Raw genomic sequence first — 55,941 nt, forward strand, 5'->3', positions numbered from 1 at the left:
ACCGCACCGGCCTTCTCCTCCGGCGAATACCGCCGCATCGTCGGCCTCCCTGACACCCGTTCATTCGGCATGCTTCCATCCTCGTTTCCAAGGCCAGAAGTCTCCACCGAACCCAGGGCGATTCACATTGATAGTGGAAGGGAGTGTCGATCCTCCCTCGGCTTTTTCCCACAGATCCTCTCGCGACCCCCCAGCCTGATGCACGGCTCCCAGCCTGGTCGATGTTTGGACCCCGAGTGTCACGGGTACAAATCCAGTGACCGGTGTTCCAAAAACGGTTCCCCTCATGAACTTACGTGGATCGAGGGATTGTGAAGGCGATACTGGCAACGGCCGCGAGCATCCTTCTGGTGGTTGCCTTGGCCGTCGCCGTCTTGCTTCTCCTTTCCGGATCACCGCGCGAAGGTACTTCGCACGAGCTCGCCGATACGGTTCACACGATCGGTGGGAAGCCGACAACCTGCACCGAGTTGTTCGGTGAAACATGCAGCTTTGCTTTGCAGTCGGACTACAACCAGTGGGGACAAAACCTCGAGGGTTTTGTCAATGCCGGGACCCTCGGACCTTTCGCCCGCAGTATCGGCTTCGTGGCGGAGGCGAAACTGAGCTTGCAGGCATGCGAGGTCAGCGCAACCGCCGGGCGGACGATTCTCGATTTCTACACTCTCGCCGAGATCGACCACCCCACGGCCACCACCACTGACCTCTTCCCCTTCTGGAACGAGTCCCGCCAATTCCTGTGCCCGGTAAACAGTTTCTGAGAATGCTGTTTGCTATTTGAGATGTTCGAGACGCATCGCTCGCTCGGAGCCAGGTTGGGCGCAAGCGCGCGAATCGTGGACAGCGTTCCGCCCACGGGGGATCGGTCTGTAACTGGCTCATGAGCACTGAATAACACACGAGAGTGAACGGCACTCCCCTCGGTGGCCGCTTCTTGTACGCGTTGCGGCGTGTCGGTGCACGGATGTTTATGCGAATTTCGACGGGGTAGGGCCTTTTGTGGGGGATTCCTACCTGTGTGGGATCCCTGAGCAACAATCCGAAACGTATTGGAGGGTCAACGTGCCAGATGACAAGAGCGGTCCCAGCGAGGGAATCAAAGGCGTCGTAGAGGACGTCAAGGGTAAGGCCAAGGAAGCCGTGGGTGCGGTTTCCGGAAACGACAGTTTGACCCGAGAGGGCCGCGCCCAGCAGGACAAGGCCGAAAGCCAGCGAGAAGTCGCGAAGAAAGAGGCAGAAGCCGAGAAGGCTCGCGCAGAAGCGGCCGCGGACGAAGCGCGACAGAAGTCCGAGCAATAGCCCTGACGCACTCGTCACCCTCGGCCTGGGATTGATCCCAGCCGGGGGTGAGTCGTGGCTCCGCGTTCAGTTTGAAATCTCTACTTACATAAGGCGTAACAAGATTCTTGCGCCCAGCATGACGATCAAGAGGAGCTGTTCGATGCCTTCATCTCAGTCCGTCCCAGGTGCACCGGCCCCGAAAGCGCCGGACCTGAAAGAGCCGGTCAAGCCTCGACAGCCGTTGCCGCCCAAGGATGACCAGCGGCAGCCGGAGGTGCGCACCGTCGCGGGTGCCGAGGAGAAGGTGAAGGGAAACGGTCGCGGCCAGCGGGGGGAGTACCTCACCACCGCAACCGGTACACGTCTCTACGAGACCGACCACTCACTCACTGCCGGCGAGCGTGGCCCGACTCTTCTTCAAGACCACCACCTGCGTGAGAAGATCACACACTTCGATCACGAGCGAATTCCGGAGCGCGTCGTCCACGCCCGCGGGGCGGCCGCACACGGAACGTTCCTGGCGAATGGCGCGGCCGAAAACATCTGTAAAGCATCGGTGTTCGCTTCCGGTGCTCGAACCCCGGTGTTCGTGCGGTTCTCGACGGTGCTGGGTTCACGAGGTTCGGCGGACACCGTACGCGACACACGCGGTTTCGCCACCAAGTTCTACACCGACGAAGGTGTCTTCGACCTGGTGGGCAACAACATCCCGGTGTTCTTCATCCAGGACGGCATCAAATTCCCGGACATCATCCATGCCGCGAAGCCCCACCCGGACCGCGAGATCCCGCAGGCGCAGAGCGCGCACGACACATTCTGGGATTTCGTGTCGCTGCACACCGAGGCCACGGCGCACACATTGTGGAACATGTCCGATCGCGGCATCCCGCGCTCCTATCGCATGATGGAGGGCTTCGGTATTCACACGTTCAGGCTCGTGAATGCCGACGGCGAGACGAATCTGGTGAAATTCCACTGGAAGCCGGCCGCCGGAGTGCATTCACTCGTGTGGGAGGAAGCGCAGATCGCCGGCGGTGTGGATCCGGATTTCCATCGACGCGATCTTGCCGACGCCATCGAGGCGGGTGCGTATCCGTCCTGGGATCTGGGCGTGCAGGTGTTCCCTGATACCGAAGACGAAATGTTCGAAGGCATAGATCTATTGGATCCCACCAAGATCGTGCCCGAAGAACTCGCGCCGGTTCAGGTCATCGGAACGATGACACTCGACGCCAATCCGACGAACTTCTTCGCCGAGACCGAGCAGGTTGCATTCCATCCGGGCCACTTGGTTCCGGGTGTCGACATCACCAACGATCGTCTCCTGCAGGCACGTTTGTTCTCGTACCTCGACACCCAGATCACGCGACTCGGTGGCCCCAATTTCGATCAGATCCCGATCAACCGTCCTCACGCGCCTGTCAACGACATGCTTCGCGACGGCTTTCATCAGGACGGTGTACATACCGGAGTTGCGCCGTACCATCCCAATTCGTTGGACGGTGGGTGCCCGTTCTTGGCCTCGGCGGAGAGCGCGGCCTATATCGAGGTGCCCGAAGAAGTTTCAGGGCGAAAGGTGAGGCAGGCGCCGGCATCGTTCGACGATCACTTCTCGCAAGCTCGACTCTTCTATCGCAGTCTCTCCCCTGTCGAACAGGAGCACGTCGCGCAGGCGTATACCTTCGAATTGGGTAAGTGCTACGAGGAGAACATCAAGACCCGGAATCTGGGCATCTTGGCAAATATCGACGCGGGTCTCGTGTCGATCGTCGCAGGGGGGCTTGGCCTTCCGGTTCCCGAACCGACCGAGCCGTTGAGTGATCCGGAGCTCAGCCCTGCACTGTCCCAGGTTGGTGCGGAATGGCCGGTAGACGGAAGGATCATCGCACTACTGGTCGATGAGAACTCCGATCTCGAAACGGTTGTCGCCGTTCGAGACAAGATCTTCGACGCCGGCATGGTGCCGCTGATCCTCGGCCCGCACGGCGGAACCATCGGGGACGGTGACGACGCGGTGACGGTGCAGCGAACCTACCTCACAGCTCGTTCGATCGAATTCGATGCAATCCTGCTGAGCGGCGACGTTTCTCGGATCGGCGAGGGCAAGTTGGATCCACGGGTGGAGACTCTGCTGAACGAAATGTATCGTCACAGCAAGGCGATTGGTGGTTGGGGAGAGAGCATGAGTGCGCTGGCTGCGGCCGGTATCGACGAGTCTGCATTGGGAGTCGTCGTCGATGCAGACGCGGAAGGAGCGCTCGCCTCGCTGGCTCAGCTTCTGAAGACGCACCGCGTGTGGGGGCGTTTCGAGGTGCCGCCTACATCCTGAGTGCCGACGTACGTTCGAACCTGCGGTGTGGCCGAATTGCCAGTTCGGCCACACCGTCGGAGTGAAGACGAGTGAAGGGACGAAACAGTGGCTCGCAAGGACTCACAACCTCAACTCAAGGATCAAGAACTCTACGAAGAGCTACGCGAGAAGGGCGATTCCAAGGAGAAGGCGGCCCGAATCTCCAATGCGGCCGCCAATCGAGGGCGGTCGAATGTCGCCAAGTCCGGCGGACAATCCTCGCCGTACGAGGAGTGGACAGTCGACGAGCTGAAGAAACGTGCCAAGGAACTCGATCTGCACGGCTATTCGAAGCTGAACAAGGGTGAGCTGATCGAGCAACTCCGCACTCACTGAGCTGTGTTCTGCTCGAGTCGTATTCTGCTTGTGCAGAATACGACTCGAGCGGTCGGTTCAGTGCCCTTCTTGATCGAAGAGTTCCTGACCTTCCAGTCGTTTGACCCGTCGGTGTTCCATCAAGATGGCCAGTGTTCCGACGATGAAGGACACCACGCACACGACGCCGGCAATGACTGCCCAACCACGAAATCCGTAACCTGCTGCCACCAAGGTCAATCCGAGTGTTGCCAGGCCCAGTCCGATCAGCAGGTATCCGGGATAGTTGCGACCGTCGCTGATTGCCTCCCCTACGTGCGATCGATTTGTGTGTTCGTCATCTACCGGTGAACTTTCGCTCGCGTTTGTCACGGCACACTCCATCCTGAGCTCATGACGACTTGCGATTCTTCGCTCGTCGTCGGTTCACAGGGCAACTACCCGATCGGTGACTGGATGAAACGGTCGGAGTAGTGCCGAAAGGGGTAGAAGGTCGTACGCTCGAAGTATCGGATGTGGATGAAAACCGGTGCGAGGAAGCCCTATGAACGCGAAGCCGACTCCCGACATATTCTCGGTAGGTACACCGACTCTCGGTGTCGAAGAGGAGTTCTTGCTCTGCGATCCGCAGACTGGACATCCCACTCTGCGCAACTCCGAGGTTGCTGCCGCCGGGCGGGAACTCGGTATCTCGCTGCAACTCGAACTCACGCGCTGTCAGGTGGAGACGTCTACGTCGATCGGAAACCATATTCGTGATCTTCGTGATCAACTCTGTGAGTCGCGTGCCGTCACCGCCGACGCCGCTGCCCGTGTGGGTTGTCAACTCATCGCAGTCGGGACGCCGTTCTACGATCCGCCGGTAGACGAGATCACTCAAACGTCGCGATACCAGCGAATGGCCGGTCAATTCAGAGCGATCACCGAAGGTGTGATGTGTGGTTGCCACATTCATGTCGGTGTGGAAGATCGAGAACGATCGGTCCAGATCATCAACCATCTGCGCCCATGGTTACCGACCTTGTTGGCACTGACGGCGAACTCTCCGATCAGCGCCGGTCGCGATACCGGTTATGCGAGTTGGCGTTACGTTCTGTTCGGCCGATGGCCCAGTTCGGGTCCGCCGCCCTACTTCGAGTCCGTGGCGCACTACGAAGATGCTGTTGCAGCAATGCTGGAGACAGGGGTCATTCTCGATCCACACATGGTCTATTGGGATGTGCGCATGTCGGATCACCTTCCCACCGTGGAGATTCGGATCAGCGACGTGCCCGCCACCGTGGAGGAGACGATGACTCTGGCCACACTGGTGCAGGCACTCGTCGGTACCGCATCCGCCGCGATCACGAAAGGTGAAGCAGCGCCTGCTGTCGATCACGAGCTACTCCGCGCGGCTTGCTGGCGGGCGGCGCGTGACGGACTCGACGGGAGGTCGCTGGACGTGGAATCCGTGCGCTTGCTGACTGCACACCAGGCGGTTCGGCAATTGGTGGATCACGTCGAACCTGCGTTGACTGCATTCGGAGAATTCGAGCAGGTCACGGCCTCCTTGGACAAGGTGTTCAGTAACGGAAACGGGGCGATCGTGCAGCGCCGTGAACTCACGCGTCGGTCACGTGTAGCTGATGTGATCGAGGAGTGCGCTCGACGCACTTTCGAAGGGTGCAGTTCGCAAGGGGGCAGTGAGCTGTAAGGCACGGTTGGAATGGGCATTCGAGAACTTTCAATGTCTTGTCGAAGTCACCGATCGGACTGCAGGAGGAGGAACATATGAATGGCGATCCACGACCCGAGCTTCCGTCGGACAAGGATCTCGACGATATGTGCAGGCAATTGGCTGCGGCAGTAGAGGAACACGGTCTGTCGGTGGCGACGGCGGAATCGTTGACTGCCGGGAACATCGCCGCACATCTGGGAAAGGCGCCGGACGCCGGATCGTGGTTTTGTGGTGGGATCGTCGCGTACACCCGCGAGGTGAAACATTCCGTACTTCATGTTCCGGACGGGCCAGTGGTCTGCGAAGAGGCAGCCAGGGTCATGGCGCACAGCACCGCCACTCTGATGGGTGCGTCGCTGGCGCTGGCCGTCACCGGTGAAGCCGGCCCTGATACCCAGGAGAACGTTCGACCCGGAACTGTGTGGTTCGGAGTCGTCGACCATGGGACCGCCGAAACGGAGAAGCAGGTTTTCTCGGGCGACCCCGAAGCTGTCCTCGGTGCAACTGTCGAGCACGCGATCCAACTACTTCTGCGTCACGCATCCGGTCGCCACACGCCGAGTTCGAGAGTTGTGAACTAGTCGAGTTTTCAACTCTTCGAACGGTTCTTCTTGTGACGACCTGTGTGTTTCGCAGGCGCCTGCGCGGTTGGAACCAGATGACCGTCGGCCGTGTATTTTTCGACTACGAGGTTCTTGCTGACTCCTCGGTTCGCATCCACTGCGCAAGTGATTGCTTCCTTGTCGGAATTGAAAGGTTCCTCGGTCGAAGAGCCGTCGGGCATCGTGATTTTGTACCGATCCATACATCGACTATTGCGGGTTGATCCGTCTCCGACAACCCGAGTTCACGGAAATATCGGTCTGGGAATCAGGCGGATCAGCGGGTCCAATACTCTTCGGGACGTTGACCCGGACGGAATCCGTAGTGCGCGAGCATCGCGGTCGCTTCCGGAAAATTGGCTGCCAGAGCTTCGGGCACATGTGCATCGCTGCCGAATGTCACCGCTTTACCTCCCTCTTCGCCCCACCATTGGGGTATCCAGGGCAACAGCCGACGGGTGTTCATCTCGAGGATCCGGTCGCTGTCGGCGATGGCGCGCATCGCATTTCGGAATCCCTCTTCGAATCGACGGGGATCGAAAGGTCCGGCACTTTCGATCGGCCATGCACGCACCGCGTAGTCGATATGGGCGAACACCTCGAAGGTCCGAGAGCCAGCCACCATACGCGGGATCTCATCGAGGTATGCCCACATGACTTCGTCGGCACTCCACTTTCGAAACAGAGTGTTCGGTTCACTCCGATCGTCGCCGACTTCGAGCGTGTGCAAGGAACCCAATACCCGGTCGATGACACCGAGATCAAGGAGGTGCGACGCCTGCGCTTCGTGCAGGTGCGGTTGTCCGAACTCGACGCCGGTGAGTATCCGCAATTCAGGAAAACGGTGTCGGCATCGTTCGATGCTGTCGAGATAGCCGTCGACGTCGAGGATCGGTGCGCGGACATAGCCGTCGGTGCTCAGCAGGTGATGTTGATGGGGCATCAGATCTGCGGCGGTTGTGCGCCACCGAGCATCGAAGTCGAGATGCTCGGTGAACACCAACGCCGGCAATCCGATTGCTTCGGCACGCGCGCAAGTCTGTTGCATTCGTCCGGATGCGTGCGACAGCGGTCCGCCGGTGTCCCACGACCACTCGCTGTGAACATGACTGTCCGCGGGTAGTTGCATGTTCAGTTCGTACCAGAGCCGGGAGTTTCGAGGGGCGGTTAAAGCTCGGACTGTCGCGCGAATTCGCTCTGTGCAGTGGTTCCCCAGATCTCGGAGGACTGAGTCTCGGGCTCGCTGTCCAGCTTTCGGACGTCGTGAATGAACTCCACACCGTGCAGTTCGTCGGACGGAACCGACAGAAGCTTGCACGTGGTGCTGACGAAGAATCGCTGGACATCTTCCAACTCGAGACGCCCACCGGGCCGGTACCAATGCGCGACCCCGGTACACATCTCGAGTATCGCGAGTCGGCTCAATGCCAGATCTTCGATGTCGAAGGCGCCCACGCGTTGTCCGCGTTCGAGGATCTGTCCGAAAAGTTGCTCGTACTCGTCGCGCAGGGTCTGCAACTCGATGCGGTTGTCTCCGGTCAACCCGCGCATCTCGTACTCGGCGACGCGGGCAGTCAGTTGGTTGACGGCGGTAATGCCGACGTGTGACGACACCAGGCCGGCGAGCTGGACTACGGGATCGGCGCTTCGGCGCATTGCCCGCTCTCCCGACTGCGTCAGCTCGTCGAGGCAGGACCGAATGATCGAGGCCAACAGTGACTCTTTGCTGCCGACGTAGTGGTAGAGCGTTGCCGAGTTGATGCCGGCTTCGGCTCCGAGCTCACGAATGCCGGTGGCGGCGAATCCTTTCGTCGCGAACAGCGTGACTGCCGCCCGTTGAACGCGCCCCAGGTCCATGATCCTCATTTCGGTTGGTTGCCCAATCATGCTAGCATCGCCGCCGAAATCGACCGGCTGTCAATCAGTCGATTGATAGCTGTTTGTGTACTGGCAAATTGCATCTCAACTAATCAATCGATCGATTGAAAAAAGCTTGACTGTGCCCTGGATCACTGCATAGTCTCCTTGTCGAGCCTCCCTCTCGGTGCGAGAGCTAACAGGGCACTCCATACAAGGAGCAATGACATGAACGACGCGAATCCCCCATCTCCCGCAACTGTCGACAGGCCTGCCCTGCGGCGTGTGGCCGGATCGGTTCTGGTCGGCACCACGATCGAGTGGTACGACTTTCAGATCTACGGCGCCTCCGCCGCGTTGGTCTTTGCGCCGCTGTTCTTTTCGGACGCAGACCCCGCGCTGGCGACAATCCTTTCCTTCGCCACCTTCGCGGTCGGCTTCCTGGCGCGGCCACTCGGCGGTGTTGTGATGGGCCACTTCGGCGACCGCATCGGACGCAAGAAGGTCTTGGTGCTCGCACTTCTCTTGATGGGAGCAGCGACGTTCCTGGTCGGCGTCCTTCCGACCTCCGCCCAGATCGGTGTGTGGGCCCCGATTCTTCTCGTATTGCTGAGACTGATTCAGGGCTTCGGCGTCGGGGGTGAGTGGGGCGGTGCAGTTCTGACTGCTGTGGAATACGCACCCAAGAACCGCCGCGGCTTCTACGGCAGTATGCCGCAGGTCGGTGTGCCTGCTGGCCTTCTGCTGGCGACGGCCGTCATGTTCGGCACCAAGGCGCTCACCGGGGACCAATTCCTGGTGTGGGGGTGGAGAATTCCCTTCCTGCTGAGTATCGCGTTGGTCGCCGTTGGGCTTTACATTCGCACCGCGTTGGAAGAGACTCCCGCATTCGCTCGCGTGAAGCAGCAGAACACTGCGGTCAAGATTCCGATGGTCGACGCGTTCAAGAACTACCCTCGTCAAATCATTCTTGCCGCAGGTTCGATGATCAGCACGGGCGCTTACTTCTACATCCTCAACACCTACAGCCTGACCTACGCCGATCAGTTCGATCTGCTGTCCGGAAACCTCATGCTCGGAGCGGTCATGGTGTCCGCGCTCGTTGCAGTCATCTTCATTCCGATCTTCGGTCAACTGTCCGAAAGATTCGGCCGACGCCGGATCCTGATGGTCGGCATCACCGGCATGGGAGTGTGGGTCTTCGTTGCATTCGCCGCGATAGATACCGGCAACTTCTGGATCACCACCGGCGCATTGGCAGTCGGCGCATTCATGCTCAGCATCTCGTACGGGCCGCAGGCGACGTTCATCGCGGAACTGTTCGACGCACGGGTGCGGTACAGCGCAGCGTCCATCGCTTTTCAGATCGGGGTGCTCTTGGGTGGCGCAATCGCGCCGATGGTTGCCGCCATGTTGGTTCGCGCAACCGGCGGATCGTTTGCGGTCGCTGTGTATATCGCTGCCCTGTCGGTTATTTCGCTGATCAGCGTCTACTTCGTCCGTGACACCGACCTCGACGAAGGAAGTCGCGACATGTACATCGATGACAACGGGGCGTATCTGCCGCCGGTCGATCAACGCTCCACGGTTGTCAACTAATAGAGGAAACTTCAATGATCACAAAGAGTTTCGAAGAGATCTCTGTCGGAGACATTGCGGTGACGGACCCGCGGGTCGTCACCGAAGACTATGTGCGAAGTTTCGCCGACCTCACCTGGGACCGCCATCCTCTTCACCTCGACCCCGACTACGCGCAGCAGACGCGCTTCGGTCGCCAGATCGCCCACGGTGCCCTCATGTTGTCCACCTTGCTCGGTCTGGTGGAGTTGGACCCCCGTTACCTGCAGTGCTTCTACGGGCTCGATCAGGTCAGATTCCACCGGCCGACTTACCTCGGCGACTCGGTGCATGCGGTGTCGGAAGTGCTGTCGGTGCGCCCTCGCTCGGACGGTGAGACCGCGATCGTGACGTCGAAAGGCTCACTGGTCAACCAAGACGGAGACCTTGTCTTCTCCGGCGAATTCTCATTCCTGGTAGGCGAGACCCATTCCCTCGACCTCGAAGTGGGTGCTCGGTGAGTTCTCGGCGGCATATGTCATGGTGGCAGGACCTCGAAGCAGAACACTTCGAATGGGCTGTGCCAGAGCACTTCAACATTGCGCACGCATGTGTCGATGTACAGAATCCCGATGATCTGGCCCTCGTCGTAGACACCGGTGGGCACTGGGCGCGGTACACATTCGGTGAAGTCGCCACGATGAGCCGAAAGTTCGCGACCGTGCTCGCGGATCTCGGCCTGGTCTCAGGCGATCGCGTCGGTGTGATGGTCCCACAGGGAATCGAGGTTCTGGCGACACATCTGGGCGCCTTCCGATCCGGAATGGTCACCGTTCCACTTTCGGTCAAGTTCGGATCGGATGCGTTAGTACATCGGATGCGTGACTCCGGCGCGAAAGTTCTTGTGGTCGAGAAGGACTGCTATGAAAGAGTTGCCGACGGAATCGGTGAGATACCGGGTCTCGAAGCCGTAATCGTGGTCGGAAGGCTCGATCGGCTCTCCGATTCGACGCCCGTGCAAATCCTCGATTTCCACAGCCTCGTCGACGATGCCGCAGAAAGTAGTGAACTGGTAGCCACGGGCCCCGATTCACATGCCATCATCATCTACACCTCAGGGACGACCGGGAATCCGAAAGGCGCGCTCCACGGGCACCGAATTCTCCTGGCGCACATGCCCGGTATGCGGACGGCGTTCGACAATGCTCCGCAGCTGGGAGACGTCTTCTGGACGCCGGCAGACTGGGCCTGGATCGGTGGTTTGTTCGACGTACTGTTCCCCGCACTTGCGTTGGGGTGCCCCGTAGTTGCGACGCCCGACAAATTCACGCCTTCGCGTGCGGTCGAGATTCTGAGCCGTCACAAGGTGACGGGCGCCTTCATTCCTCCCACTGCCCTCAAGCAGATGCGAAGCATCGGCGTCGACAAGACTGCTGCGCGTGGTATTCAGCTGCGGGCATTGGGAACCGGTGGTGAGGCACTCGGTGACGCGCTGCAAGCCTGGGTTGCGAGCACTCTCGGCGTAGCTGTCAACGAGTTCTACGGGCAGACGGAAATGAATCTGACCATCGGCACGTCGTGGTCGAAGTGGAGTCCCGCCAGCGGTTCGATGGGCCGCGCCTTCCCCGGCTTCGAAGTCACCCTCCTCGATCCACTCGGCGAGCCGGTCGAGATTGGTGAGGTAGGCGAGATCTGTGTGAAGGCAGGCAACCCCGGACAGTTCCTCGGATATTGGAACCAGCCGTCGAAGACCGATGAAAAGGTGTACGACGGTTGGATTCACACCGGTGATCTGGGTCGGACTGATGACGCCGGGAACTTCTGGTACCAGGGACGTGCCGATGACGTCATTTCGTCCGCGGGGTACCGAATCGGCCCCGGAGAGATCGAAGAGTGCCTGCTCTCGCACGACGAGGTAGCCATGGCAGGTGTCATCGGTGTTCCGGATCCGTTGCGCGGCGAAGCGGTTCACGCTTTTGTCGTACTGTCCGAGGGGTCGAACTCCTCGGAGGAGCTCCGCCAGGAGTTGCAGACCCACGTGAAAAGTCGCCTTGCTTTCTACCAGTACCCGAGGGAGATCACGTTCATCGACAGCTTGCCGCTCACCACTACCGGCAAGATCCTCCGACGTGAACTCCGAGCGCTGGCCACCTCCGCGAACGGACTCGGCTAGCAGAGGGCTACATGTTGGGAAGGACCACGACGAAGAACCAGCCGCTCAGTGCCAGACCGATGAATCCGGTGAAGAGGCCGACTATTGCATCCCATGGCAGCTGGCGGGCATTCGAGAGCAGATGCCCGCCAGACTTCTTCGGGTGACGTCGGAGCGCGAAGATTCCTGTTGTGATCGCGCCGACGCCCAGCAGGATGCCGAAGCCGAAAGCCCAGAACAGGAGTACCGACAGCGCGCCGAGCATCTCAGACCGCTCACTCCAGCGTGCGATGCGCTGTGTTTCGGTGGGCGGAGGCCACTTGTGTGAAGGCGACAGAGCTGCTCCGAAACGGCGGGTGTGGTGACGAATTGACTGGTCGCTGAGAAACATTGTCCACCACGCCTGGAGTTGAGTCGATGTGCCGCTGGTATGTACTCGTCTACCCCGTCTTCGCGGATGTATTCCGCTGATTTCGAGGCTAGGTGGTTGCCGCTTCTTCCCAGGAGTTTCCATTCCACACGATGGAGATGGGGTATTCGTTGTTGACCCCGTTTTCCCAGTAGTCGATGACGCCGTGGCGCTCCGATTCGAGTTCGATCCAGCCGATGCTGAATCCCCCTCGAAGTACGCGTTGAGCCCGGCGGTCGATCTTGTCCAGGGAACTGCAGAGTCCTCGCACGCGGGAGTCGATCCAGCCCGCAGAGGCATCAAGAACGGTGATCTCGACGATGCTCGCGTCGCTCAGCGGAATCTCGATGAGAAGCTCGCCGGAATCTCGTACCTCTCGAGTCGATCGATTCTCGTAGGCGTGCAACAGCTCTCGCGGTTCGAACACCGAAGGGTCGCCGTCGGACCGTCGAGACCAACCGAAACGCTGCACGGACACATTGTCTCCCACGAATTGCAGGAATGTCATTCGATGTGAATGAGGCCGTCCAGGGCGTCCAGTACCCGGTCCAGCCCGAACTCCCAGGCCGCCTCGGGGCTGTACGGGGAGTTCTTGGCCTCGCCGGCCGCCCCTCCGACTCGCTGCGCCAGCGGGAAGTCGTCGCCGAGATAAGCAGCCAGACGCTGGTTCCAGGACGACCACACCTCGGCCATGTCGGCTGCTCGGGGGTCAGGGCGCCGCGCTTGCGCCGAGGATCGGGCGAAGTCGGCGACAAATGTCAGGGCGGAGTCCCGGTCGATGTCGCTCAGTCCCGTGCCGTCGAAGGCGTGAAGTTCGTGGTCGTACTTCGCGATAGTTCCCGGACCCAACGCGGAGCGCTGATCGGAGATGTCCAGGAGCCACCAATGCTCCGTATAGAGGGCAAGTTCTTCCTCGGCGACCCGACGCACACGTTGGCGCCAGGTCATGTTCCCGTACGGCAGGAGTGGGCTGTGTCCGTGTACGGCGTCGACCATGAGCACCAGCAGATCGTCGCGGGATCCGACGTGGGTGTACACCGCCATGCCCGAGATTCCGAGTTCGGCGGCCAATCGGCGGACCGTCACGGCGTCGAGGCCGTCGGTATTCGCGACGGAGATCGCGACGTCGACCGCCTGTGAGGTGGTGACCTTCGCTCGCGGGCCGCGGGTGCCACCCTTCGGCGCGAGGGGGTGATCGCGCCAGAGCAGGTCGATCAGTTCGCGTGCCATCAGTCGTCTCCAGAAATCGGGAATACCTCAACGGTGGTATACCTTATACGGTGCATACTGTATGCACTGCATAAGGTTTATCGATCATGGGAGGCCCACGATGAAAATCACCAGCACTGCTCTGTCCTTGAACGTCGCCGACACCGACGCATCGGCAGACTTCGCGAAAACCCATTTCGGTTTCACCGAGGCCATGGCCGATGACGGCTTCGTTTCCCTGAATCATCCGGATGCCGGGGTCAACGTGGTCTTCCTGCGCACCGGGCTCGGGACGTTCAAGCCCGACTTCGTCGCAGGTCCGGCCGGTCAAGGCTTGCTCATTGCATTCGTGGTCGACGATGTCGACGCCGAGTTCGCCCGCATCGCTGCTGAAGGTGCCTCCGTCGTCACCGAACCGCAGACGGAACCGTGGGGTGAGCGTTACTGCCAGTTCGTCGACGCCAACGGAATCGTGTGGCAACTCGTTCAGTGGGTGTGAAGAACCCGAGCGCTCGGCTCCGCGGCGCGCGGCACAGAACGTAACCAGAGGGCGCGTTCGACGGACTGGGCTTGGAAGCGCTGCGGTGAGATCCCGTGCGCAGTGCGAAACGCTCGGCTGAATGCGGGCAGGTGCGCGTAACCCAGGTTCCTCGACACCGTGCCGGGTGCAACCCCGAGTTGGAGTTGGGTGCGTGCCTGGGTCATCCGTGAAAGCGATCGCCACTGCGGATACGTGGTGCCGGTTTCGATACGGAACTCCCGGCGCAGCCTGGCCGCGTCGGTACCGAACTCTTGCGCCCACTCGTCCAGAGTGCGAGGGTCGGCCGGGCGGGCGGCGATCGTCGCTGCCAGTCGTGTGGCAATCGAATCGGCGGGCGAGGTGTTCGAAACCGGTTGTGCAAGAGGGCCGGTGGCGATGATGTCGAATGCCGTGGCGCTGTCGTGGCAGCGCGGGCGCAAGGGCGTGTATGCGGCGACGAAAGTGTGCAGCAATGCCAACTCGTCAGCGGGGGAGAACTGCACGGTCTCGAGGGCGTCGGCAGATACGGTCGACCCGTTCGAGGAACGGAAGCCGAGCGGCAGAAGCAGTGAACCAGTCGGAACCGTGACGGTATTGAGGACGCCTGCAGGAAGAATCATGGCCTCTCCGGTGCGCAGTTCCCAGCTGCGGTCCGCGACGTCCACCCGGGCTTGGCCTCGGTAGACCCACACGGCGACGTGGGCGCCGTTGACGCGCGGCCACGTCGCATTGGCCGGTATCGGCGGCGCTGTTTCCCCGGGCTGCCTGGGCTCTGCGAGCATGCGGACCAATGCTTGATCGTTGTCGGTGTCCACGCTGCGATCGGTTGGACCGGAGAGGGCCCGGCGGCGATAGTCGCTCGGGCTCTCTCCCATCTGGGACCGGAACGCACGCGTGAATCCGCTGCCCGTTTCGAAGCCGACTTCGTTTGCAATCCAACCGATCTCGCGGTCCTGCTTCAGGTACTCCAACGACGCGGCGATCCGAGCTCGTAGCCGCCAGCGCGTGAAGGTGAGGCCGGTTTCTTCCACGAAGTACCGCTGGAGCGTTCGAATGCTGATCCCGGCACGCTTCGCGAATTGTGCCTCGGTGTCGTCGGTGCCAGGTGTTCGCAACAGGGCGTGCGCGATCTCGAACGCTTCCCGTGATTGCGGCAATTGCGGCAGCGAGGTGGCCCCGTCGTCGGCCCGGGTAATCATTTCGAACAAGGACGACGGGTGTGCAGCGTCGCCGCGCAGATAGCCCAGGTTGTGAACGAACTCGTGGATCAGTCTGTCTTCCCATCCGGGCGGAACGCGCAGACGCGTCACGGTAGCCGGCCCGGCGCTGACGCCGTTCGAGGGCGGAAGCAGGATGGGAAACGCGACGGAATCCGAGTCCGTCTCCATCGAATATCGCACGCCCGCCGGGATCCACAACAACTCGCCTGCCGGCACCTCGTAGACGGTCGATCCGGTCCTGACGCGTCCACTGCCTGCGAGAACCCAGAACAACAGGGGTGAGCGGCCGATGCTTGGCTCGGTGCGGCAGGCGCGGATCGGCCCCAAGTCGATTGCGTCCGACCTTCCCGATAGTGGTAACACGTTGGCGCTCCTGGACAACCCTTGCGACTTAAGTATGGCTAACTTTACCTCTGCCGACTGCGTTCGCAGCGGCGCACTCTCGTATCTTCAGAAAGCCACATACTCATGCGCAGATCTCTACGCCCGACGGCGGCAGTACTCGCCGCGGTCGTCGCCCTCGCTCTTGCCGGCTGCTCGAATTCTTCAGGTAGTGACACCGGAACCGAGGGCACCCAGGAAACCTCCGGGGCCACCGAGGGCTGGCCGCGCACCGTCGATCACGGCGGCCGCAGTACCGAGATCACTGCAAAGCCGACTCGGATCGTGTCCACCTCGCCGTCGTTGACCGGCACGCTGCTTGCGATCGGAGCGCCGGTGGTCGCGAGTGCGGCGACAACGCCGTCGGGAATGACCGATGACCAGGGGTTTTTCTCCCAGTGGTCGGGCGTGGCGGCTGATCGTGGCGTCGCGGTGCTCTACCGAAATCTCGAGCTGGACCTCGACGCGATCGAGACCTTCGAGCCCGATCTGATCATCGGCTCCGCTAACGGCGGCGACTCGACACTCGATGCCTACTCACAGCTGAGCGACATCGCACCCACTGTTCTTCTCGACTACGGCGCCAGCTCCTGGGAGGAGCTCGCTGATCAGCTCGGGACTGTCACCGGACTCGAGAGCGAGGCCGCCAAAACCGTCGACGAATACGACAGCTGGGTCACCACCCAAGCCGCGAAGATCAAACTTCCCGAGCAGCCGGTGACGGCACTGGTCTACATGGGTGCCGACGGTGTCTGGACGTTCCGAGCTGACAGCCCGCAGGGCAATCTGCTGGCCTCGCTCGGCTTCACCTATGCCGAGCCCGCCGAGCAGTTTGTCGCTCCGGACAAGCGGGGTGCCTCCGGCGTCGCGATCGTCAGCTCCGAAAACATGTCTGCCGCACTAGACGGGGCGCAGACGCTGTTTGCCGTCTCGATGGGGCCCAAGGACGTGGAGAAGCAACTCGCGGCCGACCCGCTCCTTGCGAATCAACCTGCGGTCAAGGGTGATCGGGTATACGCGATGGGAACGGCAGCTTTCCGTCTCGACTACTTCAGTGCAAAGCAGACGGTCGAGTCGCTGGTGTCCACGTTCGGTGGATGACCGCGTGGGCGTTTCTGAGCAGTCCCGGACCGAAGCGCCACCGCGGTCCGGGACGGCCGCGCGTGCGGGGTTGTTGGTCCTCGTCTCCATCGTTGTAATCGTGCTGGCATCCGTCGGCGGACTCGTCATCGGCTCACGCAACATCCCCGTCTCCACTGTCCTCGATGCAGTTCTTTCCTACGACGCCGGTAACAACGAGCACCTGATTGTGATCGAATCACGTTTGCCTCGAACAATTCTCGGGCTTGTGGTCGGGGCCGCGCTCGGACTGGCCGGCGCGCTGATGCAGTCGATCACCCGCAACCCTCTGGCCGATCCGGGACTACTCGGTGTGAACGCCGGAGCATCAGCAGCAGTCGTGATTGCGATTGCCTATCTGGGGGTGACTTCGGTCGGCGGCTATCTGTGGTTCGCGCTTGCCGGCGCGGCCGTTGCCTCGGTAGGTGTGTACATGTTGGGGTCGGCGCATCGCAGCGCCGCGACCCCAGCGCGCATGGCGCTTGCCGGTGCCGCTGTTGCGACGGCGATCACGGCTCTCACCAGCATGGTTCTCATCAGTAACGAGGCCGCATTCAATCAGTTCCGATTTTGGGCAGTGGGTTCGTTGCAAGGCCGCGGCGGAGACGTGATCGTCACTGTTCTGCCCTTCGTCATCGTCGGTATCGTGTTGTCGTTGTTGCTGATTCGTCCACTCAACGCAATCGCGCTCGGCGAGGATGTCGCCAAAGGGCTCGGTGCCAGCACCGGACCCGCACGGGTCGGATCCGCTGTCGCAGTCATCCTGCTGGCAGGGGCCGCCACTGCGGCGGCTGGACCGCTCGGATTCGTGGGCCTGGCTGCGCCGCACATCGTGCGCGGTGTCGTCGGGCCGGATCTGCGATTTCTTCTGCCGTGCGTGCTCGTTGTCGCCCCGGCATTTCTGCTCTTGGCCGACGTTCTCGGTCGCGTTGCCACAGCGCCGGGAGATCTGCAGACGGGGATCGCCGTGGCGGTGCTCGGTGGCCCCTTGTTTGTTGCGCTCGTGCGCTCGCGGCGGGTGGCGTCGCTGTGAACGCGATTGCAGCACAGCCGGTTCCACCGCTGTTCCGCGGTTGGGTGGTTCGAATCGGGCCGTACTCGTGGCGGATAGTTCCGCGAGTGCTGTTCGTAACCGTGACAATCAGTGCGGCATTGGCGGCGCTCTCGTTTGCCACGCTGATGTATGGAACCCTGGATCTGTCCTTGGGCGAAGTATGGCGTGCCCTGCACGGCGAAGGCGCCCCAGCGGCGGTTCGGTCCGTCCAGAATCGCAGGCTGCCGCGGCTGATCACGGCGATCGGCGTGGGCGGAAGCCTCGGTGTGGCCGGCGCGGTTTTCCAGACGCTTTCGCGCAATGTTCTCGGATCGCCGGACATCATCGGTTTCACCACCGGCGCTGCGGCTGCAGCCGTGGTTCAGATCGTCTTCTTCGGAGGCGGGGTACTGCAGACCGCGGGCGCCGCTGTTCTCGGCGGCATGCTGACGGCGCTTCTGGTGTACGCGCTGGCACGCAAAGACGGCGTCAGCGGCGGTCTTCGACTTGTCCTGGTCGGTATCGGCGTGGGCGCGATGCTGAGCGCCGTGATGTCGTTCCTGGTGGTGCGTGCGGATATCGACGACGCCACCGTTGTGCAGCAGTGGACGGCCGGCTCGCTGACCGGGCGCGGTTGGCCACACGCGGTCAGTGTTGCCATCGCCGTCGGTGTTCTCGTTCCTGCTCTCGTCGTGGTGTCCCGGCGCGTCACCATGATGGAGATGGGCGACGACGCAGCGTCCTCGCTCGGGATCTCCGTGGAGCGATACCGATTTGCCGGCATTCTGCTTGCGGTCGCGCTCACCGGCGCGGCGACCGCGGCCACCGGCCCCATCGCATTTGTGGCGCTCGCCGCTCCCCAGATCGCACGACGGTTGGCACGGCGCAGCGGTGTTCTTGTCGCGACTTCCTTCCTGCTAGGCGCAGTTCTGCTGGCGGGCGCCGACTTGATCGCGCAAGCGGTCGAGGTCGGTCTCCGCACTCCTGTCGGTCTTGTCACCAGTCTGCTCGGTGGTGCCTATCTGATCTGGCTGCTCGCTCGTCAGGCCTGAAAAAAACTCGCTACGAAAGAGATTCATGACTACTGCCACCCCAACATCGCGGCTGCGCGCCGAGAAGATCGAACTACGGTACGCCGATCGAACCATCGTGGACGAGTTGAGTCTCGAGATCCCCGATGGAGGGTTCACCGTCGTCGTCGGACCGAACGGGTGCGGCAAGTCGACATTGTTGCGTGCGCTCGGCAGAATGCTGACACCTCGATCGGGTCGTGTTGTGCTCGACGGTAACGATATTCGGTCCTATCGAACCAAAGAAGTCGCCCGGCGAATCGCCCTGTTGCCACAGTCCCCGCTCTCGCCTGGAGCGATCAGTGTCGCAGACCTCGTATCCCGCGGCCGATATCCGTATCAGAGCATGCTGCGCCAGTGGTCACCCGAAGACGAGCATGTTGTCTCCGAGGCCCTGAATGAAGTCGGAATGCGATATGCAGCAGACCAATTGGTGGACGAGCTGAGTGGGGGACAACGTCAGCGGGTATGGATCGCCATGACGCTTGCGCAGCGCACCCCGGTGTTGTTGCTCGACGAACCGACCACCTTTCTCGACATCGCACACCAGATCGAGGTTCTCGACCTCTGTTCCCAACTCCACCAGTCCGGTCGAACATTGGTCGCGGTCCTGCACGACCTGAACCTCGCGGCCAGATATGCCACGCACGTAGTTGCCATGCGGTCCGGAAAAATTGTCATGCAGGGCAGTGCCTCGGACGTCTTCACCCCTGAGTTACTGCGCGAAGTCTTCGACCTCGAGGCGCTGGTTCTCGAAGACCCGGAAACCGGACGGCCACTTGTTGTTCCGCGTGATCGAAGACCTGTCAGTCAACTACCCGTCCACAACTGAACCACCGATCAGGAGATATCAATGACTACCGCATCTCGACCTGAAGAAACTGAAACGTCTGCGTCGGCAAAGGCGCCACGCGGAGAAGACCACGACCGCGGTCTCAACGACGTGGTTGCCGTCGTCGAACGCGTCGAACGGCCGACCGAGAGCATCTTGCGCATCGCCGTCCAGTTGACTTCGTCGGCGGACGACCCGAATTGGTTGCGGCCCAACGTCGCATTTCGCATCCAGCTGGGTCCGCACTACGACGACGTCTCTCGTGTCTACACGGTGCGCACCTTCGATGCGTCGAGCGGTTCGATGACCTTCGACGTAGTGCTGCACGGTCACACCAGCCCTATGATGCGCTGGGCCGACGACCGTCGTGTGGGTGACACGTTCTCGCTCACCGGTCCTCGCCCGCACTTCCTCGTTCCCGAGATCGCTGGTCGCCGCGTCGCACTTTTCGCCGACGACACCGCGATACCTGCCCTCTATTCGATTCTGCTTCAGTGGCCCGAGGGACTGACCGGCGTCGGCTGGGTCGCCACCGGTGACGCCGAGGCTTTCGCGGAACTACCCGTGATCCCCGGCCTCGAGCTGCACCATGTCGAAGATGGCCTCGCCGAGTACGCCGTCGAACTCGAAAACCCAGGAGACTACGCGGTGTGGGGTGCCGGGGAACGGGACGAGATGCGAGCCATTCGAGCGCATTTCCGCAAGACAGTCGGCCTGGCGAAGGACGATGTAGTTGTCTTCGGGTACTGGAAGCGAGGGGTCAGCACTACCGAGATAGATCAGAACCGACTTCGGAACTACACGAGCATCCTCGAAAACGGCGGCACGCTCGCAGACATCGACGATCTGGCAATCGGTATCTGACGCTATCACCGGGAACTAGTGCCGGCGGGAGGTTCGGGAACGTCGTGCCTCATCGCCTGTGAGACGTACCCCGTGCCGATTCTGACGCCGCCCAGCCACGCGGTGAGGCGCGCCGCCTCGGCATCGAGAGAACGTCGCGCAGACGCTGACACGGTCTCGAGCAATCGAACGTGCACCACACCGGTTTCGTCTTGGATCCAGCACCCTACGACGCGACCGTCGACCCATGCGGTGGTGCCGGCATTACCGCGGGTGTCGAAGAGTTGGTTGCGGTGCGGGCCGAGGTAGAAGTCACGGTTCTTCCACCCCATGATCGTCGGGTCGAGCACCGGTAGGAGTGCCACCCAAGGACCTGGATCAGGCACCGTGGCGACGTCATCGGGTAGCAACCAGCCGGTGTCGCCTCCGTCGAGTGAGACTGCAACGGCGTCGAGTTCGGCGAGGGCGGCCCGGACGACCGTCTTCGTCGAGCCCAGCCACCAGACGATGTCGTCTTCCGTGCCCGGTCCGAAGGTGTAGAGCCAACGGCGGACTATTTCTCGATAGCCGTCTGCAGATTCGAGATCGACGGGGGCGTCGTCGAGCCAGTGTCGAGTGAGAGTCCACAGTGGGCGTGAGACGGGGAAGCGGGCGGTGTTGGTGCCGCGCATGATGTCTGCGGTCGCCCCGAGATGCGTGAGAACCCTGGGTGCCGACCAGATTTCACCTGCCGAACCCTCGACCTTGACGTCGATCATCGGCACGGCCTGACGAATCTCTACCGCTGAAAGCCCTTCAGGCCTATCGGTGAGCAACTTCAGCACTTCCGTCCGTGCGCGATCGAGCCAGTCGTTGCCGTCGACGGCGAGTCCGGCCTTGACGACATCCTTGGCCATTCGTGCCCGCTCGGTGTTCGCGACGCGGGCGGACGCACTCGACCACGCGGCCGGCAGCAAGTCGCGGGGAAAGGTGAAGAGTGTGCGGCGCATTGCCAATTGCTTCACGAGACTGCGTTGGTCGTACAGGGCGCGGTCGACGTCGGCGGCGTCCACGGACCGAACCCTCGCCCAGCAAGACAGATAGACCGTCGCTGACTCGGTGGCGTGCAGTACCGTCATCGCCCGCGTGGCAGCTTCCGGCGAATCGACGTGAAACATTGGCTCCAGCGCATGACGTACTCCTATGCGAGCACGGCGTTCGTCGTCGGAGACATGGCGCATCAGGCCATCGTGCCACAGTCCAGGTGCGTCGTATCAGCTAGTTGCACGAGGGTTCGGTTGCGCCAGTAGTCGTCGTGTCGGAGATGTGTGATTGCACCCGGGGTGGTCGCGAAGGTCGCAAATCCTGCGGCTTCGACGGGAATCTGTAGCCAGGCGGAGACGACGAATGTGTGTGCAAAGCCGTGGGTTACGACGATGTGATCGTGATCGAGATCGTCCATCAGTTCGTGAACGCATTCGTGAACCCTTGATGCGATGTCGCGGCGGGTCTCGGCACCGGCAACGGGGCCACGGTGATCGAGGCGGTTGTTGTCAGGGGCCGGGACCTGCCGCTGGGCCAGCCACGAGTTCGGGCGTCCTTCGGCTTCGCCGAAGCTGATTTCGCGCAATCGTGAATCCGTTGTCGCCGGAGCATCGAGTGTCCGGGCGATGATCGTGGATGTCTCGGTGCAACGATTGAGGTCGGACGAGGTGATGCGGACCGGGCGCGAAGTTCCTGTGCGTCGTCGTTTCAGCGCTTCGGCGATCAAACCTGCATCGCGCCGACCAGCGGGGGTGAGAACCGAATTGTGCCAACCGCCGACTACGTCCTGCGCTGTGTGTTCGGCATGAGGATGAGTGACGACGTAAAGATCCTGCATGAGACCCCTTTTGCTTACCCGACTTTTTCCGGCAACAGTATTCCAGGATTGAGGATTCCACGGGGATCCCAGGACGATTTGATCAACTGCATTGCGGCGATGTCGGTTTCAGTGCGCCCCAGCGATATCCACGGTGACTTCGCGCGGCCTATCCCGTGCTCGGCGCTGATGCTTCCATGGTGGACGGCGACGAGTCGGAACACCGTATCGGTCAGTTCGTGTGCGACCCTCGGCTCGGCATCCAGAAGGTTCACATGAATGTTTCCGTCGGCGAAGTGCCCGAACAGGATTGGCCGCACGAGGGGGAATCGTTGTGCCAGGCTTTCTCGGAGGTTGTCGATGAACATTCCCATCACGGACAAGGGGACGGAGATGTCGAGCTTGACTACCGGCGTCGTCGACGACGCGCTGATGCTTTCGGTATGGCTTTCCCGCAGAGTCCACAGTTTTCGAGCCGGCCCAGGCTCGACCGTCGCGTCCTCGATGAGGTCGGCAGAGTCGGAGAGTACTTCGAGGAGCGACTCTTCCGTTTCGCGCGGTGATGACACCTCGATGAGTGTGTACATCGGTGAAGGGGTGCCGAACGGGCGACGGGCATCGGTGTGTGCGCAGACGAGGGAGATGCCGTCGTCGGTCATGATCTCGGCGGCTTCGACGGTCAATCCGCTCTGACGCACGCGATTACACAAATGAAGCGCTTGATCGACTTCGCGTACACCCGCGAGCACGACCTGGGTGTCGGTCGCCGGGGTGACCAGCTTCATCAGGACCTTGGTGATGACTGCGAGCGTTCCCTCGCTGCCGGCGAGAAGTCCTGGAATATCGTATCCGACATTGTCTTTGACGAGTGGAGTCCATCTACTCAGCACCGAACCGTCCGCGAGCACGGCTTCGATACCGAGTATCTGTGCGCGTGTATTTCCGTATCGGACCATGCGCGTCCCACCGGCGTTGGTTGCGACGATGCCGCCGAGTGTCGCGGATTCCTTTGATGCCAAATCGATCCCGAAGCGGAGACCGTGTGCCGATGCCGCCAGGTCGGCGCGAGCAACGGTCACGCCGGCGCCGGCTGCGATTGTCCGACCGATGGGGTCGACGGCTTCGATCGTCTCCAGACGTCTGGTACTCAGCACCACGGACCCAGTCGAGGCGATTCCACCACCGACCAGTCCGGTGTTGCCGCCTTGCGGTGTGACGGGAACCCCCGCGTCGAAGCATGCTCGAAGAACCGCAGACACTTCGGAAGTGTTGCCGGGGCGGATGACCGCGATCGCGTCGCCGATCCAACGTCCCGTCCAGTCACGTGTGTAGCCCTCGATCAGTTCGGGATCGGTAAGGACATGCGTGTGGCCGACGATCTCTGCGAGGGCGTCGAGAAGCCTCGCGTCTGTTGCAGGTTCAGTGAGTGCTCGGGGATTCATGTGCAACCTTGTGATCGTTCGGGTGACAATTTTCGGGAGACAGACGGTGGATCAACGTGAACTCGATCCTCCGACCTCAGGTGATGCCGTGTCCAAGACCAAGTAGTGACACCGCCATCTGTTTTTCTTATAATCGCCGTATGAACCTGCAGCGTGCCCGTTATCTGATCGCTCTGTCGGATCATGGGGGCTTCACTCGAGCCGCTGCGAACGTCCACGTCGCGCAATCGGCCCTCAGTCAACAGATCAAGGTTCTCGAGCGCGAACTCGGAGTTCCGCTGGTGGATCGTCGGGGTCCGCAGTTCACCTTCACGGAAGCCGGCAAGGTGGCGGTACGAGAGGCGCGCTTTTTGATCGGGTGTGCGGACCGGGCGGTCGAACGAATTCGGTTGGCCGCGCGCGGTGTGGACGGAGAACTGCGCATCGCGTACACCCGTTCGTGGGCGGGCGGCGCAGTCGCGGATCTGGTCAGCACCTATCGAAGGCTCTACCCGGGCGTCGAAGTTGTCGTTCATCGTGGCACTTCGGCGCAGACTGTCGACCTCGTCCGAACCGGAGCCGTCGACATCGCGGTTGTTCGCCCGCCGCTCGATGAAGACGATCGAGAACTTCCCCTGATCGTCCTCGATACCGAACCTATCCTGGTCGCTGTTCCCGTGGATCATCCGTTCGGTGGTCGAGCGACGCTCGAACTCGGAGATCTGGTGGACGTCCCCGTTGTGTTCTGGCCGGAGGCCAACGCCCCGGGGATGTATTTGCGTACGCTCGAACAACTTTGGCCAAACGGGGCGCCCAGCATCGTTCGATTCGAGGCCGACGACGAGCAGGTGCTGCATGCCGTCTCGGACGGGGTGGGTATTGCGCCGATCCCCCAGGGCAGAGCGCGGATGCTCCGCATCCCGGGTGTCCATCTATGTGAGATCGCCGGTGAGCAACCAACTCTCGACGTGGCAGTGACCTACCGGCCGGATAATCCGAATCCGGCGCTTGCGCCGTTTGTTGCGCTCGCTGAACGCGAAAGATCGTCAACCACTGCGTAGTACCTGTGATGCGCGGTGGGTCCTATCCGCCATCGAGGACCAGCATCATGGCCGTTGCGCGTGCTCGGTTCTCGATGGAATCGACGTGGAATCCGACGTGCTGGGACAGTTTCGCCAATCGGTGCGCGACGCTGCTGTGGTGAAGATGCATGGAATCTGCTGCGGCCCTCAAGGTTCCGGACTGCAGGTATGACCTCAAGGTTTCGAGTAGTTCTAACCCCTGTTTGGTGTCGCCGATCTCTTCGGCACGAACCAGATCCGGTATTCGCGAGTGATCGATGTGTGGTCCCGGCGCCAAGAGGTTGAGGGCGCCGAGATCGTCGGCGTTCACGATCGGTGTTGTTGCCGACGCCTGTGCGCGAGCGAATCGTGCAGTGCCGAGTATTGTATTCACTTCGGAAGCGGAAGCAGTCAAAGATATTCCGGCGCGTACGGATGACGACAGTGCGGCCACGGACAGCTCGGGTGTCGGTGCGAACGAACCCGCCACGAGATTCAGATACTCGCCGTCAGCGTCTATCCCAACGGCTTTGCCAGGTGTGCAATCTGGCGAAATGACAAGGTGTGCAGCACCTTCGGCCGTTCCTGAGACTGCCTTGGTTGCCATTACACGGACTGGGGTTTGGGGTTCGATACCGAGACCGGCGCAGGAGGTGAGCACCGCGAGTTCATCCATCGGGAACAACAGATTTCGAGTGTGCTCGGCTTCGGTAGGCAGGCGTCGCGGTTGCAGAATTATCGCTGCGGTCAGGGCCATCCGGTCGACGAGCATTTCGTCGAGTGGCAAGCTGGCCCCGGGTCGTTCGATCCATACCGTTCCGAGAACCTCGTCGTCTACGGCAATGTTTCTGGTCATGCTCGGTGGGAGCTGAGGATCGGGTGACCAGCGGCCGCGCGGATCGCAACGGCGCAAATTCTTCTTGCTTCTGCCGCGCTCGACGATCTCGATACCCACGACGCAGTCCGCCAACTGCGCGCTCGCACGAAGCAAAGACGCGGTGTCGGAGCCGTGCCGCACGAGGGCGTCGAAGTAATCGATGACACGTACCAGGCCTGCCGAGTCTGCATCGAGCTCGGCAAGCCGGTACATCAGTCCTTGCATCTCGCAACGCTACGAGACCGGCGAGAGCGAACGCAACCCTCTCCTGAGCGCAGTGAGGGCTTCGACGGCACCTCTTTCGCTGACCGCGGCGGTCGCGACCAGTGCCGACCCGTGAAAGGTTCCGGGGAAGGAATGCAATTCGACGCTGACTCCCGCTTGCAGCAGCCGAAGGGCGTACTCGATTCCTTCGTCGCGGAGCGGGTCGAGTTCCATGGTGGACAGGTAGGTCGGCGGCAGACCGGTGAGGTCGGTAGCCCGGGACGGCGCAGCGTAAATGGACACGTCAGGATCTTCGGGACCGGAATACGACCCGCCGAGATAGTACTTCCACGACAGGATGGCGTTAGGGCGGTGCCACAAGGGGGTGTCGACGAAGTTCGTCATCGAGACCGTCGCCAGGCGGTCGTCGAGTTCAGGGATTTCGAGGAATTGGAAGGCCACGGGCACAACGCCCTCGTCACGGGCTTTGAGGACAGTGCCTGCGGCCAGTCCACCGCCTGCGCTCTGCCCTCCAACTGCGATGCGGCGTGGATCGACCCCCAGCTCCTCGGCATGGGCGTGGATGTAGAGGAGTGCGGCGTAGCAGTCGTCGACGGGGCCGGGGAAGGGGGTTTCGGGGCGAGGCGGTACTCCACGTTCGCAACGGCGAATCCGAGTTCCCGCGCCACCTCGACGCAAAATGGATCGCTGGATTCTGCGGTGCCGATTGCGAATCCGCCGCCATGGATCCAGAGCAGAACGGGGACAGGGCCGGCAGTGTTGTCCGGGGTGAAGAAACGAATCGTGACCTCCGGATCGCCGTCCAGGCCGGGTGCCGACAGTTCACGAAGCGTGACTCCGTCGAATGACAGGTCGGCCAACATGGTGCCGACCAGAGCGTCGTAGGTGGCCCGTGCGTTGGGGAGGTCAGCGAAGTCCACCTTCGGGAGCATGGTGAGTGCCGCGGCGAGTTCGGGGTCGAGAGTCGGGAATGTTGTCATGCACCCATCATCGAGCCTGATTGTGGCCTACGTCACCAGCGGATTGTAGGAAATCGGAGAGTCTCCCTCCGACACCCGTCGGATCTCCCTAGGATGACGCCGGTGGACAGGGTACATCTCGGGGTGGGTTCGAGCGATTCGAAAAGTGGGGCACGGATTGGTGGACGACCTCCGCAGGTTTTCGCTGGTCAGGCGATTCTGCATTCGCACGAGTACCTTCTGACGCTCGAGGCACACACGGCGCCGTGGCTCGGCGCGCGAGAGCTTTCGGTCTTCATCCGTCGAGGTTTCTCCATCGGCGACGACGACCTCGAATACCCGGACATCGGGGTTAGGGCAGTCCTGCACCCCTCGTCGTCACGAAGTGCGGAATCGGCGGGCAGCCATGCGGGCCTTGGCAGCGCGGCGTTGATCAGGATTCCCTCGGACGACGAGGTGATGCCGTTGGTGTTGATAGCTCCGCAACCGGTGCTCATTCAGAACGAACCGTCGTATGCCGAATCCGTGGAGGCGGATGGACACAGCTTCCTGTTCCAGATCAACGAAGAGGGGTGGCCGGTGGTTGCCGAGTCCCACCCCGATTTCGTAGAGGAGTACCTATTCGGTTACGGGTCGGTGTATTTCTACGGGAGCACTGACGCGACCGGGCTCGTTCGCGAAGTTGTGCCGGGATTTCTCGACTTCTGACCGGCCCGACGGCCCGTCCGCCGATACCGTGGGCAGCGTATCGCGACCGGCGGTTATGTCCTCGGAAAAATTGTTTCGGAAGTTTGTCGATCGGTGAGTGCGCCGTTCGACGTGTAAGCAGAGGGACCGAACAGAGCGGTCCACGAACGAAGGAGATTCTCATGAAGTACATGCTGATCATGCGTTCCACCGATGAGGCTATCGAAGCATCCAAGGACATGGACTTCGACGAGATCATCGCGGCGATGGGGCAGTACAACGAGTCCCTGATCAAGGCAGGTGTCTTGCTGGCCGGTGAGGGACTGGCGATGGAGGAGGGATTCATCGTCGATTTCGAGTCCGATCCTCCGCTGGTCTCCGACGGCCCGTACGGGGAGACGAAGGAGTTGTTCTCGGGATTCTGGATCATTCAGACGTCGACCAAAGACGAAGCCTTGGAATGGGCGAAGCGCTGCCCGCTCGGGCCGGGAAGCAAGCTCGAGGTACGCCGCGTGAGCGAGATGTCGGACTTCGATCAGGACAACGAGTACATCCAGAAAGAGGCAGGCTGGCGTGAAGAGCTCGGTACCGATCGTCCGGTCGCAGGCTGACCATGACCGACGAGGCGGTGCGAGAAGAAACGAGAAAGGCTGTCGACGCGGTCTGGCGTATCGAATCCGCGAAGATTGTCGCCACGTTGACTCGCACCGTCGGAGATCTTGATCTCGCCGAGGATCTGGCCGCGCAGGCTCTGCTCGAAGCCGTCGAGCAGTGGCCCGCGACGGGGGTTCCGAGAAACCCCGCTGCCTGGCTGACATCTGTGGCGACACGACGAGCGATCGACGGGTGGCGACGACGTGAGAGGTTGGACGAGCGCTACGCCCACTTTGCGCGTGAACTCGAGAACGACGCTTCACATTTCGACGACGTCAGCTGGGATCCGGACCGCATCGACGACGATGTCCTTCGCCTGATGTTCATCGCCTGCCATCCCGTGTTGAATCGAAAAGCGCAGGTGGCGTTGACGCTTCGAGTGGTGGGCGGTTTGACCACGGAAGAGATTGCGAAAGCGTTCCTCACGCCGACGGCGACGGTGCAGCAGCGGATAGTCCGCGCGAAGAAGGCGCTGACCGCCTCGAAAGCGGTTTTCGAAGTTCCAGGGCGAGAAGAGTTTTCGAGCAGATTGAGCGCCGTCCTCGGAGTGCTGTACCTGGTGTTCAACGAAGGCTATGCAGCCAGTTCCGGGGACGAGTGGATGCGGGCGGAGCTCAGTGCTGAGGCTCTGCGGCTCGCGCGAATACTCGCCGAATTGGTCCCCAGGGAGTCCGAGGTACACGGCCTTGTCGCTTTGATGGAGCTGACAGCCTCGAGATTCGGCGCTCGGACAACCTCGACCGGTGAGCCCATCCTGCTGGCTGACCAGGATCGGACGAGGTGGGATCGCCTACAGATCTCGCGTGGGCTTGCCGCGCTGGAACGAGCTGACGCCGTCGGGCGTGGACGAGGCCCGTACGGCCTGCAGGCGGCGATTGCCGAATGTCATGCGCGAGCAGCAACTTTCGAAGACACCGATTGGAAGAAGATAGTCATCCTCTACGAGGCTCTGGCGCAACTGGCGCCATCGCCCGTGGTCGACCTCAATCATGCGGCGGCGGTATCCATGGCATACGGTCCTGGCCCTGCGCTCGAATTCGTCGACAAGCTTGTCGCTTCAGGTGAACTGGCCGACTACCACCTGCTTCCCAGCGTTCGGGGGGAGTTGCTCAGTCAGCTCGGCCGATCCGAGGAGGCTAGAACCGAACTCCTCGAAGCGGCTCGGCTGGCCGGGAACGAGCGTGAGCGCGCTGTGCTGGTCGCGAAAGCCGATGCGCTGCTGCCGGATCGGTAGTCACGCGATTGTTAGTCACGCGATTGTTAGTCAGGGCTGAGTCGGATCATCATTCGGCACCATGGGCGGCATCCCGACTCCGTAGGGATCGAGCATGTCCGATACACGTCGACCCCACCGTTCATGTGCGGACTGACGGGTCATTCCCGCTGCGCGGCCGATGGTTGACCATGTTGCGCCGAATCTACGCAGGCTCATGACGCTTGCCGTCGAATCGATACCCGCGGCGAGCTGAATCCGGAAACAGGCCAACTGCCACGCCATCTGACGCTGCGTCGGGATGTCGGTGTCCTGTTCTGCCTCCCACTCAGGGCTGCCAGGTAAAGGATCTGTTCCGACAATCTTGTCTGCCTGAGTGCCGGCCTCGGTGATCGCGGCGTTGACCGTGGTGATCGCGGCGGTCTCGATCTTCGCAGTCAGGGCGCGTTCGATCAGGTCTTCCATGAGAAGTTCTCCTTTCGTCAGGACCAGCCTGACAGGCGCTCTTGAATTCTGTCAAGAGTCCCCTGACGGACTTTGAGTTTAATTAATGCACGATTTATTTGTGTACTATCTAAATGATCTCCGGTTCTGTTGACCGTCGTCGAAGGGGTTGCTGGTGAAAATCGTGGTTTTGTCGTTCCTGGTGGCGTTGACTTTGATGACGGTCGGGATCATCGCCGCGCGCAACCGCAGCACTCGACCTGCCGTGACCGGGGCAGTTACTGCGGCGTCAACGGTTCTCGCTGCCGCCTGGACACTTTTTGCCGTGGCCTTCGTATTGGCCTGATCGTGCTGCAGTGCCGATGCGCCGGTAGTGGTGGTGAAGGAACTTCGCAGCAGGTCAGATGCGTTTTGTGTGCGGCGCGATGCCGCATACTCTGGCAGACGTGGCAATTGCTGAAACAGACAGAAACTACGGCGGAAGGTCGGTCGCGGCTCGCAAGGCCGAACGCCGTTCTCTCTTTTTGAATGCTGCTCTCAGCGTGTTTGCGGACCAGGGGTATGCCGGAAGTTCGGTGGCGGATATCTGCGCGTCCGCGAGTCTGGCCAGAAGGCAGTTCTACGACGAGTTCGGTAGTCGCGAGGATCTACTCCTCGCGCTGTATGACCAGATCCAACTCGACGCCAGAATTGCAATGGTCGACGCACTCGATGCAGAGCCTTCGGTCAATCTCCGTGACAAGGCAGCGACGGCCATGGCCGCCTTCGTCGAGTCGGTCGGAAGTGACCCACGACGCGCACACGTTGCCTTCATCGACGTCGTAGGTGTCAGTCCCCGGGTGGAAAAGCATCGTGTGGACCAACGTTCGGTCTGGGCAACATTTTTCGAGTCGATCATCAAAGGGATCGTGGGCGAAGATTACGAACCGCCAGGTGGTTACTGGTGGGCGTCCACCGCCTTCATCGGCGCGCTTACCGCGCTGGTGCACCAGTGGAGCACTGCGGAGCCTCGTCCTCCCGTGTCGGTACTGGTCGATCTGATGACGGTGCTCTTGAATGCGTTGATCGACGACGCGCCCCTTCACACCGACGAATAGGTCACGAAGACCAGGGGATTGTAATCCGGCCCACAACGCTCTACTCTCGTCCTCAATGTGTTAGACACTCGCATCTAACTTGTGTGCTCGTGATGAGAACTGCGGCAACACAAGGCAATCTGTGCTTTTCCGGGGAGGAATTGGTATGGGACGACGCTGGACAACTGACCGACAACGCGGGGGCCTCGCAATTGCCGTGATTGCAGTAATCGGGCAGATCGGACTTTCGGCACCTGCCTCAGCGGCACCGGACGAAGGTGTTCCCGCCCAAATTCAGGTCCAGCCTGCCCTGCCGCCTGCGGTTGCACCGCCTTTGCCTGAACTGGACCAGACCTTCTATGAACCGCCTGTCGAGGTCGTCGAATCCAAGCAACCGGGTGAGATCATCGCCGCTCGTGCGGTGAATCTCGGTACTCTCAACCTGATTCCGACCAACGTGGATGCGTGGCAGATCTCGTATCGATCCAATAATGCTGCGGGCGAGGCGATTCCTGCTGTCACCACAGTGATCAAGCCGCGTGGCGACACTCGCGATGGAGGCCCGCGCCCGCTGCTGTCCTTTCAGATGGCAGAGGATTCACTCGGAAACTACTGCGCACCTTCGTATGTCATGCAGCAAGGCGCGTTGCCGTGGCTGGTGACGGGCGCTGCGACCGGTGGTGCTCAATTCCTCGAAGTGCAGGCGGCACTGGCGCAGGGTTGGGCATTGTCGGTGCCCGATCATCAGGGACCCAATTCTTCCTTCGCCTCCGGCCCCGTCGCGGCCCGGATCACGCTCGACGGTATCCGTGCTGCTGAGAACTTCGAACCCATGGAGCTACAAGGGCGGTCAACTCGCGTAGGGCTGCTCGGCTACTCGGGTGGATCGATTCCTACTGGTCACGCAGCTGAAATACGGCAGGCGTACGCGCCGGAACTGAATATCGTCGGAGTCGCCGAAGGTGGTGTTGCCGCGGATCTCGGCGCTTTGCTCGACAATGCCAACAACGCTCTAGGGGCCGGGATCGTCGCTGCCGGTGTAATCGGAGTGAGCCGAGAAGATCCTGAACTTGCAGGCTTCATCGATCAGCACATAAACCTTGCCGGCCGAGCGCTTTTCGCTGCCAAGGACAACCTGTGCATGCTCTGGACGTCAGCTGCAGTGCCCTTCCTCAACATCAAGGGCTTCCTCGATGTCCCGGGAGATCCCGTCCAACACCCCACGGTGAGAGCTGCGCTCTCCCGAGCTGCCATGGGTAAGTCGGTTCCTGACGTGCCGATGTACATTTATCAGTCGAATCCCGACTGGTTGGTGCCTGTTGGCCCGGTGAACAAACTTGTCGATACCTATTGCCAAGATCCTTCTGCGAGTGTCGTTTACACCAGAGACCACTTCAGTGAGCACGTCAGCATGGAAGTCGTCGCATTGCCGAGTGCTCTACTGTGGCTTCGTGATCGGTTCGCTGGTGTGCCTGCTCAGCAGGGATGCAGCACCTTCGACGCTGGATCCATGGCGCTTGATCAGAGGACCTGGCCAGTCTGGGTGGATGCGGTCGGTGAACTCGTCGCAGGCCTGTTCGGCAAGCCGATCGGGACCTGACGGGTGACGTGATTCTGCGGTGGTGAGGAATTCTCACAAGGGCAGCGTGTTGCACTGACTGGACGTTATTTCATTGATCGGGCCTTGAAGATGGTGTCTTGTCACCAATGGGTTCCTTTTACCGACGAAAGGTTGCGCGATGACAAAGCTGTTGTTTGCGGTGACTTCTGCAGATCACTGGACGCTGAAGGACGGAACACCCCACCCGACCGGGTACTGGGCGGAAGAACTGGTCGAGGCGCATCGCGTTTTCGTCGACGCCGGCTACGAGATCGTGATCGCGACGCCTGGCGGTAAAGCTCCCGTTGTGGACGAGGGAAGCCTGGCGCCCGAGGTGAACGGCGGGCAAGAAGGCGCCGACCGTATGCGCAAGTACATCGCCGATCTGCAGCCGGTGCTCGATTCGCCGGAGATTTTGGAGAACGCCGATGCTGCCGATTACGACGTGGTCTTTGTACCGGGTGGACATGGACCGATGGAGGATCTTGCGGTGTCGGCATCCTTCGGTGAGCTTCTCGTGAACTTCTTGGACGCGGACAAGGTGGTCTCGGCGGTCTGTCACGCGCCGGCGGCACTCCTGCCGGCCCAGAGACCCGATGGAAGCTGGCTGTTCGACGGCTATCAGCTGACCGCGTTCACCAACGAAGAGGAGACGCAGGCTGGTCTGGCGGACAAGGCTCCGTGGCTGCTCGAAACTCGCCTACGCGAATTGGGCGGCAAATTCTCGAAGGCTGAGGCGTGGTCGCCTTATGTCGTGGTGGACCGCAAGCTCTACACCGGTCAGAATCCGGCGTCGTCACGGCCTCTCGCCGAGCGGATTGTCGCCGACTTGGGCTGAGCATGCTTTTTGGCGCCGCATCGAGGTCTCCTCGATGCGGCGCTGGTCCGTGTTCTGTTGTCGACAAAGAGGTTTGACCTCTCAGGTTTTGAAGGTGGTGTTCGCCGGCCGCGGGTGCTGCTGCGGGTCGATCGAGGGTGGCGGGATGAACCAGGGTTTGTTGTCGACTCCTATGCGGATTTCCCATTTCCCGACGAACCCGGATTTGCGGTGCATCAGCCGGTGATGTGAACGGCACAGCAGGACCAGGTTGTTCATCACCGTCGGGCCACCGTTGGCCCAGTGCTTAATGTGGTGCGCATCGGTCCAAGCCGGTACGCATGTGCAGCCGGGGAAGGCGCAGCCCTTGTCTCGGGCGATCAACGCCACTCGCTGTTCGGCGGTGACCAACCTCTTTCCTGGTTTCGCATCGAGCGGCGCCCCGTGACCGTCGAGCAGAACGGTCGACAGGAAACAGTCGCAGCCGAGAAGCCTGCTCTGCGACACCGAGAGTGGTCCGAGCCACGGCATGTGCCCGACATCAAGATCCGACACAGCCATTCCACCACCATCGGGCGAGGGTGTGGCGGCGCAGTCTCGGTGCTCAGCGAGATCACGGGCGTTGATGTGCACGTTCACGTGCGGGCGCTGACCACCGTCGGTGCCGGTTTTGGCGCAGTCGAGGTACCGGCGGATCAGTTCGGTGAACCCGTCGGCCGTCCGCTTGGCCGCCGACCGAGAATCCGGGGTTCCGTCCGGTGCCGGGGTCGGCATCGTCAAATTCGACAACGCCGACAACAACATTTCACCGGTGAGGGCATCGAAATCACCACGCACCACCACCCGACCGTTCAACGTCGACGCGATCCGCAACTCATTGAGATCGACATCCTCGGCGGGCGGGATCTCATCGGATTCGAACAACCGCTCCAAGGTCGCGATCACGTTCCGCACCTTCGTCGTCGTCGCCTCCACACCCGACGCAGCAGCCAACAACAAATCGATACAGCGAGGGAGCGCGTCGTCTGGCATGCCCTTCGGTGGTGACTCGCAGAACGCCACGATCAACACGGCATGCTCGAACGAGCAATCCCCGCCATCGAACCGAGCAGCCACCGCCGGAAACGGCCGCAAAGCCGCACCTAACGCGGCGATCTTCTTCCCGTCCCGAACCTGCAGCATCGTGTTAGCCGCCAACCACGAACCGACACCGCGGCTGGCAATCACCTGATCATCCGGGCGCAACGACAACTCGTCCACCACCGCCACACGAACCGCCTCGAGGCGCAGAATCTCCGCACTCGCCGACACCGCAGCAGCGCGCAACTCTGCAGCAGACAACTGCCACAACCGTCCGCGTAACCCCACCGCAGAACCCGAAACCACGTCCGACAACAAGACACTCATTGAATCCCCCGATCCCCTCCCCAAAGGATACTCGAACACGCGTTCGAGTCAAGAGGGAATTAGGCGAGGGCGCGAAGGAGTGGAGTGGGGTCGGCGACGACGAACAGATGGCCGCCTCCGTTGATCTCTTCGAAGCGAGAGTCGGGAATCAACGAGTGTGCCCAGCGGGCTACTTCGATGGGTACGTTTCCGTCGTCGGTTCCGTGTAGGAAAACCGTTGGTACCGAGATCGATTGGAAGAGTCCAGGCACCTCGTGGCGATACCGAGCCAAGTCGACAACCCCTGCGGATCCACCCTGTGCGATCCCTTCGGATGAATCCAACTGGAGAGCGGGGCGATGTACCTCGTCGGTCATGACGGCCTGATCGGCGGCCGGCCAGATCGAGACTGAGTCGCTGCGTAGCTTGGAGAACACTCCGGTTCCTGCGAGCATTGCGCCGGCCACACGGGGAGCCCAGGTGGCGGCAAAGTACAACGCAGATACCAGTTTTATTCTGCGTCGCAAAGTATCTCGCGGTGCCCCGGGGATCATGGCGCACGCCAGCACCAGTTTCGAGACTCGTTCGGGAACGGCTGCAGCGACTGCGAGCGCGTAACCGCCGCCTCCGGAGAAACCCATCAGTGTGGCCGAGTCCAACTCTAGGTGATCGACCAGGGTGACGTAGTCGTCGTCCCAGGAATGAAATCCCTTGTCCGTGTACGGATCCGTGCGTCCGAAGCCGGGTCGATCGGGGACTATCAGCCGCATGCCTGCCGTCGAAGACGCGTTGTGGAGTGAGAGCCCTTCGTATCGGCTGCCAGGTGATCCGTGGGCCACGACTACCGGGTGGCCAGTCGGATCGCCGTACTCGCAGAATGCGATACGACGCCCCGACGCGTCGCGAATTTCGGTTGTGGTCACGCTGCTCGTCATGATGTGGTTCCTTGCTGCGCGATCGACGCCACACCGTCCAGGATGAGGGCGACTCCGAACTCGAACCTTCGGGTGGGATCGTGATGAAGTGCGAACACCGATGCCTCGCGTCGATCGGCAGGTGCGCTGTCGAAAGCGCCGCGTCCCAATTGAATTGCGACGTGTCCGGTGACGAAATCATGCAGCGCGCCGTATGCGTACGTGGCCTGCTCGTCCTCGAGGCCGGCCAAGGAAAGGGCGCTCACGACTCGGTGGGCGGTATCGTCGGCCCCGGGTGCTTCCAGTGATGCCTGCCGATGGGCTTCCAGGACCAGGGGATGGCGCATCAGGAGATCGTGGAGGCCGTAGGCGAACGTGCGGGCAACCCCGCGCCAGTCGGTCGGCCAGTCGATCGACGAGACGGCTTCGCCTACGAGAGTCGAGATCAGATCTCGCCTCAAGGCGTCGATGCCGCCGGTTGTGCGGTGGACGGACATCGGCGATATGCCGAGTCGTTCGGCGAGCACTCGAAATGACACCGCATCCAGGCCGTCCGTATCGGCGATCTCTGCCGCGGCATCAAGAATCTGTCTGTGACTCAATGCTTTTGGTCGACCAGCCCTTGCAGAGCTGGTGGATTCGGATACCATGCTGACAACAATAGCGATACGCGTATCGAAATTACAAGTGTCCATCGACCTCCAAGGAGCGCTGCCCGATGACCGATCTCCATCAACTGTCCGCCGTCGAACTTGCCGGTGTTATCGCCGCCAAACAGGTCTCGATTCCCGAAGTCACCAGGTACTTCGTCGACCGTGCGACCACTTCCGATGACGTCGGCGCCTTCACGACGATCGCCGGGGAGCACGCAGTCGCCCTCGCCGAACAAGCGCAGCGCAGGTTGGACGAGCGGGACGCCGGGCCCCTTCCGCGTCTGTTCGGCGTTCCGACGGCAATCAAAGACCTCGACGCAACGCGCGGCATTCGCACGACCTTCGGATCGGCGCTCTTTCGCGACTTCGTGCCGGACGCTGACGACGAGATCGTCGAGGCGATCCGAGAAGGTGGGTTGATCGACATCGGGAAGACGACGGTGCCCGAGTTCGGGGCAGCCTGTTACACCGAGCCGGAAGTCGCTCCGCCTGCTCGCAGTCCGTTCGATCGCACGCGGAGTGCCGCCGGCAGCAGTGGCGGCGCTGCTGCCGCCGTCGGCGCTGGTCTGGTGCCGTTTGCACAGGGAAGTGACACCGCCGGTTCGTTGCGTTCGCCGGCAAGTACGTGCGGAGTCGTTGGCCTCAAGCCGAGCCGCGGTTTGATCACGATGGGCGTGGCGGGGCATGACAACTTCGGATTTGCGAGCAAGGGGCCGATCGCCCGGACAGTTCGCGATACCGCTGCGCTGCTGGACGTTCTGGCGACGCGACCCGGCGCCGGAACTATCCACCCGCCTCGGCCGAAGTCGTTCGAAGAGTTCGTCGTACAGGCTGGGGGAGTTCGGGCTCGCCCCTTGACCGTCGCTCTTGCTCACGGATCGGTCTCCGGCGGAGCCGTGGATGCGCAGCTCTCGGCTGCTGTATCGAAGGTTGGGTCTGTGCTGGAGGGTCTGGGCCACAACGTGTTCGAGCGACCGCAGGCTCGCGATGACATTTTCATCGATGCTTTCGTCAAGATGTTCTCGTCTTTGGCGGGAACCAAGCCGATCCCGGAGGAGTACGAACACCTTCTGCGTCCGATAGTGCAGCACTTGCGAGTTCAAGCAAACCAGGTGTCTTCGGGTGAGCTGGCCGCGGCAATCGGTATTGTTCAGGCCTGGGCGCGGCGATGGAGTCTCGACTACGCCGACGCCGACCTTGTCGTCACTCCGACTGTGACGAAGCCGCCGCTTGCGATCGGGGAGTTGCGCAACGACGAAGACCCCGCGACCGAACTGATCGACATGGTCGCTTTCACAGGAAACACCGTCGTCGCCAATGCAACCGGTTTCCCGTCGATCAGTCTGCCACTCGGTTGGACGGAAGACGGCGTTCCACTCGGCGTGATGATCTCGGCGAAATGGGGTTGCGACGCGGAATTACTTTCTGCCGCTGCAATGCTCGAGGCCGAGATGCCGTGGAAGGATCGGTACCGATTCGACCGCGCAACCGTGCTCTAGTTCGGGAGCGGTACCCGGTCGCTCGCCGATGCGAACCCCAACCACGTGTGGCGGTTACCCCACCAGCACCACCCGACTTTCGGGGCGTTGCGGTTGTCTTTGCCGTCGCGACCGGTTCCGTTGCTGATCCACACGGCGGGAGTTCTGGTGTCGAAGGATCCGTCAGGTTTGCGCAGTCGGGAGCCGATGGTCATGAAACACTTTCCGCGTTCGAGAATGTCGGGGCGCTGCAACAGCCAGTGGATGCCTTCGGTAAGCGTCAGCGGCGTACGGTCTGCGTCGACGATTGCGGGCAATGTTTCGTCCGGGCTCCAGTTGGCCAGGTGATCCCCGCGGTCGACTCCACTGAGCAGATGTAATGAGCTTTCGGGCAGCGTTGCCTGCTCGGTGGGGGCGAACAAATCGACGTCCGCCATGTCGACAACTATGAATCCGCGCTTGTTCTCGAGCTCGAGCAGCGGAGTCAGAACTGAAGCCGGAGCCAGTTTTTCGTGCACGGTGAGTAGTCCGACATCACCGTGCCCGGTTGCGGCCTCCCTGACATCGCCGGCAGAAAGTCCGGCCATCTCGTGAACACCGAGTTCGATCAATCGCTCGGCCTGCTGATCGATGGGCGGGAGGTCGAAATGCATATCTGCGATCCTACCGATCGTGAGCAGAGCGATCGGAGGGTTCGGCCGCGAGGGAAGTCGGCCACGCAACGCCCAACGCGCGCATGATGAACGGGACGGTGGTCGCTACGACGGCGTCCACTCGGTCGCCGGCCATGAGCATCGGGCGTCGGCTTTCCACGCAGGCGAGGATGAGTTGCGCGGATGCGGCAGCATCGGAATCGACAAAGACACCGGCGTCGACACCTTCCTGGACGAGCTGTTCGACCAGAACCGACAGCGGGACAATATGTTCGAGGAAACTTTCGCGATCCTGCGCTGACAACAATTCGACCAACGCGATTCCTGTGAATCGTTGCAGTGAGAACTCGACGAGTGTCAGTTTGACGAGGATTTCGAGTCGGTCCACAGGATTCTCGCGGTCCGCGAGTTCACGCTCGGCCAGGAGTAGGAATCTATCCATCTCGCGGGTGGACCAGGCGAGCAGCAACGCGGATTTGTCGGGGAAGTAGTTGTACACCGCTGTCCGCGAGACGCCGGCCGCCTGGGCCACGGTCTGCAGCTTCACGTTTTGCCAGCCCTGCTCGTGAAGTTCGCGAATGAATGCGTCCAACATGGCTTCTCGGGTGGCGATTTTGTGCTCTGCGGTTGTCGCGCCACCGGTCAACTTCGGCATGGTCGATCCTCCTGGGTCTGATTCACGGTCACGGGGAGGTCGAACAGGTCCGCAACAAGGCGCGGATCACCTTGCCACATCGAGACGGGTGCGAGCATCATCTGCTGCGCGATCGAGCGTACGGATCGGCAGACCTCTTGTTCTTCGGCGAGTGTGAGCGTCGTGCGTTTGCGCAATCGCTCCATCTCCGCGGTAGTGAGATCAGTGATCCATTCCTCGGCTGCAAGCGAGAGGGGTGAATCCGGTGTCACGACCGATCCAACTCGGCACTGGAGAACCGCGAAGTCATCACGGACAGCGTGATGACGGCGACGACCGAGACGGCGTGTGCCGCCGCCAGCCAGAGCGACTCGGGTGCATGTTTGTGAAGGGTGGGCGCCATCAGCATGGCCATGAGGAGGGCGAGACTCGACAACATCGCGGGACCGTTGGGGCGGCCGACAAGCAGGCTGACCAGAAGAACGAGCGCGACGACGCTGCACGCCACATCTACAGGCGGGTACGTGGCCGGAACGATTCCGCTGACAGTGTCGGTGAAGTTCAGCCCGATCGACACCAACTGCGCGAGACCTGTCGCGCCGGCCAACCAGGCCGTCCAACGCAGTCCGTGGAGTCCGGCTTTCCGAAGGCCGGTCAGGGTTCCTTCGGCGGATTCCCACGCTTCGGACGTCGGTGTTGTCACGGTTACTCCTTTTTATGACGAGGTGTCGTCATAAAGTAGCAGTGCGCGATCGCGAGATTCTTGCCGGTAGGTGACTGGCCTGCTTCGAAGGGATAGCGTCGAAGTACCGGCCGAAATGACAATCGCGGGGAGGTGGCTCGATGACGACCTCTGCCCACACGGATCGGCCCTCGTCGAAACAGAGTTGGTTGGCGCGCGCAGCCTTCGCGGCCCTGGTTCTTGCAGTCGCGGTGCTCCTGATCTTCGCCGGACTGAAAGCCTTGACCATGCTGATCCTGGGGATCGGTGGGGTGGTCGTGTGCGTCGTGGCCGTGTACTGGTTTCTGACCACCCGCGGATTCCTCCGCTGGATCTCGTTGGCGGTGGTGGTACTGACCCCGATCGTGGTGCTCACGTTCCTGGTCCGAGAACGACTCCTGTGGGTGGTGCTGCTCGCGATCGGGTTGTTCGTGGTAGCCGGTATCTGCGCTCGCACCGCCTTGGCGGGGGAGGAGAAGGAATTGCCGGTTGTCGAGCGACCGGCACCGCCGCCCGTCAAGCCGTTCTTCGTGATGAACCCGAACTCCGGTGGTGGCAAGGTCGAGAAGTTCGACTTGAAACGCAAGGCCGAGGAACTGGGGGCCACGGTCGCACTGCTCGAGGGGCCCGAGAAGATCGACGTGACGGCCTTGGCCAGGCAGGCGGTCGCGGACGGCGCCGACCTACTCGGTGTGGCCGGTGGCGACGGAACACAGGCACTGGTTGCTGCTGTCGCGGCCGAACACGACCTGCCCTTCCTCGTCGTCAGCGCGGGAACGCGCAACCACTTCGCCGCGGATCTGGGGCTCGATCTCGAGGATCCGTCTCGGTGCCTCGACGCGCTCGTCGACGGCGTCGAGGTCACGGTGGATCTGGGAAATGTCGGCGGTCGAACTTTCGTCAACAACGCATCGTTCGGGGCGTACGCCGAGGTAGTCCAGAGTCCGGAGTACCGCGACGCCAAGACCAGCACCTTCTTGCAGATGCTCCCGGATCTCCTCGCCGGACGTGCCGGAGCGGTGCTGACTGCGCGCTCCCCGAGCGTGTCCGCGGTGGGTCCACAGGCTGTGCTGGTCAGCAACGGCCCGTACGAGATGAACGACCTGGCGGGGCTCGGTCATCGGCCGCGATTGGACCGGGGCACTCTCGGAATCGTCGCGATCTCCGTCAGCAGTGCACGTCAGGCCATCGGGTTGCTCCATCGGGCGCATCAACACGGTCTGGCTCAGGGCACCGGATTCGAGGTGATCGTCGACGCCGACACCGACGAGATTCCGGTCGGCGTCGACGGCGAGGCGCTGGTGATGCCAACTCCGGTCAGATGCACGGTCAGTCCGCAGGCGCTGAGGGTCAGAGTCCCCCGAGATCGACCGGGCATCCGTCGCCCCCGGCACGCCTGGGATCTGGTCCGGTTGCGAGAGTTGGCGAAGTTCAGGCGATCCGGCGCATGACCTGACCGACGGCCAGGACTCCCTGCGGATCATGCGTGTCCGCCAAAGCGCTCAGCCAGTGAGCGGTGTCCTCGTCGTAGGTGCGGGCGATCTTCTCCGGGTCGACGCTCGGCGCGAAGTTGGGCAGTGCATGCCCGTTCGTCCATGGCGCCATCGTTCGTCCGAGAGTCTCGGCGTGCGGGACTACCGCGTCGACCATCGGTGGGGCAAGAACTCCGACGGTGAACAGCGAGAAGGCAGCGTCACGATGGCAGAAGGCGCTGCGGTGCTCAGGTTCCAGTGCGAGGGCGCCCCCGAGGAGACGTAATTCGACGACGGTTTGGGGTGAACCGGATCCGGGGCCGGCAGCGGCGAGCAGTGCGTCGACGGCCTCGTGTGACAGCTCGTTGGTCAATGCCGTGGATTCGTGCGTCGGCATCGGGTCGACGGGATCGGCGTGCACTGCCCCGAGGGCGGCATAAGGCAGCACACCGACTGCGTCGATCAAGGGTGTTGCGATTGAACGGATTCGGTCGATCAGTGACTTGGCATCGGATTCCTCGGCAAGACTTGCGAATCTGACCGCGACGGTGAGCCTGCCGGCCAGCAGTGGCGGAACCTGTGGAAGGGGTGGAAGTTGCAGAAAGGCAAGAGAGGTCGAGCTGTGCTCAGGCAGGTCGGCGCCCCAGTCCAGCCAGGCGTGCGCGACCGCACTTGCATCTGCGCCGTCGAAATAGAGTGCACCGCCGTAGAAGTGGGTGACCGGTAGTAGGTCGATCTCGATGGCTGTGACAATGCCCAGTGTGGCCTTGCCGCCGCGCAGTCCCCAGAACAATTCGGCATGTTCGTCGGGGGTGACATGAATGAGTTCGCCACTGCCGGTGACGATGTCGAACGAACGAACGTGATCCGACGACAGCCCGTACGTGCGCACCAACGGGCCGATGCCGGCGCCGGTGAGGAAGCCGGCGACTCCGACCGTGGGTGAAGAACCTGCCAGTGGCGCCAAGCCGTGGGGTGCGGCAGCGTCGATGACGTCCTGCCAGATCAAGCCCGCGCCGATTCGGGCAGTGCGGTTTTCGGGGTCGACGACGCACTCCGTGAGCCTGCCGGTGTGGACGAGGAGAACGTCACTGCCGAGAGGGACCGCGCCGTGGCCGGTGCGCTGAACACCGACGCGCAGACCCAACTTCGCCGCAAATCGCACCGTTGCGACAATGTCTTGCGCGCTCTCGACTGCCACCACAGCGCCAGGCGCGACGGGAACCGCTGCATTCCACGGAATCGCCAACTCGTATCCCGTTTCGCCAGGCAGGGAAACGGAGCCGGTCACCTCTGCGCGCAGTGATTCGACCGCGGCGTCGAGCGTGGGGGTCTGAAGGTTCATGGTCTTCCTTTCCTCATCCGTCTTTCGGTCAAGGGAAGAATGTCCGAACAGGCTTGGGTGGTTCTTGACGTATGTATCCCGAGCGGATCCAAGTTTTATCCAAGCGCATTCTCGCAGTTCAGGGCCATGTCGATCGCGCTCGTTCAGCTACGCCCCGCATGCCGAGTGTCTCCGATTCGGCCGCCACTTCCGTCAGCTCCCGTTCACGTTCGGCGGACGGCTCTCGGAGCTGCGCCCGAAGCAGTCGACAGCGCAGCAGTGTTGGTGCTCCGCCGGAGCCAGTTGCGATCTTCTCGGCCTGATCCAGGAGAGTCGATGCCTGCTCGACGTGACCGAGAAGCGCGTGCAGACGCGCGGAGGCTTCGGCAACCGAGCCCAGTTCACCGACATGGCCTACCGTTGCGATGCAGCCGGTGTGTGGCGAGAGAAGGCCGATGAAGGTGTCGGCGTATTCGACCAGTTCCAGATCTGCCACGACGCGTGCAAGTAGTGTCTGGTGTCCCAATGTCGTCCACGTCTGTGGCCCGCGATTGATCAGCCACTTCTTGATGCCTTCGGAAGTGGCGTCGCGCTCGCCTCGGGCGGCGTCGATGGCGATGTTCCACGAATCAGGTTCCACGACACCGGGATCAGATTCTGCCAACGCACCTCGCTCCCACTCCAGAGTGTTGAACGCCAGATCTGCGCTGCCAGCCGTGTACAACTCCGTTTGCAGATGGATCTGCCTGGCCGTCTCGTACTGCCGGCGGGCTTGCGCGAAGTCTCCGTACCATTCGGCGAGAGTTGCTTCCATCCAGCGTAATTGGACCCGAACCACCGGGAGCCTCAGTAGCTCGCAGCCGATGATCCCCTGCCTGACGTGTTTGACGGCAGCATCGACATTGGCCAGATTCATCTCCGTCATGCTCGCGACGGCGTGTGCGACGACGCTGTCGACACGCGATTGTTGGTGCGGCAGTTCGAAAAGCTCGCGCAGTAGGCACATGGACTCCGCGCTGTGCACCGCGACTCCGGAGAAAAGCAGAATCCGTCCGAGCAGCGCGTCCGCGATCACATCCGGATCGTCGAGTTCGCGGGCGATGTCGAGAGCGCGGGCGCTCCATCGATTCGGGAGCTCGGCTTCGGGGTGGTAGCAACTTCCCACCGCCAGCGCAGCAAGAACCCGTGCGTGAGCTGCCCTGTCGTTCTCGACCAAGGGCTCGACCGCCGCGAGCCGTTCGAGCAGTGGTCCCGGATCGGTACCGTAGGAAACCCACGGCCACGCACCGGCGGCCCGAAGTAATGCGCCTGCCAGTCGTCCGACGGCGGAGGTTCGCCCCTCCCGAACAGCCTCGAGGAGACCGGCATTGACGACGTCGAGAACTGTCTGCCCTCGACCTGCGCGGGCGAGGGCCTCGACTCTGGCCACCAGCAGGTCGTCCCGATCGTCAGCGGATTGCTGGGACACCGGAAGTAAGTCGAACGCGCGGACAGCTGCCTCCCACCACTCGGCCGCGGTCTCCGAACTCCACCGATCGGTCGCATCCTGAGCTGCAGCCGTGCATGCCTCCAGAACGACGAGTGGATCGACCAGGGGAAGTGCTGACATCAGATGTTGCGCGCGGCGGCTCAGCCGGTCCGGATCGGAGGAATTTTCGAGCACTTCGGCAACTCGGGCATGTATCCGCTGGCGACGAAGCGTGGGTATCGCTTCGAGGACTTCGTCTCGGAGAAGGCCGTGAGCAAAGACGTAACCGCCGTTTGCCGAGTCCGCGACGATGATTCGTTCATCAGCAGCCGCGTCGAGATGGTCGGCGAGAGTGTCGACATCGAGACGGGTGGCTGCGGCCAGTGTGTACACCTCGATGGCGTCGCCGATAACTGCGGCAACCCGAAGAGCGTGCAACACTGCCGGTTCCACTGCGGCAAGGCGTCGACCGAGGACAGATCGAACGGCGACGGGGATGCCGTCGCCCAGTCGCTCGTTCCGGGGAAGCCTGGCGTACTCCGAGACGAACAGCGGGTTGCCGCCGGTTCGTTCCGCCAGGGTTCGCGCCTCCGCGTCGTCGAGCGTGTCCCCGGAGACGCACCTTGCGAGTGTTGCAACCTCGCCCTGCGCGAGCGCCGGCACAATCATGGTTCGGTTTCCTTCGCCGTGGAGTACGGCTTCTTCGAACTTGCGCACTGCCGGCCCGACTTCCGAGTCTCGGAGCGTCGACACGAACCAGACTCTGGCACTGGTCATTGCGCCGACCAGGTAGGTCAGGCAACGAAGGGACGTGGGATCGGCCCATTGAATGTCGTCGATGACGACGGTCAACAGTGCATCTTTCGCCGCAGCTTCGATGGTGGTGCGAACCCGTTCGTAGACGGCAAATCTCGCTTCGTCCGGATCGATGTCCGTCGGCGGCGTCAGTACGAAATCGGCGTCGGCTCCGAGTTCCCGAACCAGTCGGCGGATCGGCCACCACGGCGGCGTTCCGTCGTCCTCCGGGCAACGTGCCCAGACGGTGGCTCCTCGAATGGACGTTGTTCTCGACGAACACTCCTCGGCGAATCGTGTCTTGCCGATGCCGGCGGGGCCGGTCAAGATCAACCAGCGAGGTGAGCCACGGCGAACGTCGTCGAGCATCTTGTCGGCGACAATCGTCTGAGCGTCGCGCCCGACGAACAAGCGTGAGGAATCCGTCTCGGGCATCGCTGCTACGGCTGGGGGAGAAGCCGGGACCGACACTTGTTCGGCCCCCGTCCATCCCGGAGTGCGCGGCCAGGCGGCCAGGCCGGGTTCGTGGCGCAGGATCGCGCCTTGCAATGCTGTCAGCTCCCCGCCGGGCTCCAGTCCCAGCTCGGCGTCGAGCCGAGACGCGTGTAATCGAAACTGTTCCAAGGCTTCCGGTGACCTGCCCGCCCGATGCAGGGGAACCATTCGCAGCCAGCAGGTCCGGTCGCGGAACGGGTACTCGCCACAGAGTTGAGCAGCTTCGACCAGCGCGGGTGCCAGGCGCCCCAGAGCCAGAAGCGCCGTTATCCGGGTCTCCCGGCACTCGGTCCGCACTTCCTCGAAGGCTGCGGCTTCCACCTCCACCCAGTGCGCGTCGTTCAGGTCGTCCAGAAGCTGCCCCCGGACCGAGGCGAGGGCACGGTCAGCGGTCGTCAAAGCCTCCTGCCACCGTTCGTTCTCAGCGTGTTGTCGCGCCGTTTCGGCGTCGTCGAGAAACACCGACAGATCGACGTCTGCCGGAGCGACCTCGAGGACATAGCCCGGCGATTGACGCACTATCGGTGACGCCGTACCGGTTTCGACGCGTAGCGCTCGGCGCAGGTTGGAGATATACGCCTGGATGCTTGCCATCGCACTCGCCGGTGCGTCGTCGTGCCAGAGAGCATCGATCAGCCGGTCGGTGGAGACGACGCGACCACGGTTGAGCAGTAGAACGGCAAGGACCGTTCGTTGTTTTCGAGGGCCCAGATCGATCACGTCGCTCGTCGCCGGACCCCGTGCGACCTCCAACGGCCCGAGCAGTCGATAGATCATCCGTTTCCCCTCGTACCTGCGGACGCAGGACGGTTCGATTCTAAGGAGCGAAATTCATACATGCAGGACAAAACGGTCAACTAGTTCTCGTCAACATCTGCTCGGATTCCTCGGAAAGAGTCTGGTTGACGCTGGTAGTGCGCAGCGTCGCCGCACAGACCAACGCACCGAGAGCTGCGATGAAGGCTGCGACAAACAGAGCCAACCGAAGTCCACCGACAAAGTCGTCCGGTGGTCCGCCGGGCAGCATCGACTGCGCCGGAAGGAAGGCGCCGAGCACGGCAACCCCGACTGCGATGCCGGTCTGCCGGAACGCGTCGTTAATCCCTGCGGCCAATCCGGAATGGTTCGAAGTGCTTTCGCCCAGAACCAACCCACTCATGACGGGGTTGAACACCCCGGCCCCCACGCACGCGACAACAAATCCGGGAAGTATCGCGTACGGCGAACTGGTCACGTCGACGACGGTCATCATGACCAGCCCCACCGAGACGAGTAGAAGCGAGCACGTCAACGAGACCGAGACGGGGATGCGCCCGTCCAATTTCGCGGTGGCGCCCGCGACGACGAACATCGCTATCGTCGCCGGTAGATACACCAGGCCGGCGTCCACGGGAGACAGATGCAGCACGTTCTGCAGGTAGATGGTCGTGTAGACGAACACCGCGAACAGGGAGGCGGAGATCGAGAACGCTGCGATCTGCGCTCCGGCGAAGGCCCGATTGGCGAGCAGATGCGGGGGCAGCATGGGCTCGGTGGTACGAAGCTCGTGCAGGGAGAAACCGATCATGGCGGCCGCGGCGATCACCGCGGCGATCATCGGCTGCGGCTCGAACCACCCATCCTCGTTACCGCGTAACAAACCGAACACCAGAGCTGCCAGGCCGGTGGACACCAGAATCTGCCCGGGCACGTCCGCGCCGCGAGGTCGAGGATCGCGTGACTCGGGAACCCACCGCACCGTCATCGCCAGTGTGATCAACCCGATCGGAACGTTGATCAAAAAGATTGCGCGCCAATCCAACAACTCGGTGAGCAACCCGCCCACCAGTGGGCCGACGGCAAACGCGCCCCCGATCGTGGCGCCGTATGCAGCCAGAGCAGTCGCGCGCTGGGGACCCTTCTCGAACACGTCCGCCAGCAAGGCAAGTGAGCAGGCGAAGAGTACGGCACCGCCGATACCCTGAGCGGCCCGCGCGAGGTCGAGCACCCAGATGTTCGGCGCCAGAGCGCAGAACAGAGATGCCGTGGTGAACCACAGGATGCCGATGATGAAAACATGGCGTCGACCCCGTCGGTCTGCCCACGATCCGGCGCTGAGAACGACCGTCGCCAATGCCAGCGTGTACGCGTCGATCACCCATTGCAGGGCGCTGACTCCGGTATCGAGATCGGATGCGATCGACGGCAGGGCGGTGTTGACGACGGCGATGTCGAGCATGAGCATTGCGGTGCTCACGCATACTGCCAGCAGAGTGGCTCGTCTTACTGCGGTGTTCTTCGGGGTGATCGGTGCGGTCATGGCCCGTCCTGATGGTCGAAGGGGTGTGGACTCGGAACACCCTGCGCCCCGACGCTTGGGACATATCGGGCGAAATGCTTGGAACCCGCATGGTTGATAACTGCCGTGTTACTCGGAATCCGTCACCACCTGCTCGGTCGAATACGCACTCTCCCAACGGTTAATCTCTGGTCATGGAGACCAGCCAGTGGGTGCGACGGGTGTTGGTGGTGGAAGACCAACCACTGATGCGTGCGCTCGTCGGTGACACGCTCACACACGCCGGGTTCGTGGTCCATACGGCCGGATCGGCGGTCGAAGCGCTCACGGAGTTCGACGGATTCGATCCTGACCTCTTGGTCACGGACATCGACCTTGGCGTGCGGCCGAACGGCGTCGATCTCGCGAACATCGTCACCGTGAAGGCTCCGCATTGCGCGATCGTGTTCCTGACGAACTACCCCAACGCATCGACAGCGCCAGGTTCTGCGGGTGTGCCGCCGAAATCGCTGTTCGTGGACAAGGCGGCTGTCCAGTCGGCGGATCAGTTGATCGGCGTAGTGGAGGCCGCGTTGACGGAAACCGAGCCACCGGCGCTCGGGAGTGATCCGGACTCCGCCTTGTCGAGCCTCACCAGATCACAGCTCGATCTTCTGCGTTACATCTCGCTCGGGTGGTCGAACAGCGCAATCGCAGCGCATCGTGGGTCCTCGATCCGAGGTGTGGAGAAGCTCATCGCGCGCACTCTCGAGAGCCTGGGATTGACGCACGATTCGTCCACCAATCCGCGAGTGCTTGCTGCGAGTATCTTCATCCGCCATTTCGGTGTGCCCGAAGTGACCGACTCGGTGTGAACCCGCGCGAGTGGTGGCTTCGACTCGGTGATCGGAACATCGTCACCAAGTGGTCCTGGATTCTGACGCTGCCGTTCGCGGTGACCGTGATGGCCAACTACTACCTGTGTACCGGGGTGCGCGAAGTAGGCGTGATGGCAGTCGGCGCCTTCGCGACCCACTGCGTTGTCGGGGTGATGCTGCTGATGGCGAGGGCTGTTCTTGCAGCACACCGATCGCAGCTCGCAGCCCTGGCCCTGTTCGCAGTGATCGGCGCGATCCGCCCGTTCGTCCTCGACGCGATCACCCGCGCGCTCGAACTCCCCGTCGACCCCAGACCGATGCTCGTCCGGGTGGCACTCAACGTCGCGTGCAGCGTTGTCTTCTTGTCGTTGACCGCCGTACTGGTAAGCGCTCTCCGTGACCGCCTCGCGCTGCAACGGAGTTTGAAGGTTGCCGGGGCCGCCGTCCAACTCCAACAGACCCGGGATCGATTCCGCCTCGGCCAAACCCGTGCGCAGTGTCGGCGAGAGCTCGAGCGCAGTATCGAGACGGTCATGCACGCGGTTGCTGAAACGGAACTCGAGGGAGTGCGAGGAGCAGCTCTCTTGAAGCGAATCTCCGACGACGTGGTTCGCCCGATGAGTCATCGACTGTTCCGGGAGATTCCCCCGATCGAATCACCGACGCCGACTGTGCGGCTGACGGCGAGAGATCGACTGATCGGCGTCGTACGCAGCGTTGAACCGGCGCCACTGTACGTACCGGTGTTCGCGTACACGGCACTGGTGACCGTCTACCTGCTCACGACTTACGGCGTGACGTTCACGGCGGTCCAGCTCGGCGTCGGTTTCTGGCTCTTCGTCGGTGGCAATGCGTGCGCTCGCCGAGTTGTCAGCAGCGGAGACGGCCCTCTGAGACGGATCGCGACTCTTTCTGCGGTGTACTGCTCGAGTGCGCTGATCAGCAGTACCGCGACGTGGCTGCTCCTGACGGTGTTCGGCCGTACCCCGACTTTCTATTTCTCGTCGATGGCCGTCTACCCGTTGGTTGCGCTGTCCGTCGGCCTGATCAGGGCTGCGGATACGCAGCGTCAGGACGAGGAGCGTCAACTCCGCAGTGCCCTGAGCCGGCAAGCGCTCGATGCAGCTCGTATCCATGCCGAGCTCATGCACACCCGACGTGGACTGGCCAGGTTGTTGCACTCGTCGGTGCAGGGCGAACTCGTAGCGGCCGCATGGTCTTCGGGCGCCGTTGCCGGTCGCCCAGTCGATGTTGCGGCAACCATTGCCCACATTCTCGACGGCTTGGAAAGCGACCTGTCTGCGTCATCCGATCAGCCGGCTGACTCCGATGCCCGAAAGCGTATCGATGATCTTGTCACGGTGTGGCGCTACGCAATTCCGGTCGTAAGTCACGTCGACGACGAAGTCTGGGCGGTGATCGGTTCCGGCTCCGCTCGGCTCGACAGCGTGGTGGAGATCCTGTCGGAGGGACTGACCAACGCCGTGAAACACGGTGCAGGAGGGCCCGTCTTCCTCGAGGTGACACTCGCCGATGCTCGGGCGGTAGTAGTGCGGATCAGTTCGCCGGGTCGGATGCCGGTGGCACGGGACTCAGGGATCGGGCTTGAATCGCTCGCCGGTACGGTAACGTCCCTCGAACTTGTCGAAGAGGAAGACCGGGTGGTCCTCACAGCCGTGCTTCTGTGACACCGTGAGTGGCGATGTCGTGGAGGCCGAACGTTTCGCCAATGGCCGGATTGGCCGCTTGTACGGTCGCAGAAATGGAATCGATTACTGCGCAGCTCATCCCACTCGCCACCGGCGTCGTCATCAGCCCGATTCCTCTGGTTGCGATCATCGCGATCCTGCTGTCCACTCGGGCGAAGGCAAATGCATTCGCGTACACCGCGAGCATCGTGCTGGCCGCGGCAGCGATTACAGCAGCGACGGCACTCTCGACCACCGGAGTGGAATCGAAGTCCAGCGGCAGCGCGCATACCGTCCAGACGGTGTTCGCCGTCGTGTTCACTGTCGGTTTTCTGGCGCTCGCGTACTCGAGTTGGCGTGGCCGTCCGAAAGACGATGCCGAGCCGGCGATGCCGTCGTGGCTGGCGCAGATCGACTCGATGCAACCGGCCAAAGCTGCGGTTCTGGGACTGTTGTTGACCGTACCCAACGCGAAGAACCTGCCGCTCGAACTCAAGGCAGGTTCGATCATCGGTGGCGGGCACCTCGGCTGGGTATCAGTGGTCGCGTACTCCGTTCTGTTCGCGGTAGCGGCGTCCATCGCTTTGATCGTGCTGTCAGCATTGGCTGCCGTGCCCTCGGCGAAGGTGACCGATGCACTGAGCGCCACCAAAAGCACTCTGATCCGCCACAATGCAGCAATCATGACCGTTTTGTTCCTGATGCTGGCAGCATTGGAACTCTCGCACGTTGTCGAAGCCCTGTCGAAGTAGCAACTTGTTTTCGAGGAGAAATCGAATGACGATCACACCCAGCGAAGCGCCGGTAGTCGAGACAACGTACGGGCCGGTTCGAGGATCGACGGAAGGCTCGGTGTCGAGTTGGAAGGGGATTCGTTACGCGGCACCTCCGGTCGGTCCGCTGCGATTTCGCGCGCCGGTTCCGCCGAAGCCCTGGACCGAGGTCCAGGACGCAACAGAATTCGGGCCGTGTGAGCCGCAAAGTCGACTCGCGATGATCCCGCTCGGTGAGAACGTTCCGATGGACGAAGACTGCCTGTTCCTCAACGTGTGGGCACCGGGCGCCGTCGGTTCTGATGCGCCGGGTAAACCGGTGATGGTCTGGATTCACGGCGGAGCGTATTTCCGCGGAGCGTCCAGCCAACCACTTTTCGACGCAACCACATTGGCTGAGAACGGCGACGTTGTCGTCGTCTCGATCAACTACCGCATCGGTGTGTTCGGCTTCGTCGATTTCTCGTCCTTCAATTCGAGTGAACATACCTTCGAGCCCAATGTCGCTCTCCGCGACATGATTGCAGCGCTGCAATGGGTTCAAGGCAACATCGCGGCTTTCGGTGGCGATCCCGACAAAGTGACGTTGTTCGGCGAGTCGGCAGGTGGCGGCGCGGTGACGACGCTGATGACCGTCCCGTCCGCTCGCGGCCTGTTTCATCGCGCTATTGCCGAAAGTTCGCCCGCCACTTCGGTGTACGGTAGTGAACGTGGTGAGATCGTCGCGAAGCTGTTTCTCGAGATCTTCAGCGGCGGAGGCGATCTGGGTCTGTTGCGGTCCACGTCTGCCGAAGACTTGATCGGGCCGTCAGACGAACTGTTTGCTCGCGTCCCCCAGGAGACGCCTGGCACTTTGGCGTTCGCGCCGATCGTCGACGGTGATCTGCTCCCTGACTACCCGGTGCGCGCGTTCCGTCACGGCAATGCACACCCGATTCCGCTGATCATCGGAACCAACAAGGACGAATCTTCGCTCTTCCGGATGATGAAGTCGCCGTTGATGCCGATCGATCCCGTCGTGATCACGTCGATGTTCGCGGAGATCGCCGACGAGCATCCAGGACTCGAGCTACCGGATCATTCTCAAATCGAAGGCGCGTATTCGGGACTGTCCAAGCTGGGCGCCGGTCTCGGTTTGACCCGTGATTTCGGATTCCGGCTGCCTACGTTGTGGATCGCCGAGGCGCACAGCAAGGTTGCGCCGACGTGGTTGTATCGCTTCGACTACGCGCCGCCGATGCTCAAGGCGCTGAAGATCGGTGCGACCCACGGCACCGAACTTGCCTACGTCTTCGGCAACATCAACCACGGGGCACGAGACATCACCTACAAGTTGGGTGGCTTGAGCGCGGCGCGTCATGTCTCTGAGCGCATGCAGGCGAGGTGGTTGGACTTTGCCAGAGCTGCAGGCGATTACGACGCCGGGGACGATCGCGAACTGGGTGCGGACCCGGGGTGGCCCACTTACGACACCGACACACGCTCGACACTGTTGATCGACAAACGCGATGCCGTCGTCGCTGATCTCGACCGCGAGATCCGGGAGGCGTGGGGTGAGACGGTGATTGCATTCACCTGACGGTTCAGCCCTGCTCCAATTCGGCCAGGTAGTGCGAGACGGGTCCCACGGTGAGCATTCCGCTTCCGGCGCCGGCTATTTCGGCGGCGGCAGGTAGGAGCGCCGCTCGCGCACGGTCCTTGACTCGACGGTCGCCGACTGCAGTCGCCGCTGCGGCAGTCAAGCACCACAGTGCCTCGGAGAGTAGGTCTTCGGGCGGGTCCGGCAATGCCTCGACGGCCTTCGCTGCTTCGTTCGTCTGCCCCTGTGCGATGAGCAGGTGTGGCCGGGCCCAGGGTTCGTAGGGGCCCCACTGCGTGGTCGGGTCGAAAATCGCCGGCAGTCCCCGCCATACGCGGAGGGCGAGAATTGCGAGAGGGAGTATGCCGTCCACGAGACCCGGCATGCCGGCATCGGAAAGATTGACCGCCGCAGCTTCGTACAGCTTCTCGCAGTGCGCGGCCTCCGCGCCGGTAGCGGCAGTACGCACAGCGCGAAACCAGGTGGTGAACACTGCTGCCAAGGGGCGTTCGTGACGTCCGGCCAATCGATCAACCGTCTCGGCATGTAGCTCGGCTGCATCGAATTGCCCAAGGGCGCTGAGGGCTTGCATGCGGATCAGATGGCCGAGGATCTCGAAGGTAGCCAGGCCGTGTCGAATGGCGAGGTCGACCAGTTCACGGCCGATGTCGTCGCGCTCGGAGGCCAGACCGGTAGTCCAGAACGTCTGCATGAACAATCCGTTCAGAGCGAAGGCCAGGAGCCCTGGATCGTCGAGAGCGCGACCGATCTGTACTGCGGCACGGGCACATTCGAGACCGTGATGACCGGGCAGTCCGCGCGATTCGAGTGCGATTGTCGCCAACAGTCTCGCCCGAGCGGGTTCGTTGCCGGCCGGAAGTCGATCGAGAGTGCGCTGAGCGGCCTCGACGATCTGCGTAGCCTGCCGAGGATCGTCGGATCGCGTCCAGATCCCGGGCACGTCGTAATTGCCGATGATCCGCGCGGTGAGTTCGACGTCGTCCAATTGTTCAGCGGCGCTGATGATTGTCAGTCGTTGGTTTCGGGCAGTCTCGAGTCCGCTTCCGCCCGCAACTGCCAAACTTCGGAGGAGGCCGACGGTTGACTCCAGTCTCGATTTCGATCCTGCCGCTACGGTCCGGTCGTACGCTGCCGAAACCTGACTGAAGATCTGTTCTGCCCCTGCAGGATCCAGGCGGGTTTCCCGGCGGAGAATGTCGGACTCGAGGTCGTTCAGTCGTGGACCAGGGTCGATGCCCAACTCTTCGGCGAGTAACTTCCGTGCGCGACGTAGGACTGCCAGAGCATCGCCTTGACGATCGGACCGGTACAGCGCCAGAGCGAGTAGTCGCCAACCCTCCTCGCGCCAAGGGTGTTCCGTCACGTGGGCATCCAGATCGGGAATCGCTTCGGCAGCTCGCCCGAGATCGAGCTGCGCGGATGCCAAGCGTTCGACGGCAGTCAGACGCAGTTCCTCCAAGCGCGATCGCTCCGTTCGGGCCCAAGGCTCGTCGGCGAACTCCGCGTAGGCCGGCCCTCTCCACAGTTGCAGCGCGGTTCGGAGCAGTTCGAGTGATTGCGCCGGCGTCGAATCTGCGGCTTCTCGCACCAGTCTTTCGAATTCCCAAGCGTCGACCGCGTCGGGTGCTGCATGAAAGGCGTAACCGGGCCCTTCGGTGACAATGACTTTCGGCTTCTTTCGCGGCGCGCGATCCGGTTCGAGCGCACGCCTCAAAGCGGAAACGAACGTACGTATTGCGCTGGTAGCGCCGGACGGAGGATCGACCCAGAGGTCGTCGACAATCACGTCCACGGGAACAACACGTCCGCGGGCGACGACGAGACGAGCGAGGACCGCTCGGTGTCGTGGACCCTTCAGATCGATCTGGTGTGAAGACTCGTTCCACGCGACCACGGGTCCGAGCACTCCGAAAGCCGGGGCTTCAAATGTGTGGTCTCGCATTTCCCCACGCTATCGCGCTCATCGAATGCTCATCGACTGCGGCGAAGCTGATTGCCATCACCCCGACCTGCCATCACCCCGACTAACGAGAGCGACCGATGACTATCACCATTCCAGGCTTCGACTACCAGCAGATTTCCACAGCAGACGGAGTGCGGCTCAACGTCGCGGTCGGCGGAAGCGGAACACCACTCGTCCTTCTGCACGGCTTCCCTCAGACTCACCTCATGTGGCGTCACGTAGCCACTGCCTTGGCGTCGGATCACACCGTCATCTGCCCGGATCTCCGCGGATACGGAGCCAGCGACAAACCGGTCGAGGAAAACCCGGACACCTACTCCAAACGAACAATGGCTGCCGACATCGTCGAGGTGGCGAGGAAATTGGGACACGAGAAGTTCGCCCTCGTCGGCCACGATCGTGGCGCACTGGTTGCCGTCAGAGCGGGGCTGGATCATCCGGATGTGATCACGCAACTCGGCTCGCTGGACGTGCTCCCCACCCTGGATATGTGGGACATCCTGCATGGATCGAATGCTGCTGTGGCGTTCCATCTCTATCTCATGGCTCAGCCACCTGGTCTTCCCGAGCAGATGATCAGCGCCAGCGCCGACGCGTTCTTCGAGTATTTTCTCGACGTGTGGACGCAGAACCGCGAAGCGATTCCGGTAGACGTGCGGGCGGAATACCTGCGCGCCTCACGGGAGGCGGTGCCGTCGATCGTTGCCGATTACCGGGCGTCGGCAGGCATCGACATCGAACACGATCAGTCCGATCGGGAGGCGGGCAACCAACTGCACATGCCCGTCACGGTCATTCAGCAGGACTGGGGCGCGATGCTCGGCTACGACGCCGAGGCCCTGTGGAAAGCATGGGCGCCCGATCTCGAGCACCGCACGCTGTCCGCAGGTCACTTCATGGCAGAAGAGGCGCCTGCCGAAGTGGTCGAGGCGATCCGGACCCTACTCGAGAGGTAGTTTTGACGCTTCTCGGCTGTCGAGGTACTGGCGAGCGCATCACGTGCGTCGCGAATGGACGAGGGGGATCGATGGGTTTCTCGCTGCACTTCATGCGGGTGACGAAGGACGTGCAACTCGATGTTGATCGGGCGGCGGTCGCCGCTTTCCTCGATCAGCACGGGCTGCGCGTGGTCGAGAGCCCGTACGGAGGCGAGATCGTCGACCGTGACGACAGGGCATTGACGATCGACGGGGCCTTCTCCGACCTTCATCTCGACTCGCTCGAGCAGAGCGATCCACTCAGTGGTGGAATCTTCCACGCGACGCTGTCGCCTGCCGAGTGCGCGTTCGTCTACGACCTCTGCGCGGCGGCTGGGTTCCTGATCGTCAACCCTCAGGGTGACCCGACGTTTCTCGTTCCCCAGCGCAATCACGAGCCCGACGACGTTTCCGAGTTGGAGGACGTCGTCTGGGTCGACAGCGCCGAGGAACTGGCGCGGGCGCTCACCG

At 62.0% G+C, this 55,941-nt stretch carries 54 protein-coding genes and 1 pseudogene (1 of these 55 only partly in view); 31 read left to right on the forward strand and 24 right to left on the reverse strand.

Features of this window, described 5'->3' with window-relative positions:
* The first annotated feature begins 296 nt into the window (after positions 1-296).
* The 4 genes from ATN37_RS22810 (at position 297) to ATN37_RS22825 (ending at position 3,967) form a co-directional block, all read left to right on the forward strand.
* Positions 297-761 (forward strand): hypothetical protein, encoded by a 465-nt coding sequence (locus ATN37_RS22810; protein ID WP_225320190.1) that lies wholly within the window; start codon positions 297-299, stop codon positions 759-761.
* A gap of 301 nt (positions 762-1,062) precedes the next feature.
* A complete protein-coding gene (locus ATN37_RS22815; RefSeq protein ID WP_003943084.1) occupies positions 1,063-1,299 on the forward strand; it encodes a CsbD family protein in 237 nt (78 codons plus the stop codon).
* Between the two features lie 142 nt (positions 1,300-1,441).
* Positions 1,442-3,610, forward strand: coding sequence for a catalase (locus ATN37_RS22820; protein WP_003943216.1), 2,169 nt, complete (start codon positions 1,442-1,444; stop codon positions 3,608-3,610).
* Between the two features lie 87 nt (positions 3,611-3,697).
* On the forward strand, positions 3,698-3,967 hold the full coding sequence (locus ATN37_RS22825) for a Rho termination factor N-terminal domain-containing protein (protein WP_003943161.1): 270 nt from the start codon (positions 3,698-3,700) through the stop codon (positions 3,965-3,967).
* Between the two features lie 57 nt (positions 3,968-4,024).
* Here the strand turns inward: ATN37_RS22825 and ATN37_RS22830 are convergent, their stop codons facing one another.
* Entirely contained in the window at positions 4,025-4,330 is a 306-nt protein-coding gene (locus tag ATN37_RS22830; protein ID WP_007735689.1) for a hypothetical protein, read from the reverse strand.
* Positions 4,331-4,490: 160 nt separating this feature from the next.
* Between ATN37_RS22830 and ATN37_RS22835 the strand changes: the two genes are divergently transcribed.
* The gene (locus ATN37_RS22835) at positions 4,491-5,639 is read left to right on the forward strand and encodes a glutamate--cysteine ligase (protein ID WP_217018059.1); all 1,149 of its coding nucleotides are present in this window, start codon (positions 4,491-4,493) and stop codon (positions 5,637-5,639) included.
* 77 nt (positions 5,640-5,716) lie between these two features.
* The gene (locus ATN37_RS22840) at positions 5,717-6,244 is read left to right on the forward strand and encodes a CinA family protein (protein WP_007735692.1); all 528 of its coding nucleotides are present in this window, start codon (positions 5,717-5,719) and stop codon (positions 6,242-6,244) included.
* A 298-nt stretch (positions 6,245-6,542) separates the two neighbouring features.
* Here ATN37_RS22840 and ATN37_RS22845 read toward each other — a convergent pair whose 3' ends face one another.
* Positions 6,543-7,394, reverse strand: coding sequence for a PHP domain-containing protein (locus ATN37_RS22845; RefSeq protein ID WP_073512494.1), 852 nt, complete (start codon positions 7,392-7,394; stop codon positions 6,543-6,545).
* A gap of 38 nt (positions 7,395-7,432) precedes the next feature.
* Positions 7,433-8,131, reverse strand: coding sequence for a TetR/AcrR family transcriptional regulator (locus ATN37_RS22850; protein WP_225320187.1), 699 nt, complete (start codon positions 8,129-8,131; stop codon positions 7,433-7,435).
* 219 nt (positions 8,132-8,350) lie between these two features.
* Between ATN37_RS22850 and ATN37_RS22855 the strand changes: the two genes are divergently transcribed.
* The 3 genes from ATN37_RS22855 to ATN37_RS22865 are packed head-to-tail and all read left to right on the forward strand — an operon-like array spanning position 8,351 to position 11,852.
* On the forward strand, positions 8,351-9,721 hold the full coding sequence (locus tag ATN37_RS22855) for an MFS transporter (protein WP_054831393.1): 1,371 nt from the start codon (positions 8,351-8,353) through the stop codon (positions 9,719-9,721).
* Between the two features lie 14 nt (positions 9,722-9,735).
* Positions 9,736-10,200, forward strand: a complete 465-nt coding sequence (locus ATN37_RS22860) for a MaoC/PaaZ C-terminal domain-containing protein (protein WP_003943225.1) — start codon at positions 9,736-9,738, stop codon at positions 10,198-10,200.
* 14 nt (positions 10,201-10,214) lie between these two features.
* On the forward strand, positions 10,215-11,852 hold the full coding sequence (locus tag ATN37_RS22865) for an AMP-binding protein (protein WP_217018932.1): 1,638 nt from the start codon (positions 10,215-10,217) through the stop codon (positions 11,850-11,852).
* 7 nt (positions 11,853-11,859) lie between these two features.
* Here the strand turns inward: ATN37_RS22865 and ATN37_RS22870 are convergent, their stop codons facing one another.
* The 3 genes from ATN37_RS22870 to ATN37_RS22880 form a co-directional block, all read right to left on the reverse strand.
* Complete coding sequence (locus ATN37_RS22870; RefSeq protein ID WP_225320185.1) at positions 11,860-12,222, reverse strand: hypothetical protein; 363 nt, start codon at positions 12,220-12,222, stop codon at positions 11,860-11,862.
* 88 nt (positions 12,223-12,310) lie between these two features.
* Positions 12,311-12,748, reverse strand: coding sequence for a hypothetical protein (locus ATN37_RS22875; RefSeq protein ID WP_007735701.1), 438 nt, complete (start codon positions 12,746-12,748; stop codon positions 12,311-12,313).
* Entirely contained in the window at positions 12,745-13,470 is a 726-nt protein-coding gene (locus ATN37_RS22880) for a TetR/AcrR family transcriptional regulator (protein WP_007735703.1), read from the reverse strand. The genes ATN37_RS22875 and ATN37_RS22880 overlap by 4 nt, the downstream gene beginning before the upstream one ends.
* A gap of 100 nt (positions 13,471-13,570) precedes the next feature.
* Between ATN37_RS22880 and ATN37_RS22885 the strand changes: the two genes are divergently transcribed.
* The gene (locus ATN37_RS22885) at positions 13,571-13,948 is read left to right on the forward strand and encodes a glyoxalase/bleomycin resistance/extradiol dioxygenase family protein (protein ID WP_217018057.1); all 378 of its coding nucleotides are present in this window, start codon (positions 13,571-13,573) and stop codon (positions 13,946-13,948) included.
* On the opposite strand, the gene ATN37_RS22890 is transcribed toward ATN37_RS22885, so the two are convergent.
* Complete coding sequence (locus ATN37_RS22890; RefSeq protein WP_217018052.1) at positions 13,936-15,552, reverse strand: AraC family transcriptional regulator; 1,617 nt, start codon at positions 15,550-15,552, stop codon at positions 13,936-13,938. The genes ATN37_RS22885 and ATN37_RS22890 overlap by 13 nt on opposite strands.
* Positions 15,553-15,657: 105 nt before the next feature.
* Between ATN37_RS22890 and fepB the strand changes: the two genes are divergently transcribed.
* The 5 genes from fepB to ATN37_RS22915 are packed head-to-tail and all read left to right on the forward strand — an operon-like array spanning position 15,658 to position 20,488.
* Complete coding sequence (gene fepB, locus ATN37_RS22895) at positions 15,658-16,671, forward strand: Fe2+-enterobactin ABC transporter substrate-binding protein (protein ID WP_007735706.1); 1,014 nt, start codon at positions 15,658-15,660, stop codon at positions 16,669-16,671.
* Positions 16,664-17,722, forward strand: coding sequence for an iron ABC transporter permease (locus ATN37_RS22900; protein WP_217018051.1), 1,059 nt, complete (start codon positions 16,664-16,666; stop codon positions 17,720-17,722). The genes fepB and ATN37_RS22900 overlap by 8 nt, the downstream gene beginning before the upstream one ends.
* Positions 17,719-18,774, forward strand: a complete 1,056-nt coding sequence (locus tag ATN37_RS22905; protein ID WP_217018050.1) for an iron chelate uptake ABC transporter family permease subunit — start codon at positions 17,719-17,721, stop codon at positions 18,772-18,774. Before ATN37_RS22900 ends, ATN37_RS22905 begins: the two co-directional genes overlap by 4 nt.
* A gap of 25 nt (positions 18,775-18,799) precedes the next feature.
* Positions 18,800-19,624, forward strand: a complete 825-nt coding sequence (locus tag ATN37_RS22910) for an ABC transporter ATP-binding protein (RefSeq protein WP_003943123.1) — start codon at positions 18,800-18,802, stop codon at positions 19,622-19,624.
* Positions 19,625-19,645: 21 nt separating this feature from the next.
* Positions 19,646-20,488: a siderophore-interacting protein gene (locus ATN37_RS22915; RefSeq protein WP_007735714.1), complete on the forward strand. Its 843-nt coding sequence runs from the start codon at positions 19,646-19,648 to the stop codon at positions 20,486-20,488.
* A 5-nt stretch (positions 20,489-20,493) separates the two neighbouring features.
* Here ATN37_RS22915 and ATN37_RS22920 read toward each other — a convergent pair whose 3' ends face one another.
* From ATN37_RS22920 to ATN37_RS22930, 3 genes are read right to left on the reverse strand one after another with little or no spacing between them, the layout of a single operon-like run.
* Positions 20,494-21,687 carry a winged helix DNA-binding domain-containing protein gene (locus tag ATN37_RS22920; RefSeq protein WP_039973500.1) on the reverse strand — a complete coding sequence of 398 codons (1,194 nt, stop codon included), beginning with the start codon at positions 21,685-21,687 and terminating at the stop codon, positions 20,494-20,496.
* The gene (locus ATN37_RS22925; protein ID WP_007735718.1) at positions 21,687-22,328 is read right to left on the reverse strand and encodes a histidine phosphatase family protein; all 642 of its coding nucleotides are present in this window, start codon (positions 22,326-22,328) and stop codon (positions 21,687-21,689) included. The genes ATN37_RS22920 and ATN37_RS22925 overlap by 1 nt, the downstream gene beginning before the upstream one ends.
* A 14-nt stretch (positions 22,329-22,342) precedes the next feature.
* Positions 22,343-23,749 (reverse strand): FAD-binding oxidoreductase, encoded by a 1,407-nt coding sequence (locus ATN37_RS22930; protein ID WP_218695651.1) that lies wholly within the window; start codon positions 23,747-23,749, stop codon positions 22,343-22,345.
* A gap of 140 nt (positions 23,750-23,889) precedes the next feature.
* Between ATN37_RS22930 and ATN37_RS22935 the strand changes: the two genes are divergently transcribed.
* A complete protein-coding gene (locus ATN37_RS22935; RefSeq protein ID WP_218695652.1) occupies positions 23,890-24,789 on the forward strand; it encodes a LysR family transcriptional regulator in 900 nt (299 codons plus the stop codon).
* A 22-nt stretch (positions 24,790-24,811) separates the two neighbouring features.
* On the opposite strand, the gene ATN37_RS22940 is transcribed toward ATN37_RS22935, so the two are convergent.
* Both ATN37_RS22940 and ATN37_RS22945 read right to left on the reverse strand, forming a co-directional pair.
* Complete coding sequence (locus ATN37_RS22940) at positions 24,812-25,891, reverse strand: helix-turn-helix domain-containing protein (RefSeq protein ID WP_256933467.1); 1,080 nt, start codon at positions 25,889-25,891, stop codon at positions 24,812-24,814.
* Between the two features lie 9 nt (positions 25,892-25,900).
* A pseudogene (locus ATN37_RS22945) lies at positions 25,901-26,871 on the reverse strand (alpha/beta hydrolase).
* A 93-nt stretch (positions 26,872-26,964) separates the two neighbouring features.
* Between ATN37_RS22945 and ATN37_RS22950 the strand changes: the two are divergent.
* The 3 genes from ATN37_RS22950 to ATN37_RS22960 all read left to right on the forward strand — a co-directional run bounded on the left by ATN37_RS22950 (position 26,965) and on the right by ATN37_RS22960 (position 29,425).
* Positions 26,965-27,558, forward strand: a complete 594-nt coding sequence (locus tag ATN37_RS22950; protein WP_042448198.1) for a hypothetical protein — start codon at positions 26,965-26,967, stop codon at positions 27,556-27,558.
* Positions 27,559-27,719: 161 nt separating this feature from the next.
* On the forward strand, positions 27,720-28,148 hold the full coding sequence (locus ATN37_RS22955) for a YciI family protein (protein ID WP_007735729.1): 429 nt from the start codon (positions 27,720-27,722) through the stop codon (positions 28,146-28,148).
* A 2-nt stretch (positions 28,149-28,150) separates the two neighbouring features.
* Positions 28,151-29,425, forward strand: a complete 1,275-nt coding sequence (locus ATN37_RS22960) for an RNA polymerase sigma factor (protein WP_042922905.1) — start codon at positions 28,151-28,153, stop codon at positions 29,423-29,425.
* A gap of 30 nt (positions 29,426-29,455) precedes the next feature.
* Here ATN37_RS22960 and ATN37_RS22965 read toward each other — a convergent pair whose 3' ends face one another.
* The gene (locus ATN37_RS22965) at positions 29,456-29,869 is read right to left on the reverse strand and encodes a hypothetical protein (protein WP_116058263.1); all 414 of its coding nucleotides are present in this window, start codon (positions 29,867-29,869) and stop codon (positions 29,456-29,458) included.
* Positions 29,870-30,023: 154 nt separating this feature from the next.
* Here ATN37_RS22965 and ATN37_RS22970 point away from each other — a divergent pair, with 154 nt between their 5' ends.
* The 4 genes from ATN37_RS22970 to ATN37_RS22985 all read left to right on the forward strand — a co-directional run bounded on the left by ATN37_RS22970 (position 30,024) and on the right by ATN37_RS22985 (position 33,362).
* Positions 30,024-30,194 carry a hypothetical protein gene (locus ATN37_RS22970; RefSeq protein WP_007735738.1) on the forward strand — a complete coding sequence of 57 codons (171 nt, stop codon included), beginning with the start codon at positions 30,024-30,026 and terminating at the stop codon, positions 30,192-30,194.
* A 58-nt stretch (positions 30,195-30,252) separates the two neighbouring features.
* Entirely contained in the window at positions 30,253-30,945 is a 693-nt protein-coding gene (locus ATN37_RS22975) for a TetR/AcrR family transcriptional regulator (protein WP_218695653.1), read from the forward strand.
* Positions 30,946-31,090: 145 nt separating this feature from the next.
* Entirely contained in the window at positions 31,091-32,524 is a 1,434-nt protein-coding gene (locus ATN37_RS22980; protein ID WP_139799804.1) for a lipase family protein, read from the forward strand.
* Positions 32,525-32,663: 139 nt separating this feature from the next.
* Positions 32,664-33,362, forward strand: coding sequence for a type 1 glutamine amidotransferase domain-containing protein (locus tag ATN37_RS22985; RefSeq protein ID WP_030537402.1), 699 nt, complete (start codon positions 32,664-32,666; stop codon positions 33,360-33,362).
* A gap of 81 nt (positions 33,363-33,443) precedes the next feature.
* Here ATN37_RS22985 and ATN37_RS22990 read toward each other — a convergent pair whose 3' ends face one another.
* From ATN37_RS22990 to ATN37_RS23000, 3 genes are read right to left on the reverse strand one after another with little or no spacing between them, the layout of a single operon-like run.
* Positions 33,444-34,748 (reverse strand): HNH endonuclease signature motif containing protein, encoded by a 1,305-nt coding sequence (locus ATN37_RS22990; RefSeq protein ID WP_063315472.1) that lies wholly within the window; start codon positions 34,746-34,748, stop codon positions 33,444-33,446.
* Between the two features lie 59 nt (positions 34,749-34,807).
* Positions 34,808-35,662 carry an alpha/beta fold hydrolase gene (locus ATN37_RS22995; protein WP_058038420.1) on the reverse strand — a complete coding sequence of 285 codons (855 nt, stop codon included), beginning with the start codon at positions 35,660-35,662 and terminating at the stop codon, positions 34,808-34,810.
* Positions 35,659-36,243: a TetR/AcrR family transcriptional regulator gene (locus ATN37_RS23000; protein ID WP_230359246.1), complete on the reverse strand. Its 585-nt coding sequence runs from the start codon at positions 36,241-36,243 to the stop codon at positions 35,659-35,661. Before ATN37_RS23000 ends, ATN37_RS22995 begins: the two co-directional genes overlap by 4 nt.
* Before the next feature lie 116 nt (positions 36,244-36,359).
* Here ATN37_RS23000 and ATN37_RS23005 point away from each other — a divergent pair, with 116 nt between their 5' ends.
* A complete protein-coding gene (locus ATN37_RS23005) occupies positions 36,360-37,793 on the forward strand; it encodes an amidase (RefSeq protein ID WP_058038418.1) in 1,434 nt (477 codons plus the stop codon).
* Here ATN37_RS23005 and ATN37_RS23010 read toward each other — a convergent pair.
* The 4 genes from ATN37_RS23010 to ATN37_RS23025 are packed head-to-tail and all read right to left on the reverse strand — an operon-like array spanning position 37,790 to position 39,762.
* Positions 37,790-38,425: a DUF5701 family protein gene (locus ATN37_RS23010; RefSeq protein WP_218695654.1), complete on the reverse strand. Its 636-nt coding sequence runs from the start codon at positions 38,423-38,425 to the stop codon at positions 37,790-37,792. The two genes, ATN37_RS23005 and ATN37_RS23010, sit on opposite strands and share 4 nt — an antisense overlap.
* Before the next feature lie 10 nt (positions 38,426-38,435).
* Positions 38,436-39,080: a TetR/AcrR family transcriptional regulator gene (locus tag ATN37_RS23015; protein ID WP_054188290.1), complete on the reverse strand. Its 645-nt coding sequence runs from the start codon at positions 39,078-39,080 to the stop codon at positions 38,436-38,438.
* Complete coding sequence (locus tag ATN37_RS23020) at positions 39,068-39,331, reverse strand: hypothetical protein (RefSeq protein WP_007730221.1); 264 nt, start codon at positions 39,329-39,331, stop codon at positions 39,068-39,070. The genes ATN37_RS23015 and ATN37_RS23020 overlap by 13 nt, the downstream gene beginning before the upstream one ends.
* Positions 39,328-39,762 (reverse strand): hypothetical protein, encoded by a 435-nt coding sequence (locus ATN37_RS23025; protein WP_007730223.1) that lies wholly within the window; start codon positions 39,760-39,762, stop codon positions 39,328-39,330. The genes ATN37_RS23020 and ATN37_RS23025 overlap by 4 nt, the downstream gene beginning before the upstream one ends.
* 140 nt (positions 39,763-39,902) lie before the next feature.
* On the opposite strand from ATN37_RS23025, the gene ATN37_RS23030 reads away from it, so the two are divergent.
* Complete coding sequence (locus ATN37_RS23030) at positions 39,903-41,231, forward strand: diacylglycerol kinase family protein (RefSeq protein WP_136471008.1); 1,329 nt, start codon at positions 39,903-39,905, stop codon at positions 41,229-41,231.
* On the opposite strand, the gene ATN37_RS23035 is transcribed toward ATN37_RS23030, so the two are convergent.
* The 3 genes from ATN37_RS23035 to ATN37_RS23045 form a co-directional block, all read right to left on the reverse strand.
* Positions 41,212-42,597, reverse strand: coding sequence for an FAD-binding oxidoreductase (locus tag ATN37_RS23035; RefSeq protein WP_083056243.1), 1,386 nt, complete (start codon positions 42,595-42,597; stop codon positions 41,212-41,214). The genes ATN37_RS23030 and ATN37_RS23035 overlap by 20 nt on opposite strands.
* Before the next feature lie 118 nt (positions 42,598-42,715).
* Positions 42,716-46,111, reverse strand: a complete 3,396-nt coding sequence (locus tag ATN37_RS23040; RefSeq protein WP_218695655.1) for a BTAD domain-containing putative transcriptional regulator — start codon at positions 46,109-46,111, stop codon at positions 42,716-42,718.
* A gap of 76 nt (positions 46,112-46,187) precedes the next feature.
* Positions 46,188-47,633 carry an MFS transporter gene (locus ATN37_RS23045; RefSeq protein ID WP_118605927.1) on the reverse strand — a complete coding sequence of 482 codons (1,446 nt, stop codon included), beginning with the start codon at positions 47,631-47,633 and terminating at the stop codon, positions 46,188-46,190.
* Between the two features lie 173 nt (positions 47,634-47,806).
* Between ATN37_RS23045 and ATN37_RS23050 the strand changes: the two genes are divergently transcribed.
* The 4 genes from ATN37_RS23050 to ATN37_RS23065 all read left to right on the forward strand — a co-directional run bounded on the left by ATN37_RS23050 (position 47,807) and on the right by ATN37_RS23065 (position 52,509).
* Positions 47,807-48,466 carry a response regulator gene (locus tag ATN37_RS23050; protein WP_058038412.1) on the forward strand — a complete coding sequence of 220 codons (660 nt, stop codon included), beginning with the start codon at positions 47,807-47,809 and terminating at the stop codon, positions 48,464-48,466.
* Positions 48,463-50,157: a two-component system, sensor protein gene (locus ATN37_RS23055; RefSeq protein ID WP_166502803.1), complete on the forward strand. Its 1,695-nt coding sequence runs from the start codon at positions 48,463-48,465 to the stop codon at positions 50,155-50,157. The genes ATN37_RS23050 and ATN37_RS23055 overlap by 4 nt, the downstream gene beginning before the upstream one ends.
* A gap of 74 nt (positions 50,158-50,231) precedes the next feature.
* Positions 50,232-50,909: a GAP family protein gene (locus tag ATN37_RS23060; RefSeq protein ID WP_003942973.1), complete on the forward strand. Its 678-nt coding sequence runs from the start codon at positions 50,232-50,234 to the stop codon at positions 50,907-50,909.
* A 25-nt stretch (positions 50,910-50,934) separates the two neighbouring features.
* A complete protein-coding gene (locus ATN37_RS23065) occupies positions 50,935-52,509 on the forward strand; it encodes a carboxylesterase/lipase family protein (protein ID WP_047272324.1) in 1,575 nt (524 codons plus the stop codon).
* A gap of 4 nt (positions 52,510-52,513) precedes the next feature.
* On the opposite strand, the gene ATN37_RS23070 is transcribed toward ATN37_RS23065, so the two are convergent.
* The gene (locus tag ATN37_RS23070) at positions 52,514-54,472 is read right to left on the reverse strand and encodes a BTAD domain-containing putative transcriptional regulator (protein ID WP_166502802.1); all 1,959 of its coding nucleotides are present in this window, start codon (positions 54,470-54,472) and stop codon (positions 52,514-52,516) included.
* A gap of 98 nt (positions 54,473-54,570) precedes the next feature.
* Between ATN37_RS23070 and ATN37_RS23075 the strand changes: the two genes are divergently transcribed.
* Both ATN37_RS23075 and ATN37_RS23080 read left to right on the forward strand, forming a co-directional pair.
* Positions 54,571-55,449: an alpha/beta fold hydrolase gene (locus ATN37_RS23075; protein ID WP_165638464.1), complete on the forward strand. Its 879-nt coding sequence runs from the start codon at positions 54,571-54,573 to the stop codon at positions 55,447-55,449.
* A 71-nt stretch (positions 55,450-55,520) separates the two neighbouring features.
* Positions 55,521-55,941: the 5' portion of a hypothetical protein gene (locus tag ATN37_RS23080; protein ID WP_042922885.1), read on the forward strand. Its footprint extends 65 nt past the window's final position; only the first 421 of its 486 coding nucleotides appear in the window; it begins with the start codon at positions 55,521-55,523; the stop codon falls past the right edge of the window.

The organism is Rhodococcus sp. MH15, assembly GCF_019266045.1.
Lineage (GTDB): Bacteria > Actinomycetota > Actinomycetes > Mycobacteriales > Mycobacteriaceae > Rhodococcus_F > Rhodococcus_F qingshengii.

Bases quoted from the DNA above. Each gene is read 5' to 3' on its own strand.
- ATN37_RS22820 (WP_003943216.1), top strand. From the start codon at position 1,442: ATGCCTTCATCTCAGTCCGTCCCAGGTGCACCGGCCCCGAAAGCGCCG.
- ATN37_RS22830 (WP_007735689.1), bottom strand. From the start codon at position 4,330: ATGGAGTGTGCCGTGACAAACGCGAGCGAAAGTTCACCGGTAGATGAC.
- ATN37_RS22835 (WP_217018059.1), top strand. From the start codon at position 4,491: ATGAACGCGAAGCCGACTCCCGACATATTCTCGGTAGGTACACCGACT.
- ATN37_RS22840 (WP_007735692.1), top strand. From the start codon at position 5,717: ATGAATGGCGATCCACGACCCGAGCTTCCGTCGGACAAGGATCTCGAC.
- ATN37_RS22845 (WP_073512494.1), bottom strand. From the start codon at position 7,394: ATGCAACTACCCGCGGACAGTCATGTTCACAGCGAGTGGTCGTGGGAC.
- ATN37_RS22850 (WP_225320187.1), bottom strand. From the start codon at position 8,131: ATGAGGATCATGGACCTGGGGCGCGTTCAACGGGCGGCAGTCACGCTG.
- ATN37_RS22855 (WP_054831393.1), top strand. From the start codon at position 8,351: ATGAACGACGCGAATCCCCCATCTCCCGCAACTGTCGACAGGCCTGCC.
- ATN37_RS22860 (WP_003943225.1), top strand. From the start codon at position 9,736: ATGATCACAAAGAGTTTCGAAGAGATCTCTGTCGGAGACATTGCGGTG.
- ATN37_RS22865 (WP_217018932.1), top strand. From the start codon at position 10,215: ATGTCATGGTGGCAGGACCTCGAAGCAGAACACTTCGAATGGGCTGTG.
- ATN37_RS22870 (WP_225320185.1), bottom strand. From the start codon at position 12,222: ATGTTTCTCAGCGACCAGTCAATTCGTCACCACACCCGCCGTTTCGGA.
- ATN37_RS22875 (WP_007735701.1), bottom strand. From the start codon at position 12,748: ATGACATTCCTGCAATTCGTGGGAGACAATGTGTCCGTGCAGCGTTTC.
- ATN37_RS22880 (WP_007735703.1), bottom strand. From the start codon at position 13,470: ATGGCACGCGAACTGATCGACCTGCTCTGGCGCGATCACCCCCTCGCG.
- ATN37_RS22885 (WP_217018057.1), top strand. From the start codon at position 13,571: ATGAAAATCACCAGCACTGCTCTGTCCTTGAACGTCGCCGACACCGAC.
- fepB (WP_007735706.1), top strand. From the start codon at position 15,658: ATGCGCAGATCTCTACGCCCGACGGCGGCAGTACTCGCCGCGGTCGTC.
- ATN37_RS22910 (WP_003943123.1), top strand. From the start codon at position 18,800: ATGACTACTGCCACCCCAACATCGCGGCTGCGCGCCGAGAAGATCGAA.
- ATN37_RS22915 (WP_007735714.1), top strand. From the start codon at position 19,646: ATGACTACCGCATCTCGACCTGAAGAAACTGAAACGTCTGCGTCGGCA.
- ATN37_RS22920 (WP_039973500.1), bottom strand. From the start codon at position 21,687: ATGCGCCATGTCTCCGACGACGAACGCCGTGCTCGCATAGGAGTACGT.
- ATN37_RS22925 (WP_007735718.1), bottom strand. From the start codon at position 22,328: ATGCAGGATCTTTACGTCGTCACTCATCCTCATGCCGAACACACAGCG.
- ATN37_RS22930 (WP_218695651.1), bottom strand. From the start codon at position 23,749: ATGAATCCCCGAGCACTCACTGAACCTGCAACAGACGCGAGGCTTCTC.
- ATN37_RS22935 (WP_218695652.1), top strand. From the start codon at position 23,890: ATGAACCTGCAGCGTGCCCGTTATCTGATCGCTCTGTCGGATCATGGG.
- ATN37_RS22940 (WP_256933467.1), bottom strand. From the start codon at position 25,891: ATGCAAGGACTGATGTACCGGCTTGCCGAGCTCGATGCAGACTCGGCA.
- ATN37_RS22950 (WP_042448198.1), top strand. From the start codon at position 26,965: ATGACGCCGGTGGACAGGGTACATCTCGGGGTGGGTTCGAGCGATTCG.
- ATN37_RS22955 (WP_007735729.1), top strand. From the start codon at position 27,720: ATGAAGTACATGCTGATCATGCGTTCCACCGATGAGGCTATCGAAGCA.
- ATN37_RS22960 (WP_042922905.1), top strand. From the start codon at position 28,151: ATGACCGACGAGGCGGTGCGAGAAGAAACGAGAAAGGCTGTCGACGCG.
- ATN37_RS22965 (WP_116058263.1), bottom strand. From the start codon at position 29,869: ATGGAAGACCTGATCGAACGCGCCCTGACTGCGAAGATCGAGACCGCC.
- ATN37_RS22975 (WP_218695653.1), top strand. From the start codon at position 30,253: ATGCGTTTTGTGTGCGGCGCGATGCCGCATACTCTGGCAGACGTGGCA.
- ATN37_RS22980 (WP_139799804.1), top strand. From the start codon at position 31,091: ATGGGACGACGCTGGACAACTGACCGACAACGCGGGGGCCTCGCAATT.
- ATN37_RS22985 (WP_030537402.1), top strand. From the start codon at position 32,664: ATGACAAAGCTGTTGTTTGCGGTGACTTCTGCAGATCACTGGACGCTG.
- ATN37_RS22990 (WP_063315472.1), bottom strand. From the start codon at position 34,748: ATGAGTGTCTTGTTGTCGGACGTGGTTTCGGGTTCTGCGGTGGGGTTA.
- ATN37_RS22995 (WP_058038420.1), bottom strand. From the start codon at position 35,662: ATGACGAGCAGCGTGACCACAACCGAAATTCGCGACGCGTCGGGGCGT.
- ATN37_RS23005 (WP_058038418.1), top strand. From the start codon at position 36,360: ATGACCGATCTCCATCAACTGTCCGCCGTCGAACTTGCCGGTGTTATC.
- ATN37_RS23010 (WP_218695654.1), bottom strand. From the start codon at position 38,425: ATGCATTTCGACCTCCCGCCCATCGATCAGCAGGCCGAGCGATTGATC.
- ATN37_RS23015 (WP_054188290.1), bottom strand. From the start codon at position 39,080: ATGCCGAAGTTGACCGGTGGCGCGACAACCGCAGAGCACAAAATCGCC.
- ATN37_RS23030 (WP_136471008.1), top strand. From the start codon at position 39,903: ATGACGACCTCTGCCCACACGGATCGGCCCTCGTCGAAACAGAGTTGG.
- ATN37_RS23035 (WP_083056243.1), bottom strand. From the start codon at position 42,597: ATGAACCTTCAGACCCCCACGCTCGACGCCGCGGTCGAATCACTGCGC.
- ATN37_RS23040 (WP_218695655.1), bottom strand. From the start codon at position 46,111: ATGATCTATCGACTGCTCGGGCCGTTGGAGGTCGCACGGGGTCCGGCG.
- ATN37_RS23045 (WP_118605927.1), bottom strand. From the start codon at position 47,633: ATGACCGCACCGATCACCCCGAAGAACACCGCAGTAAGACGAGCCACT.
- ATN37_RS23050 (WP_058038412.1), top strand. From the start codon at position 47,807: ATGGAGACCAGCCAGTGGGTGCGACGGGTGTTGGTGGTGGAAGACCAA.
- ATN37_RS23060 (WP_003942973.1), top strand. From the start codon at position 50,232: ATGGAATCGATTACTGCGCAGCTCATCCCACTCGCCACCGGCGTCGTC.
- ATN37_RS23065 (WP_047272324.1), top strand. From the start codon at position 50,935: ATGACGATCACACCCAGCGAAGCGCCGGTAGTCGAGACAACGTACGGG.
- ATN37_RS23070 (WP_166502802.1), bottom strand. From the start codon at position 54,472: ATGCGAGACCACACATTTGAAGCCCCGGCTTTCGGAGTGCTCGGACCC.
- ATN37_RS23075 (WP_165638464.1), top strand. From the start codon at position 54,571: ATGACTATCACCATTCCAGGCTTCGACTACCAGCAGATTTCCACAGCA.